The organism is Erwinia sp. 009765445, from assembly GCF_058137865.1.
On sequence record NZ_JBYUWC010000022.1, the window covers coordinates 56,281 to 98,261 of the forward strand.

A 41,981-nucleotide genomic window follows, 5' to 3' on the forward strand; every position below is an offset into this window, starting at 1 on the left:
ATGCACCAATCGCCAGCGCAATGCTTTTCAGGCTGCCTGTGGAGTTGGAAGGCAGGGTAATACCGCGTCCTACAGACAGGCACTCAACCAGCATCCGCCAGCCCTGACCGGCCATTTTAGGACCGCCAATGATGTAATCAATCGGCACGAAAATATCTTTACCGCGAGTCGGACCGTTCTGGAATGGTACGTTGAGCGGGAAGTGTCGTTTGCCAATTTCCACGCCTGCCGTCTGGGTCGGGATCAGCGCACAGGTAATCCCCAGCTCTTCAGTTTCACCCAGCAGATGCTCAGGATCGGAGAGCTTGAAGGCCAGACCCAGCACGGTGGCAATAGGGGCCAGCGTGATATAGCGTTTGTTCCAGGTCAGGCGCATGCCCAGCACCTGTTTGCCCTGCCAGTCGCCCATGCACACCACGCCGGTGTCCGGAATGGCTCCGGCATCGGAACCGGCTTCCGGGCTGGTCAGCGCAAAGCAGGGGATCTCCTGGCCGCGAGCCAGGCGCGGCAGATAATGATCTTTCTGCTCAGTCGTGCCGTAATGCTGCAGCAGTTCACCCGGGCCCAGGGAGTTAGGCACGCCCACAGTGATGGCCAGAATACCCGATACACCGGCCAGTTTTTGCAGCACGCGGGCCTGCGCATAGGCTGAGAACTCCAGTCCGCCGTACTCTTTCTTGATGATCATCGCAAAGAAGCGATGCTCTTTCAGATAAGCCCAAAGCTCTGGCGGCAGATCGGCCATTTCATGCGTGATCTGGAAGTCGTTTGCCAGGCGGCAGGCTTCCTCAACCGGCCCCTCCAGGAAGGCCTGTTCATCAGCAGTCAGGCGCGGCTGCGGGTAATTGTGCAGTTTCTGCCAGTCCGGCGTACCGCGGAACAGATCGCCTTCCCACCAGGTGGTCCCGGCATCGATAGCTTCTTTTTCTGTCCGCGACATCGGCGGCATCACCTTCTGGAAGGTACGCAGCATCGGTTTTGAAAACAATGCCCGGCGCAGCGGCAGCAAATTAAAGGGCAGCAGGATAATCGCCAGCGGGATCAGCAGCCAGGGAGTCCAGACGTGCGCCATGGCCCATGCAGCCGTCCATACCAGCATAATCAGGCTGCTCAGCAGCAGATTTACGCGGTGATAAAACAGTGCGCCAATCAGCACAATTGTCGCAGTGCAACTGAGAACCATCATAGACAACGCTCCGTAAGTAGTAAGAGGTCTGACCTGTTAGGTACAGGTTTAGATGAGATGCATTTTGTTAGCAATGTGTTTACATGATAATTACAACCTGAGTCACAATCTGGTCGCATCAAAAGTCAAAGTCTCCGCCAGGTGGGAAGGGCGCTTTTCGCCTAACCTGCAACTTGATAAACTGATTCAGACCTCACCTAAAAGGACTCCCCTATGTATCAGGACATCATTCGCGCCGAACTCAACGAAGCAGCGGACACGCTCAATAAATTCCTCAGCGACGAAGCCAACATCCATGCCATCCAGCGCGCAGCCGTACTGCTGGCTGATTCCTTTAAAGCCGGTGGCAAGGTGCTCTCCTGCGGCAATGGCGGATCGCATTGTGATGCGATGCATTTTGCCGAAGAGTTGACCGGTCGCTACCGTGACAATCGTCCGGGTTATCCGGGAATTGCTATTTCCGACGTCAGCCACCTCTCCTGCGTGAGCAACGACTTCGGCTATGACTATGTGTTCTCCCGCTACCTTGAAGCCGTAGGTAAACCGGGCGACGTGCTGCTGGGTATCTCCACCTCTGGCAACTCGGCTAACGTGATCAAAGCCATCGAAGCTGCCCGCGCTCAGGGTATTAAAGTGATTACGCTGACCGGGAAAGATGGCGGAAAAATGGATGGCATGGCCGATGTGGAAATTCGCGTGCCGCACTTTGGCTATGCCGACCGTATTCAGGAAATTCACATCAAAGTGATCCACATCCTGATCCTGCTGATCGAAAAAGAGATGGTTAAATAATTCTTCCGGCCATGTGCGCATGGCCATTAAGCGAGGGTTTTTTATGTGTGAACTGCTCGGGATGAGCGCGAATGTCCCTACGGACATCTGTTTCAGCTTTACCGGGCTGGTGCAGCGGGGCGGAGGAACCGGCCCGCACAAAGATGGCTGGGGTATTACCTTTTACGAAGGGAAAGGCTGTCGCACATTTAAAGATCCGCAGCCCAGCTTCAACTCACCTGTTGCCCGGCTGGTGCAGGAGTACCCGATCAAATCCTGCTCGGTCGTGGCGCATATCCGCCAGGCAAACCGTGGCGAAGTGTCGCTGGAAAATACTCACCCGTTCACCCGGGAAGTCTGGGGACGTAACTGGACCTACGCGCACAACGGGCAGTTGAAGGGCTATCGTAGTCTGGAAACCGGGCAGTTTCGTCCGGTTGGCGAGACGGACAGCGAGCAGGCGTTCTGCTGGCTGCTGCATAAACTGACCACGCGCTATCCGCGCACGCCGGGTAACTGGCCTGCGGTGTTTCGGTATATTGCGGAACTGGCGGCGGAGCTGCGTGAGAAGGGCGTGTTTAATATGGTGTTGTCTGACGGGCGCTATCTGATGGCGTTCTGTTCGACCAATCTGTTCTGGATCACCCGTCGTGCGCCATTTGGTAAAGCCACGCTGTTGGATCAGGACGTTGAGATTGATTTTCAGAAGCAGACCACGCCAGACGACGTGGTCACCGTGATTGCCACCCAACCTTTGACCGGCAATGAAACCTGGCACAAGATTGAGCCAGGTGACTGGGCGCTATTTTACCTCGGAGAGCGCGAGCGCTGATCCGCTGGCAGGCGTGCTGTTCAGGACCGGACTGCCCAGCACGTAGCGACCGTCGCTGACGCTGATGGCTGGTGGCCGCTTGTTCTGGACAAACTCAGCATAGCCGGGTTGCAACTGCTGCCAGAAGCTGTAATACACTGAGTAACGGTGGCGCTGCAGGTTGCTGTCAGTCATGCGGAACGGATAAATGCTCACTTCCACTCGCGGCTGACCATTGCGCAGTGCGGCTTCCACATAGTGATAAATATCGTCAATGCCGGCATCGGTCATGGCGTAGCATCCAACAGACACGCAGTTGCCGTGGATCATCAGATATTTACCTTCATAACCCTGCTGGCGATCGTATTCGTTGGGGAACCCGACGTTGATGGCGCGATAGAAGCGGCTGTCCGGCTTCAGCTGGGAAAGGCCCACGCTGTAAAACCCTTCCGGACTTTTAAAATCACCCTGGCGGCGTTTAGGGCCAAGGCCACCAGAAAAATTACAGATGCGGTAACTGTCGAGTAAGCGATACTCGGTGCCGATTTTGCCATATAGCTCCAGCGTGCGTTCTTCTTTGAAGATCTGAATATACACGGGAGTGCCGAGTAACTGCTTTTTTAACTCTTTGCTTACCGGTGCCAGTGGAGTGACCTGTGCGACAGGTGCGCTGGCGAAAACGACGGCTGGCAGAAAAAACATCGCAAACAGCAGTGCGATTTTGCCCATTCTGGTTCCCTTGATAGTAGGGGTGGATGCTACGTCCGGGGACGCTGTAACTTGCAATCTCGGAAAATTCCGCTATCGCAGCGTCACATTAGCATTGTCTGTTTTTTTATCAAGAGAGCGCTTACGAAAAAACGCATAAAATATTGTGCCAGCCCGCTACCGCTGCGCTTTGCAGAGAAATTGCAGGTTGAAATCAACCTCTTTGCCTGTATACTTATCCAGTATTCCTGGAGGGGCATATGCGTAAGATCATTCACGTTGATATGGACTGCTTTTTTGCCGCAGTGGAAATGCGCGACAATCCCACTCTTCGTGATATTCCTATTGCGATTGGCGGCAGCCATCTGAAACGCGGAGTGATCAGTACCGCTAACTATCCGGCCAGGAAATTTGGTGTGCACAGCGCCATGTCCACGGCGATGGCGCTGAAGTTGTGCCCGCACCTGAAAGTGATCCCCGGCCGCTTTGAGGCTTATAAAGAAGCCAGCAGCCATATTCGCGAAATCTTCTCCCGCTATACCTCCCTGATTGAGCCGCTGTCGCTGGACGAAGCCTATCTGGACGTCACTGACAGCCAGCACTGCCACGGCTCTGCCACCCTGATCGCGCGTGAAATCCGCCAGACCATTGCCCGCGAACTGAACCTCACCGCGTCAGCGGGAATTGCGCCGATTAAATTCCTCGCCAAAATTGCTTCCGATATGAATAAGCCTGATGGCCAGTTCGTGATTACGCCCGGGGAGATGCATGGCTTTCTGCTGACTTTGCCGCTGGCGAAGATCCCCGGCGTGGGCAAGGTGACGGCAAAAAAACTGCAGGAGCTGGGGCTGCTGACCTGCGCCGACGTGCAGAAAACCGATCTGGCGGCGCTGCTTAAACGCTTTGGCAAGTTTGGCCGGGTGCTGTGGGAACGTTGCAACGGCATTGATGAGCGTGAAGTGGTGACCGAGCGGCTGAGAAAGTCGCTGGGGGTGGAGCGCACGCTGTCAGAGGATATTCACAGCTGGGAAGCCTGCCTGGAGATTATCGATCTCCTCTATGAAGAACTTGAGCGCCGGTTAACGAAAATCAAACCGGACCTGCAGATCGCCCGCCAGGGAGTGAAGCTGAAGTTTGCTGATTTTCAGCAGACTACGCAGGAGCATGTCTGGCCGGTATTAAATAAGGATGATTTTATTGCGGTGGCGAAGAAGACCTGGGATGAGCGCCGCGGCGGGCGCGGAGTTAGGCTGCTGGGTCTGCATGTGATGTTGCTGGATCCTCAAATGGAGCGGCAGCTGTTGCTGGGGCTTTAATGCGGGTTGAACAAATGTACAAATCGGGCACATGAGTAACATAGAAGCCCCTAAATAGCGATCTGGAACAATAGATTACCAGACCCGGAACAAAAACTATGCTCACAAACTGCATCTCCATGTGATGTCGCCACTGCCATGCGAATAAAGCCGTAAAAAATGTCTAAAACGGGATAAGCCTGAACCGCTAACGGTACCCGAAAGCAGTAATGAATGTTGGTCGATGTACTTCATGCACGATCAGTTATCGGATGGTCGTTTAGAGTGTGTATTGAATGTGAACGATGACTTTAATGATGAAGCGTTGGCCATTTACGTCGATTTTCTCTGTCTCTGATCGTTAGCCGCTAATTCCAGACCGCATTCTGAGTGAATTGCAGGACGACGCCACACGGAGGCAATGGTTTTATGATTACGAGCATCCGAGGGAGCAGTCTGAAGGCATGATTTTTGTCTCGGGTCTTATGGATTATTTTCAGCATTAGTCGTTCAGTGTGAGATAAAATATGGATGCTATAATCTGTATCACCCAGTCCGGTTGGCTGTTTGGGATATCCTGTGACGACTGAAATCGTACAATTCGGACTGAGTTCCGCCAAAGTGGTCTACTATTACCTATAGCAATTCAGCCGACTATGCGTATATACAGGTAAATAATGCGCACTGTCTATAAATAATTAAGGAGTAGACATGAGTAAGAAAATTCTAATTACGGGTGCCGGTAGCGGCTTTGGGAAAGAGGTCTCTTTTCGATTGGCTGAGCAGGGTTTTACTGTTATTGCTGGTGTTGAGACTGAATCACAAGTATCGACGCTTAAGGGAGAGGCAGCACAGCGTAATAGTAAGATGATGATAAAAAAACTGGATATTTCCGATGCCGATGACAGGCAGGCTGCCACAGCGTGGGATATTGATATTCTCCTCAATAACGCTGGTATTGCTGAGGGCGGTGCTGTCGTCGATATACCTGAAAGAAATTTACGTAAGCAATTTGAAGTGAATGTGTTTGGAACCATTCTGCTCACTCAATTGATGGCAAAGGAATTTATTGATAAACGCGCAGGGAAAATCATTTTTATGTCCTCAGTGGCTGGCCTGACTACCGACCCTTTTACTGGAGCTTATTCAGCATCCAAGCATGCGATCGAGGCGTTTGCAGAAGCATTGAATAAAGAACTCAAAGAATTTAATGTCAAAGTCGCCACGATAAATCCAGGGCCTATCCTTACAGGTTTTAACGACCGCATGTTTGAAAGCTGGCAACGTTGGAACAAAAAAGAAAGTAACTTTTTTGATTATTATAAAATTTCGTTTCCACATGAGCAATATAATCCGGAACATGTTTATGCATTGACCGTTAAAATTTTGACTGAGGAGATCCGCCATTATCGTAATATCGTCCCTGAAGAGTTGGAAGAGGGGACAAAACAACAAATGGATGACGTCTGGTCCCGACAACAGCATACAAACAGAGAGCGAGATGAGTTAGTTGAAATGGCTTACAAGATCTCACCAGAAACATCAAATGGGATGTAGTTCAGTGTTGAAGTGGTATGGGATATGCTGCCATGCGCAAAAGTCCTGAATAAAGGGCCACTGTGCTAAAAACTACTTCTCGCAGTATTGAAGGTGATCGCTCAGACGGTCACCGAACTCAATAATAAAAAGCGAAGATATCAAAAACAGTCAAATACACTATTTAAATTACAGTCTCTACCGCGCCAGGTACTTGGCATTAAATGTTTTTCTCTGCCCTTTTTCGGTAAAATTCGTGTGAGTTTTTCACTAAAAGTGCATGCCTGTTCTCAAAAAAAGTTAATTTTATAAAAACATCTAATCCTCTAAACTCATAGTCGTGATGTGGGATGCTGGCTGCTTTAACCACAATAGCAATGTCTCATTATTCAGGTCCGGAGATCCCGATGAGGACATTCGCCAAGCCAGTGAACCTTTCGATACGTTATGGATGAATCTTCAGAAGCCCGATTTCGTGCGTCATGGCGCATTTATTGAGGACCCTGATGGCGTCTTTTGATGTTTGCACTGCAAGCCGCTCAACCAATGATGACCATTGCTTTTGTTACCTTAGTTTTAGGAATTATTATGACAACTGAATTTGAAGCTTTACTACCAACAAACCCCGCTCACTTCATCAATAATGAATGGCATGCCTGTGACGCCTCAGATGAAGTGTTCAACCCGGCGACAGGGCAAGTGATCGCTCTGGTGGCCTCAGGGACGCCATCAGATGTCGATCTGGCGGTAAAGGCTGCTTCAGCGTCGCAGAAGTCCTGGGCAAAAACGCCTCAGCCTGAACGCGCCACATATCTCTCTGCTTTTGCCGATCAGATAGAAAAACATAAGCAGATGCTGGCCATACTGCTGACCACGGAGCAGGGAAAACCCCTTACCGAGGCTCAAGGTGAAGTGGCTACAGCGGTGAACATGCTGCGTTATTATGCCAGCTTTGGCTGGAAGCGTACCGGACACGTGCTGGCCTCAGGATATGAAAATCATCAGGCAATTACACGCGAAGTACCACTGGGTGTGGTCGCAGCCATTATTCCATGGAACTATCCTCTCGCTCTGTTTACGCGTAAGGCCGCACCCGCGCTGGTTGCAGGGAATACGCTGGTGCTTAAACCTAGCGAGATAACACCACTTTGCTCCCTGGCTCTGGCCTCATTGAGCAAAGCGGCGGGAATGCCAGCGGGTGTCATCAATGTAGTCTGTGGTAATGGCGTTAACGTGGGTGATGCAATGGTCAGGCATCCCGATACTCGTTTGGTCACCATGACCGGCTCTACCGGTGCCGGAAAGCAGATTTTCAAAAGTGCAGCCGAAAAAGTGATGCCCGTGTCTCTGGAATTGGGCGGAAAGGCACCTTTTATTATCATGGCGGATGCCGATATTGATAAAGCAGCTCAGGATGCGTTAGATGCTCGTATGAGTAACTGCGGCCAGGTCTGTATCTGTAATGAGCGCACCTATGTCCAACGTGAAGTGTATGAGTCTTTTATGGCGGCACTGAAAAAAGCGGCTGAAAAAATAGTTGTTGGCGACCCAATGCACATGGGCACGACCATCGGTCCTAAAGTGTCGCAAGCTGAGAAAAACCATGTTGAAGAGCTATTGGAAGCGACCCGGAAAGAAGGGGGAACTGTTTTCTGGCAGGGCAGAATTCCGAGCGACCAACAATTTAAAAAGGGTTACTGGGTCGCACCAGCAATCGTGACCCATTTGCCTGAAAATGCACAGATCCTGAAAGAAGAAGTCTTCGGTCCTGTATTACCGGTAGCCATTTTCGATACGGTTGATGAGGTTATCGAAAAAGCAAATGATTGTGAGTATGGTTTAAGTTCGTATCTCTATACGCGCGATCTCTCTTCGGCAATGAAAATCTCGGACAGCCTGGAGTGTGGAGAAGTTTATATCAACCGTTTCGGCCCTGAAGAGCTTAACGGTTTTCACGCAGGATGGAAGCTGTCAGGGATTGGTGGTGATGATGGTGAATATGGTTACCAGCTCTATGTGAAAACGAAAACGATATATCTCAACTATGAATAATTGTCCTGCAGCGGCATCTCTGGATGCCGTTTTTTCATCGATCTGCTTAACGTCTCAGAATAACAAGTCTGGTAATTAATGAACTCGCTTTTGATCATCTGTCTGTTAGCCGGTGTTATCGTGCGGCGCTATCTGCCTTTCCCTGAGCAAATCGTGCCCAGTATCAATTGGTGGTTGATAACTATCGCTCTGCCCTGTGTCATTTTGACGCTGATACCCCACACTGATTTTAACCGTAATACCTTATTCCCGATTGTCGGGATGTGGGTCGTTTTTGCCGGGGCATTACTACTCTCTCTATTGATGGGCTGGTTATTTAACTGGTCGCGTGAGGTAACCGGTGTCGTCATTCTGGTGGCAGGTATAGGGAATACCTCATTTATGGGCTTTCCTATCATTTCGGGTTATTACGGTGCGGAAGGGCTTAAGCTGGCCGTTATTGCCGATCAGCCCGGCAGTTTTATTATTCTGTCTACGGTCGGATTAATCGTGATGGCTGTCTGTTCTGGACAGTCCCCCACGCTGAACATGGTCCTTAAAAAAATCATTACCTTTCCACCGCTGATTGCACTGGTACTTAGCCTGCTCCTTAAAATGTTCGGTGGGTTACCCACCTTTATTGAGCAACCGTTCAGCCAGATTGGTGCCACGATGACGCCGCTGGCACTGTTCAGTGTTGGATTGCAAATTGCGTTACGGCCTCCACATGGCACCGTTATACCCCTGATTACAGGCCTGTTGTGGAAGCTGGTGCTTGCGCCTCTGGCCATTTTATTGCTAGCACGGGCATTACATTTAGCGCCATTAATTAAAGATGTGACGGTGCTGCAGGGAGGGATGGCGCCGATGATTGCTGCCTCCATTCTGGCGCAGCGCGCAGGCCTTAAACCCTCGCTGGCGATCGCTATACAGGGATATGGTATTATTGGCTCATTCATTACTATTCCACTATGGCACTGGGTGTTGTAGCCCACGAAAGTTGACGACTATGACGCAGCTAAAATTACCTCAGATCAGAATTTTTTGTGCTTTGGCTGAAGAAGGCAGCCTGGCCCTGGCTGCAGAAAAAATGCATTGTGTTCCGTCCAATATTTCAACCCGAATTCGGGAGCTGGAACACACTCTTGGTGTTGCGCTCGTCCATCGCGAGAAACAGCGCCTGAATCTGACACCAGAAGGACGGGCATTTTACCCACAGGCGAAAAGTCTTCTTGCCCGCAGCGAGGAATGTGTCGATTTTTTTAAGCCAACGCTGTTGAAAGGGGCACTGCGAGTTGGCACTCTGGATGTAGGGTTGGGTGAGTATCTGCAACAGGCGGTGGTCCGCTTTATGCAAACGCAGCCTGATGTTTCACTTTCACTGGTTTGCAACAGCTCCCAGCCATTAATGGAAGGGTTACTTGCAGGTGAGCTGGATATTATTCTGGCGGATGGTCCGGTGGAACATCCGCTACTGACATCAGCCTGTTTTGCACCAGAAAGCCTGGCACTGGTAACTCACTTATCTTCTTTAACTGCGCTGCATGAGCAGTCTGAGCAACTGGCATTGTATACTTTTGGTGAGAACTGCTTTTATCACGTCCTGACAGAAGCATGGCTCAGTCAACAAAAACTCCTGGTACGCCAGCACTGTAAAATAGAATCTTACCCAATTATTCTTGCCGCCGTGCATCAGCATTTAGGTTTTACGGTCATGCCGCAAACTTTTATTAATGATAATCCCCTGATGGCCGGACTTAATTATTTCCCTCTGACTGATATCCCGCTATGTGATATTTATGTTGTCTGGCGCCAGTTCAGCCAGTCAAAGGTCAGTCAGCGTTTCCTGGATATCCTGCTGCGCGACAGATGATGAACAGTCCCCCGCCTTACCAGGGGTATAATTGCTGGAGTTTCAGGAATCCACCCAAATTTTTCGTCAGGCCACCCGTTTACGAATACCGTTTTTGCAGAGCGTACACAGCTTTCAGTTTTCATCACCGGCGCCTGATCGGAGTGAATTCCCTCAACGTGATCGACTATTCCGCGCTAATAAAATTGTACCTCTTGAGGTCAGACGGGAGGCCTTTGACAAGGCCTCACCGTGAGTACAAAGAATGTCTGCGAACGGCGAACAGGGTCATCTCCATTTATTACGCCCACTGACAGCTTTATTTCGCCGGAATGGCCTTCAGCAGCTCGGTCAGCAGTTTCCAGTACAGACCGACGCTTGCGATATGCACCTGCTCATCGGGAGAGTGAGGGCCGGTGATTGTCGGGCCGATCGACACCATATCCATCTGCGGATAAGGTTTCTTGAACAGGCCACATTCCAGACCGGCGTGGATCACCTGGATATTCGGCGTTTTGTTAAACAGCTTTTTGTAGGTCTCGCCCACAATCGCCATTACCGGTGAAGAGGCATCCGGCTGCCAGCCTGGATAGCTGCCTTTTGCTACGGTTTTGGCTCCGGCCAGCTCGCCCAGCGCGGTCAGCGACTCCACCAGATAGTCTTTGCCGCTGTCGAGCAGCGAGCGGACCAGGCAGTTAATCTTCGCTTCTTCCTGAGTCATTGCCACCACGCCAACGTTCAGCGAGGTTTCAACCACGCCTTTCATCACGTCAGAGTTGCGGATCACGCCGTTTGGCATGCTGTTCAGCAGCGCAACAAAAGCATCACGGCTCTTCGCGGTCAGGGCTTGCTGGCCCGCAGCCACGTTTTCCACCACCACGTTGATGTTCTTCTCTTTCAGGCCCAGCTCGTTTTGCAGTGTTTCCAGATAGCTCAGCGCCAGGCTTTTCAGTTCATCGACTTTAGCGGCTGGAACGGCCAGCGTGGCAATGGCTTCACGCGGGATGGCATTGCGCAGCGTGCCGCCGGTGAAGTCCACCAGGCGCAGATCCAACGCTTTAGCATGGGCAAACAGGAAGCGTGCCAGCAGTTTGTTGGCATTGCCCAGACCAACGTGAATATCCGCGCCGGAGTGGCCGCCTTTCAGGCCTTTCAGGATCAGCTGGAGATGCTCAAAACCGGCCGGAACGGCTTCACGGCTCAGTGGCAGCGTGGAGGTGAAATCAATCCCACCCGCGCAACCCATGTAAATCTCACCCTCTTCTTCAGAGTCGGTGTTGATCAGAATATTTGCCTGCAGCCAGTCAGGTTGCAGACCAAAAGCGCCCACCATGCCGGTTTCTTCGGTCATGGTCAGCAGCACTTCCAGCGGGCCGTGTTGCACGGTCTTATCCGCCAGTACGGCCAGCGCAGAGGCCATGCCGATGCCGTTATCCGCACCCAGTGTGGTGCCACGAGCTTTCACCCATTCGCCATCAACCCACGGCTGAATAGGGTCTTTAGTAAAATCATGTGCGGTGTCGTTGTTTTTCTGCGGCACCATATCAAGGTGCGCCTGCAGGGCAACCGGCTTGAGATTTTCCAGACCTGGCGTGGCAGGTTTACGGATCAGGATATTGCCCACTTCATCGCGGTCGGTTGAAAAGCCCTGCTCTGCAGCCCAGGAGAGAATGTACTGTGCCAGTTCTTCTTCATGGTAAGAGGGATGCGGAATAGAGCAGATTTTGGCAAAAATGTCCCACAGCGGCTGTGGTGACAGTTGAGACAATTCAGACACGATAAATCTCCTGTGTCGGCACCATCGCGCCAGCTGTGGCGGTGGATGGTGAACATTTGCGAGTAAGTTGGCTCCCGTCAGAACACCTGACGTGATAGGGAAAGAATATCACCGTTTACAGGGCGATGCTTACTTCGCAGGAGGAAAAAAGGCTTCCACAGGCCACCTGGTGCTGGTTTTTAACGGCTCAGATCTCTATAATTCCGCGCAACCCATCCCATTGTACATTTTTAAGCCAGAAAGCCTGGCCGGGACACCTTTATGAGCGAAAAATACGTCGTCACCTGGGACATGTTGCAGATCCATGCCCGTAAACTGGCTCAGCGCCTGCTTCCTGTTGAACAGTGGAAAGGTATCATTGCGGTCAGTCGCGGGGGGCTGGTTCCGGCTTCTTTGCTGGCTCGCGAGCTGTGTATCCGCTATGTCGATACCGTGTGTATCTCCAGCTATGACCATGACAGTCAGCGCGAAATGAAAGTGCTGAAGCGTGCAGAAGGCGATGGCGAAGGCTTTATCGTGATTGACGATTTAGTGGACACCGGCGGAACAGCGCAGGCGATCCGTGAGATGTATCCAAAGGCGCATTTCGTCACCATTTTTGCCAAGCCGGCCGGTCGCCCGCTGGTGGATGATTATGTGGTTGATATCCCGCAGAATACCTGGATCGAACAGCCGTGGGACATGGGCGTGGTGTATGTCCCGCCTATCGTCAAAGGCTGATTGATCGATATCATTGCAACGCCCGGTTCTGCCGGGCGTTGTCGTTTTTACGGTTAGCGCAGCGGAGCGCGCTACGATAGACTGGAACGATGCCCTGTGCGCCGGAGGAGTCTCACGCCATGACAGAAAAAAACCTGAGCGAGGAGCTATTTAAACCCCGCTTCAAGCACCCTGAAACCTCATCCCTGATCCGCCGTCTCCATCATCACACACCGTTGCCGATTCATTCCGCGCTGGAAGGAGAGAGTCATGCTGGCTGGTACCGCATGATTAACCGCCTGCTGTGGACCTGGCGTGGCCTGCCACCGCAGGAAATTGGTGAGGTACTGGCGCGAATAGCCTGCAGCAGCGTTGAACATACGGATGACCAGTTGCTGGACACGGTGGTGGGTTATCGGGGCGGCAACTGGGTTTATGAATGGTCAAAACAAGGCGCGCTCTGGCAGGAAAAAGCGGCCAGCGCAGAAAATGATGAGGAAGCCGGTCACTGCTGGCTGCACGCTGCCAATCTGTACAGCATCGCGGCTTATCCTCATTTGAAAGGCGACGAGCTGGCCGAGCAGGCTCAGATGATGGCCACTCGTGCCTATGAAGAAGCCACGCCGCGGCTCTCCGGCGAGCTGAAGGAGCTTGAATTCCCCATCCCCGGCGGCAGCCCGATCTCCGGCTTCCTGCATATGCCTTCTGAGGTGAGCGCGCCTTATCCCACCGTGCTGGTGTGTGGCAGCCTGGATGCGTTGCAGACCGATCACTATCGGCTGTTTCATGACTACCTGGCCCCGCTCGGCATCGCGATGCTGACCATTGATATGCCTTCCGTCAGTTTATCTTCCAAATGGAAACTGACCCAGGACACCAGCTTCCTGCATCAGCAGGTGCTGAAGCATCTGGAAAATGTTCCGTGGGTCGATCACAGCCGCGTGGCGGCATTTGGTTTTCGCTTTGGTGCCAACGTGGCAGTGCGGCTGGCTTATCTGGAGTCCCATCGCCTGCGGGCGGTGGCTTGCCTGGGGCCGGTGGTGCACAGCCTGCTGAGCGACCAGTCGCTGCAGGATCGGGTGCCGGAAATGTATATGGACGTGCTGGCCAGCCGGCTGGGTATGGCAAGCGCTGCGGATTCGGCGCTGCGAGTGGAGCTGGGGCGCTATTCGCTGAAAACTCAGGGTCTGCTGGGCAGACACTGTCCTACACCGATGCTCTCCGGCTACTGGCCGAACGATCCGTTCAGCCCGGAAGAGGAGTCCCGCATGATCGTGCAATCCTCCGCCGACGGCAAACTGCTGCCGATCACGCTGACCCCTGCATTGAGCAACTTTGATAAAGCATTACGTGATATTGTCGACTGGTTAGCGAAACGACTGACCCGCTGACTGGCGAAACTGCCGGAATTTGCTATAACCATCAGGTTTCAGGCCGCCGTTGCGCTGCCTGATTGCCTGGGGAAATAAAGACGCAATAAAGGAGGTTATACGATGGCATTACCGAGTGGGCTTCCCAAAAGCCGCTTAATGAAGCGTTTCGGTTCTCTGGGACCGTACATCCGCGAAGCCAAATGCGTGGACGATCGCTTTTTCTTTGACTGTCTGGCCGTTTGCGTCAATGTGAAACCTGCACCGGAGCTGCGTGAGTTCTGGGGCTGGTGGATGGAACTGGAAGCGCAGGACGACCATTTCACCTATGAATATCACTTCGGGTTGTTCGATAAAGAGGGCAACTGGAAGGCTTCTGCGGTCAAAGGAAAGGAAAACAACGAGCGGCTGGAAGAGACGCTGCGTAACTTCCATGTGCGCCTTAAAGCGCTGCTGGAAGAGAATAAACTGGGGCTGAAACCGGCCGCAGATTTCGCCGATGAACCGGTAAAACTGACAGCCTGAGTGCAATGTGGGCAATAAAAAAGGCTGGCAATTGCCAGCCTTTGTTTTAGACACATAACGAGGGGGTGGAACAGGGTACAAACTTAGAACTGGTACACCAGGCCAACGGCCACAACGTCGTCGTTGTTCAGAGCGAGTTTGTTGTCGTCATCCAGCTGGTTGATTTTGTAATCAACATAGGCGTTCATATTCTTGTTGAAGTAGTAAGTCGCGCCAACGTCGATGTATTTAACCAGGTCAACGTCGCCGATACCTTCGATGTCTTTACCTTTGGTCTGCACGTAGCCCAGAGATGGACGCAGGCCGAAGTCAAACTGATACTGTGCAACCAGTTCGATGTTTTGTGCTTTGTTGGCAGCGCCAGCAACCGGAGTGGATACGTTGTTGATCACCGCAGTGCCGCTGATTGGCGTCATGTTGCGGGTTTCAGTGTAGATAGCGGCCAGGTAAACGCTGTTCGCGTCATATTTCAGACCAGTACCCCATGAATCGGCTTTATCGCCATGGCCCCAGCCCTGTGCCTGCTGAGCATCAGTACGGTCGGAGCTGGTGTAGGCACCGCTGATGCTCACGCCGCTGTCACCCGGCGCATAGACTGCTGACATACCATAACCGTCGCCGTTACCTTTATTGGCAGAAGTACGGCCAGTATCGTCATCGTTTTTCCCCTGGTATTGCAGGGCAAACTTCAGGCCGTCAACCAGACCGAAGAAGTTGGTGTTGCGGTAAGTTGCCACGCCGGTAGTACGCTGGGTCATGAAGGTATCTGAACGAGCGGTACCGTCACCTCCAAATTCAGGGAACATATCGGTCCAGGCTTCCACGTCGTACAGCACGCCATAGTTACGACCGTAGTCTACAGAACCGTAATTGCCAAATTTCAGACCGGCAAAACCGAGACGAGTTTTGTTACCAGTGTTTGAATCGCTTTCAGAGTTATTGGTGTTGAACTGATATTCCCACTGGCCATAACCGGTCATCAGGTCGTTGATCTGCGTCTGACCTTTAAAGCCCATACGCATGTATGACTTGTCACCGTTGTTTCCAGCGCTGTCGCTGAAATAGTGCAGGCCTTTGATTTTACCGTACAGATCCAGCTTGTTGCCGTCCTTGTTGTAAACTTCTGCGGCCTGAGCAGCGGTGGTCAGAGCCAGTGCAGCGGTTAAAATGGCCAGTGCGCTTTTCTTCATTTTGCTATCAATCCCGAATGAGTAAGTTTTATTGTGGTCTTAAGACTTCTCTTAAGACGTGGGATGTTTTACCTTGCAAAGATTAAAGGTTTATTACAATTTCACGCATTTCTTGTTATTTGCGAACTTTTGGTCTACTTCCTTGCCAGGGGTTTTTCCTTCTTTTCCCGCGCCGCCTGTTGGCTTACGCAGGCACACCTGATACAAAGACTTCCTCACCATCATTTTATTGTTACGGCAGGATATAATGAGCAGCAGCCAGACCCTGGTAGTGAAACTGGGGACCAGCGTATTAACCGGCGGATCGCGTCGGCTGAACCGGGCACATATTGTCGAGTTGGTGCGCCAGTGCGCGCAGCAACATGCGGCAGGCCATCGTATTGTGATCGTCACCTCAGGCGCGATGGCTGCCGGACGTGAGCACCTTGGCTACCCGGAACTGCCGCCGACCATCGCTTCAAAGCAGCTGCTGGCTGCGGTGGGGCAGAGCCGGTTAATTCAGCTGTGGGAGCAGCTGTTCTCTATCTACGGTATTCATATCGGTCAGATGCTGCTGACCCGCGCGGACCTGGAAGATCGTGAACGCTTCCTGAACGCACGGGACACGCTACGGGCGCTGTTGGATAACCACATCGTGCCGGTGATCAACGAAAACGATGCGGTGGCCACGGCGGAAATTAAAGTCGGCGATAATGACAACCTGTCAGCGCTGGCGGCGATCCTGGCCGGAGCGGATAAACTGCTGCTGCTGACCGATCAGGCAGGTCTGTTTACCGCCGATCCGCGTAATAACCCGAAAGCGGAACTGATCCGTGATGTGCATGGCATCGATGACGCACTGCGTACACTGGCCGGAGACAGCGTCTCCGGGCTGGGAACAGGCGGAATGGCTACCAAGCTGCAGGCCGCCGACGTTGCCTGCCGGGCGGGAATTGATACCATCATTGCTGCGGGCAGCCGTGCAGGGGTGATTGGCGATGTGATTGACAGCAACCCGGTGGGAACCCGCTTCCATGCCATGCAGTCTCCGCTGGAAAACCGCAAGCGTTGGATCTTTGGTGCGCCACCTGCGGGTGAAATTACCGTGGATGACGGTGCGCTTTCCGCCATTCTGGAGCGCGGCAGCTCGTTGCTGCCAAAAGGTATCAGTGAAGTGAGTGGTAACTTCTCGCGCGGTGAAGTCATTCGTATCCGCAGTTTGCTGGGGCGCGATGTGGCGCACGGCGTGTGCCGCTACAACAGCGACGCGATGCGCATGATTGCCGGGTATCACTCCCAGCAGATCAGTGACATTCTGGGCTACGAATATGGCCCGGTTGCCGTTCACCGCGACGATATGATTGTCAGTTAAGGAGCCGTGCATGAGCATGCTTGAAGAAATGGGGAAAGCCGCGAAAGCCGCGTCTTACCAGCTGTCGGTGCTCTCCACCGCGCAAAAAAATCAGGTTCTGATGACCCTCGCCGACCGTCTGGAAGCGCAGAGCGCCGAAATCCTCGCGGCCAATGAGCTGGACCTGGCGGATGCCCGTAAAAATGGGTTGAGCGAAGCATTGCTTGACCGCCTGATGCTGAACCCGGCACGGCTGAAAGGCATTGCCGATGACGTGCGTCAGGTCTGCCATCTGGCCGATCCGGTCGGCGTGGTGATTGACGGGGGTCTGCTGGACAGCGGCCTGCGTATTGAACGTCGTCGCGTGCCGCTGGGCGTTGTCGGTGTGATCTACGAAGCGCGGCCAAACGTGACCGTGGATGTCGCTTCGCTGTGTCTGAAAACCGGCAATGCGGTGATCCTGCGCGGCGGTAAAGAAACTTACCGTACCAATGGCGCGACCGTGCGCGTTATTCAGGATGCGTTAAAGCAGCACGGCCTGCCAGCCGGTGCCGTTCAGGCCATTGAAAGCCCGGAACGCGAGCTGGTCGCGCAGCTGCTGAAGCTGGATCGCTACGTTGATATGTTGATCCCACGCGGCGGTGCTGGTCTGCACAAGCTGTGCCGTGAACAGTCGACTATCCCGGTGATCACTGGCGGTATCGGCGTTTGCCATATTTTTGTCGATCGCGATATTGAGTTGGAACCGGCGATGAAGGTCATCATCAACGCCAAGAAACAGCGCCCAAGCGCCTGCAACTCACTGGAAACCCTGCTGGTGCATTCCGCCATTGCCGACACTTTCCTGCCTGCCTTGAGCAGCCGGATGAAACAGGAAGGCATTAAGCTGCATGCCGATCCCCGTTCATTGCCGCTGCTGCAAAATGGCCCGGCTGAAGTGAGCGCCGTGACGGAAGAGCAGTACCGCGACGAGTGGCTGGCGCTGGATCTCAACGTGAAGCTGGTGGACAACCTCGACGAAGGGATCGCACATATCCGTGAATACGGTACGCAGCACTCAGATGCCATCCTCACCCGCAGCATCCATAACTCGGATCGCTTTGTTAACGAGGTGGATTCATCGGCGGTGTATGTCAACGCCAGCACCCGCTTTACCGATGGTGCCCAGTTTGGCCTTGGGGCGGAAGTGGCGGTCAGCACGCAAAAGCTGCATGCCCGTGGCCCGATGGGGCTGGAGGCGCTGACCACCTACAAATGGGTGGCCTTCGGCAACGATACCGTGCGCCGCTGATGGGGGCAGGGGCAGCAGTGAGAATGGTCTTTGACGGACGGAAATAATAAACGGGCGCATTAAGCGCCCGCTGTTTTATCACCGGATTGTGTTACTTCAGGCAGCTTGCACACTGACCGCTGATCTGCTGGAAGAAGTCGTTCCCCTTGTCATCCACCAGAATAAACGCCGGGAAATTCTCCACCTCGATTTTCCAGATCGCTTCCATCCCCAGCTCGGGGTATTCCACGCACTCCAGACTCTTGATGCTCTGCTGCGCCAGCACCGCTGCCGGGCCGCCGATGCTGCCCAGATAGAAGCCGCCGTGCTTTTTACAGGCATCCGTCACCTGCTGGCTGCGGTTGCCTTTTGCCAGCATGATCATACTGCCGCCGTGGGATTGCAGCAGATCGACATAGGAGTCCATGCGTCCTGCCGTGGTCGGGCCGAGTGAACCGGAAGCATAACCTTCCGGCGTTTTGGCCGGTCCCGCGTAGTAGATCGGATGGTCCTTGATATACTGCGGCAGGCCTTCGCCGTTATCGATACGCTCTTTCAGCCTGGCGTGGGCAATATCACGGCCAACGATGATAGTGCCGCTCAACGACAGGCGGGTTGAGACCGGGAAGTCGGAAAGCTGGGCCAGAATCTCTTTCATCGGACGGTTAAGGTCAACCTTCACCGCTTCGCCTTCACCTGCCTGACGCTGGCTTTCCGGGATGAATTTGCCCGGGTTATCTTCCAGTTTTTCAATCCAGATGCCTTTACGGTTGATCTTCGCTTTGATATTACGGTCGGCGGAACAGGAAACGCCCATGCCCACCGGGCAGGAAGCACCATGACGCGGCAAGCGGATCACGCGGATATCGTGGGCGAAGTATTTGCCGCCGAACTGCGCGCCAAGGCCAAGGTTCTGCGCTTCTTTCAGCAGTTCCTGCTCCAGTTGCACATCGCGGAATGCCACGCCGTGTTCGTTGCCTTCGGTTGGCAGGCCGTCATAGTAGTGCGTGGACGCCAGTTTAACCGCTTTTAGCGTCGCTTCCGCCGAGGTGCCACCGATCACAAACGCCACATGATAAGGAGGGCAGGCTGCCGTGCCGAGAGTCCGCATTTTATCGACCAGATACGCCTGCAATTTTCCTGGGGCCAGCAGCGCTTTGGTTTCCTGGTAAAGATAGGTTTTGTTGGCTGAACCGCCGCCTTTAGCCACGCAGAGGAACTTGTATTCGTCGCCATCCACGCTGTACAGGTCGATCTGGGCTGGCAGGTTGGTGCCGGTATTCACCTCTTTGTACATATCCAGCGCAGCGTTTTGCGAGTAGCGCAGGTTATTTTCGATAAAGGTGTCATAGACACCTTTGGACAGTGCGGCCTCGTCGCCGCCGCCAGTCCACACGCGCTGGCCTTTTTTGCCCATGATGATGGCGGTACCGGTATCCTGGCAGGTTGGCAGGATGCCTTTGGCGGCAATTTCGGAGTTGCGCAGGAACTGCAGCGCAACATACTTATCGTTTTCACTCGCTTCCGGGTCATCCAGGATATCGGCAACCTGTTGCTGATGGTCCGGACGGAGCATAAAGGAGGCGTCGTGGAAGGCTTGTTTTGCCAGCAGAGTCAGCGCTTCCGGCTCCACTTTCAGCACCGGCTGGCCGTCAAATTCCGCCTCAGAGACGTGATCGGCGGTCAGCAGGTAATATTCGGTCTCATCATGCTTCAGCGGGAAAGGGTTCTGGTAATAAAACGGTTTGTTCGACATCGCTTTTTTACTCCTAAAATTTAACCGCCGGGGGGCTCTCCCCGACGGTTGTTAATCAGAACATTATTGCCATCCACGGATAACCAATCACCAGCAGGGCGACAAGGAAAATGGCACCGAAGATTGTACCCAACCGCCAGTAATCTTTCGTCGGCAGATAACCACTTCCGTAGTATATAGGGCTTGGGCCGGTCCCGTATGGGGTAATGATCCCCATAATACCCAGCGAGGTCACTGTCAGCAGACAGAACACTTCCATATTCATGCCTGGAATGGTAGAAGCGATGGTCAGAACAGCAGGCAGCAGCGCGGTGGTATGCGCGGTGGTGCTGGCAAACAGATAGTGCAGCAGGTAGAACGCCAGCAGCAGAACAATGGTTGCCACGCCCGGAGAGATACCGCCCATCAGCGCGCCGCCTTCTTTACCCAGCCAGCCGATAAAGCCGGTGGAAGAGAGGCCGTCAGCCAGCGCCACCAGTGTTGCAAACCAGGCGAAAGTGTTCCACGCCGCTTTGTTACCGGTGATGTCGTTCCACTCCAGCACGCCGGTCCACAGCATCAGCACAATCACCAGCAGGGCAGCCAGAGCCGGTTCGATAAAACTGGCGGCGAAGATCCACATCATCAACGCACAGCAGACGAACACCAGCAGCAGGATTTCATTGCGGGACATTCTGCCCAGTTTTTCCAGCTCGCGACTGGCCCATAGCGGCACCTCGTCGTTCACTTTCACTTCCGGCGGATAGAACCAGTAGGCCAGCAGCGGCATGGTCAGGATCAGCAGTACGCCCAGCGGCAGGAAGGCAATAAACCACATGCCCCAGGAGATGTTGATGCCCACGATGCTTTTCACCAGCGCCAGCGCCAGCAGGTTCGGTGCCAGTGCGGAAAGGAACATTGAGCTGGTGATACAGGCTGCAGTAATGGCAACCCACATCAGGTAAGAACCAATTTTACGGGCGCTTGGATCGTTTGGTTTGGAACCGTACAGCGGCGGCAGGTTAGAGATAATCGGGAAAATTGTCCCGCCGCTGCGCGCGGTGTTGGATGGGGTGAATGGGGCCAGCAACAGGTCGGCGAGGGTGATGGCGTAACCCAACGTCAGGCTGCGACGGCCAAGATATTTCACCAGGATCAGCGCCAGGCGGCGGCCGAACTGGGTTTTATCGTAACCGGCGGCAAACATGAAGGCACCGAAAATCAGCCACACGGTGGAGTTACCGAAGCCGCTGACCGCCCATTTAAACGACTGACCTGCCAGTCTGAATTTCGGATCGGCCAGCTGTTCCGGGCTGAATAACAGCCACTGACTGCCCAGCGCGATAACCACCACCCCGGTCAGGCCAACCACGGCCCCCGGCAGCGGCTCGAAAATCAGGCCAACGATAACGCCAACGAAGATCGCGAAGAAGTGCCACGCATAAGGCGGAAGCCCATCCGGAACCGGCACTAACAGCAACAGCAAAGCCACGATAACGGGCAGCGCCATCATCACCAGGCGGTTTTTCTTACCCGCCTTTGCATTGCCTGCTTTATTTTGCGGTAGAGAGAGTGATTTATCAGTCATAGTACACTTCTGCTGGTAGTTTAAGATTCGTTTTCGCTATCCGGCTGGCCTTCACTTTTTTTAGTTTCAAAAGCTACTTTGGTTATTTAAAGTGAAATTTGCCGTTGTATTAAATAGCCATTCATCGCGTAAACCGGCGGTGAATTAAAATAAGATGATATTTATATTCTGCGCTTTTCAGGGGGGTGACATTTGATCAGGATCAAGAAATTACGCTCATCAGACCACAATTTGTTTATTTTAAATGCCTGACAGCTTTATGGGGTTAAATAGCCTCAGAAGAACATGATAAAGAGGTAGAGAATATTCTTATATCAACCGAAAGAGGTAGGGGTAGAGATCGGATCTCGCTGCAGGCTACGTCCTTAGCAGGTTGGGAGGTTTTAGTCTGGAAGTAACATAAAATTTATCTTTATTTAATGGAATGTGAACATTTTATTTTTAAATGATTTATCCGATAGGGTTATTCCTGTTACTGAAACACTTTAATAGTTTTATAACTAACGTAAATGCTTTAGTAACTAAAAAAAGGATTATATTGATTCCATGCTAACGACAAACAATCAGAACTAAAAATAGTGTCGGCAACCTGATTTTTAATTTAAATTTTATAAAATTTGGAGTTGACAATAATGAGCAGAAAATCGCTTATGTTTAGCCCATTCACTTTACCGAATGGCACAGAACTGAAAAATCGCCTGCTGATGGCACCGATGACCACCTGTACCGGCTATTTTGACGGGACGGTAAGCAGCGAACTGGTGGAATATTACCGGGCGCGTGCAGGCAGCATTGGCACCATCGTGGTGGAATGCTGTTTTATTGATGATCTTGGGCTGGCTTTCCCTGGCGCAATCAGCATCGATAACGATGAAAAAATCGCGGGTCTGGCAAAAATTGCGGAAGCAATCAAAGCCAAAGGGTCCAAAGCGATCCTGCAGATTTACCACGGCGGTCGCATGGTCGAGCCAAAGCTGATTGGTGGCCGTACTCCGGTGGCACCGAGTGCAGTGGCTACTCCGCGTGATGGCGCTGCCACGCCCACAGCCTTAACCACGGAAGAAGTGGTGGGCATGGTGAACAAGTTTGGTGAAGGCGTACGCCGTGCCATTCAGGCGGGCTTCGACGGTGTCGAAATTCACGGGGCCAACACCTATCTGATTCAGCAGTTCTACTCTCCTCATTCCAACCGGCGTGATGACGAATGGGGCGGCAGCCGCGATAACCGCGCAAAATTCCCTCTGGCGGTGCTGGAAATCACGCACCAGATGGTGCGCCAGCATGCTGACGACGCCTTCATCATTGGCTATCGCTTCTCGCCAGAAGAGATGGAAGTTCCCGGCATCCGCTTTGATGACACTCTTTATCTGCTGGAAAAACTGGCGGCCCGCGGTCTGGACTATCTCCATTTTTCTGTCGGCTACTCACTGCGTTCCTCCATCGTTGAGTCAACTGACCCGACGCCGCTGATCGATAAATACATCGCGATGCGTTCCGACACGCTGGCGCAAATCCCGGTGATGGGCGTGGGCGGGGTGGCTAATGCTGCCGATGTTGAACAGGCGATGGAGCATGGCTATGACCTGGTGGCCGTTGGTCGTGCCTGCATTGCCTATCCCGACTGGAGTGACCGTATCGCCAGCGGTGAAAACCTGGAACTGTTTATCGACAGCACCCAGCGGGAAGAGAAGAACATTCCGGAACCGCTGTGGCGTTTTTCGCTGGTCGAAGCGATGATCCGCGACATGAGCATGGCAGCTGCGAAATTTAAACCCGGCACCTTTATTGAGAAAGTGCAGGATGAAGACAATGAGCTGGTGATTAGCGTCAGCCTGGAGACTGACCGCATTGCGGCGATTGAACTGACTGACGGGCCGGAAGACGATGTCAGCTTCGTGACCAGCTTTGAAGAGATCCGTTGCCGCATTCTGGATGCCAACAGTCCGCACGTGGATGCCATTTCCGGTGCAACATCACAAAGTGAGGCGGTGAAAAAAGCGGTCTCCAAAGCAATGGTGAAATCCAGCAAGGCGCTGGTGGTGGAAGAGGGCGGCAATCCCGCTGTTCCGCAGGATTTCGATGTGGTGGTTATCGGCAGCGGTGGCGCAGGTCTGGCCGCAGCCATTCAGGCTCATGATGAAGGTGCCCGCGTGCTGATCGTGGAGAAAATGCCTTCCATCGGGGGCAATACCATCAAAGCTTCCGCCGGGATGAACGCCGCGGAAACGCGCTTCCAGCGGGTGAAAGGCATCAATGACAGTAAAGAACTGTTCTATGCCGAAACGCTGAAGGGCGGCAGAAACAAAAATAACGCTGCGCTGCTGCACCGCTTTGTTGAGAATGCGCCGATGGCTATCGAATGGCTTGCCGACCGCGGCATTATGCTCAACGATATCACCACCACTGGCGGTATGAGTATTGACCGAACCCACCGTCCGAGAGACGGATCGGCCGTCGGCGGCTATCTGATCAGCGGGCTGGTGCGTAACATAGCCAAACGTGAAATCGGGGTGATGCTGGACACTTCCGTGACCGGGATTTTAATGGAGCAGGGTGAAGTTTGCGGCGTCAGCGTGCTGAATGATGAAAACGAACAGCAGACCATCCGCACCAAAAGCATTATCGTGGCGACCGGCGGCTTCAGCGCCAACAGCCAGATGGTGGTGAAATATCGTCCCGACCTGGCAGGCTTTGTTACCACCAACCATAAAGGCGCAACCGGTGGCGGCATTGCGCTGCTGGAGCAGATTGGTGCGGGCACGGTGGATATGGGCGAAATCCAGATCCACCCAACGGTGGAACAGAAGACCTCCTACCTGATTTCTGAATCCATTCGTGGCGGTGGCGCTATTCTGGTGAACCAGCAGGGCAACCGCTTCTACAATGAGATGGAAACCCGCGATAAAGTGTCGGCGCAGATTATCGCGCTGCCGGAGAAATACGCTTACATCGTGTTCGATGAGAACGTGCGGACAAAAAACAAAGCCGCCGATGAGTACATCGCCAAAGGCTTTGTGGTCAGCGCGGCTTCGCCTCGCGAACTGGCGGATAAGCTGGGAATGGATCATCATCACTTCCTGGCGACGCTGGAGCGCTACAATGGCTTTGTTGAGCAGCAGCACGACGAAGAGTTTGGCCGTAAGACTGCGATGCGCAATCCGGTGAAAGAAGGCCCGTTCTACGCGATCCAAATCGCACCGGGCGTTCACCACACCATGGGCGGCGTGACCGTGAATACCGAAACAGCCGTGCTGGATAACCAGCGCCAGATCATCCCGGGTGCTTACGCCGCTGGCGAAGTGGTTGGCGGTATCCACGGCGGTAACCGCATTGGCGGAAATGCCGTAGCCGATATTATTATCTTTGGCACCCTTGCGGGCCATCAGGCGGCCAGCCGCGCAAAACGTTAAGTCCTCAACGCCCCGGACTCATCTTGCCGGGGCGTCAATCCAAAGGAGCCCGTTATGTCTTCCGACAGTCATGTTTATGGGTATTCCGCCGTCTTAATGGGTTCGCCCATCCTGCTGAAATTGTTCGATAACAATCAGGCGCTTGCCTCTCAGGTATTCCGTTTAATCAAAAAGTATGAAGATCTGCTGACCGTAAACCGTGCTCAGTCCGAAGTGATGGATATTAATCACGCGGCGGGCCGCACGCCGGTTGCGGTGAGTGCGCCGGTTTTTGAATTGATCCGCTGTGCGCTGGCAGCCAGCCTGGTGAAGGACAGCTGTTTCAACCTGACCATCGGGCCACTGGTGAAGCGCTGGCGGATTGGTTTTAAGGGCGACAGCGTGCCGCCCGCCGGAGAGATTGCCACTTTACTGCCCCGCACCCGGCCAGAACAGGTGATACTGGATGAGGTGGCAGGAACGGTTTTTCTGGCTCAGCCCGATATGGAGCTCGACCTTGGCGCGATAGCCAAAGGTTTTATTGCCGACAGGGTGCGTGACTATCTTAAGTTGCAGGGAGTGGAGCAGGCGCTGATTAATCTTGGTGGCAACGTCCAGACGCTGGGTTCACCGCCCGGAGGCTGGACGGTAGGACTGAAGAAACCGTTCGGCGAGGTGGATGCGCTGGTGGGAGCTATCACCGTGGAGAACAAATCGGTGGTGACCTCGGGCGTTTATGAACGATATTTTGAGCAGGATGGCCGACGATACCACCATATCCTCGATCCGCGAACCGGCTACCCGCTGGATAACGAGCTGGACAGCGTGACCATTATTTCCACCGACTCACTGGATGGCGATATCTGGACCACGTTGATTTACGGCATGGGCGTGGTGAAGGGCTGTGCGTTGCTCAAGCATCAGCCCGGTATTGAGGCGATTTTTGTCACTAAGCAACGCGAGGTGATCTTCTCCTCCGCGAGCCAGTTCAGCTTTACCCTGCGGGATAATGACTACCGTTTGATCACTGGCAGTACTGCTTAAGCAGGTCGTGGTGCTCCGCCTGCAGGCGATAATGATAGACCGGTCTTCCGGTCAGGCCATAGTGCACGCTGGTGAACAGAATATTGATCTGCGCAAGCCAGATCAGGTATTTACGGCAGGATACCCGCGAGATATTCACCGAGTTTGCCAGCTCATCAGTTGAAAATTCCGTCGCCGGATGGGCATCAATCCACTGACAAAGGGTGCGCAGCGTTTGCGGGGTCAGTCCTTTTGGCAGCCGACGGGCATCGGCCACCACGGGTGCGCCTCCGTGCATCAGACGATCGACATCAGCCTGCTCGTAATATTGATGTGACCCTTTAAGGTTCTTCTTCTCACGCCAGCTGGTCAGCGCCTCTTCAAAGCGGGGGAACTGGAACGGCTTGATCAGGTAATCGACCACGCCGTAATGCATCGATTTCTGCACGGTTGTGGCATCAGAGGCGGAGGAGATCACAATCACGTCAATGGTACTGGCTGCGGCCCGCAGGATCGGCAGCAGATCCAGACCGTTATCCTGTTGCAGATAGACATCCAGCAGGATCAGATCGATGCTCATCGACGGATCGTTAATCATCGTTTCAGCCTGCAGGAGAGTGGTGGCATGCCCACAGCAGCTGAAACCCGGGATCTGACTGACATAGACGCGGTTTAGCTCGGCGACCATGGCATCATCATCAACTATTAATACATTAATCACGCACTCTTCCTTTCACTGTCCCAGGGTAACTGGACAAAAAATTGGGTAAACACACCCGGCTCGGATTCCACCGCGATACTGCCGCCAAGATCCTCCGCTTGCTGTCTCGCCAGCGTCAGGCCAACGCCATGTTCGCCGCCTTTGGTGGTAAAGCCTTTGTCAAAAATAGTCCGGATATGCTCAGGCGCAATGCCTGGCCCGTCATCGCTGACTTCGCAGCCCAGCCAGCCGTTATGATAATGCAGCAGCACGCTGACTTCGCCATCAGACTGGGCCGCCATCGCCTCCAGCGCATTCTCAATCAGGTTACCCAGCACGGTGATCAGTACCGCAACCTGCTGCTCGTTGGGATTATCGGGTACCAGGCACTCTTCGGCCAGCGTCAACCGATGGCCAGTCTCCTTTGCGCGGTTCATTTTGCCCAGCAGGAAACCGGCAATCACTGGCGATCTGATTTTGTGCTGCAGCGCGCCGATCTCTTCCTGATAGTTATTGGCAGTCTGCAGGATGTAATCTTCCAGCTTGGGATAATTTTTCATGTGCAGCAGGCCAAGGATGACGTGCAGCTTATTCATAAACTCGTGAGAGCGCTCGCGCAATGCATCCACGTAGCTGACCATACCGTCCAGCCGCTGCATCAGCAGGCGGATCTCAGTTTTGTCGCGGAAAGTACTGATGGCACCAATCACCTGGTTATTACTACGGACCGGCAGGATATTGCACAAAAACAGTCGGCCATAGCTGCTGATTTCCCGATCCTGCACTGGTTTGCCGGTGCGCACTACTTCACCCAGTGTGGCAACCAGCGGTCCCGGCTCCACCCGTTTGCCTGCCAGCAGGTCATCAGGGGAAAGCAGCATCTTGCGGGCCGCATGGTTTATCAGGGTCACATGCCCGTCACGATCTACCGCAATCACGCCTTCTTTCAATGATTGCAGCATCGCCTGGCGTTGCTCAAACAGGGAGGAGATTTCATAAGGTTCAAAGCCGAACAGAATGCGCTTCAGCACCCGGACCAGCGCCCAGATGCCCAACGTGCCGACCAGTGCGCTGAACAGCACTATCCACAGCACATTCCAGCGACTGCGGTTAATCTGCTCGGCCACTTTGTTCAGGGAAATGCCGACCGAGACCACGCCGATTTGCTGTTGCCGATCGTTATAAACCGGCGTGAACACGCGCATCGCCTCATCCAGCGTGCCGTGGTTAACGGAAACATTCTCAAGGCCCGCCAGCGCGGGGTTGATATCGTCGCCAATAAAATGAGCGCCGATAATACCGGAATCAGGGTGGGAGTAACGGATGCCGTCCATATTGGTCACCACTACAAACAGCAGGTTGTTACGCTGCTGTATGCGGCTGGCCACTGGCTGGATAAGATTTCTGTCGGGAGGATATACCAGGCCCTGCTTCACCACTGGATCGTCGGCCAGCGTTCTGGCCACGGCGAAAGCGGCTGCCTTCACCCCATCGCGGGTGGCATGGCTGATCTGCACAAAGAACAGCGCGCAGACCACCACCAGTACCGAAACAATCACGCTGCTGACCATCAGCGTGACCGAAGTACTGAGTTTCATCGGCCGTTTACGGGCGTGCCTGCGTTGTTTCAAGTCGCTCATTCTCTTCCCACTGAAAAAGCAAACCGCAATTATCACTGATGGTGAAAGAAAACTTCAACGAATTGCCGATCTTTCCTCGGGAATACCGCAAGCCAGCTCAGGTGTTAACGACCCACGCGAGCCTGTAAAGATGCAGGATAGCGATCGCCAACGATTTTCACCGTTTCAAGCGCCTGGCTAATCTTCTGCAAATCCTCCTGAGCGAGGAGGATATCAGCAGCGCCGAGGTTTTCCTCCAGCCGGTGCAGTTTTGTGGTACCCGGAATAGGGGCAATCCACGGGTTTTGCGCCAGCAGCCATGCCAGGGCAATTTGCGCGGAGGTCACGCCTTTTTCTGCAGCAAGTTCTCCCAGCAAAGCGACCAGCTTTTCATTGGCTGCCAGCGCTTCTGCCGCAAAGCGTGGAACTTTGCTGCGGAAATCGTCTTCGCCAAATGTCGCTCCAGTTTTGATGGCTCCGGTCAGGAAGCCTTTACCCAGCGGGCTGAAAGGCACAAATCCAATGCCCAGTTCTTCCAGCAGCGGCAGGATTTCCTGTTCTGGTTCTCGCCACCACAGTGAGTATTCGCTCTGCAGGGCGGCTATCGGCTGTACAGCATGCGCACGACGGATGGTCTGTGCTCCTGCTTCGGAAAGGTTTTGTCGCTTTAGCGCAGGCAAGTCAGCAAACTTTGCGCTGCCGATTTTTTAAGCGGCCAACAGATAAAATTGTTCTGAGGGGGACAGTCCATTACTTTGCGGATGTTGATACTGTCCTTTACGTATCATGTGTATGATTTCGATCCCCGCCAGAATAGTCTGCCCCCGTCGGAAGGATTTGAATCCCGTCATCAGCTTTATCCGCCGTTTGATATTCCGGTGATCCTGCTCAACCAGATTGTTCAGGTACTTACTCTGCCTGACCTTAATGTACTCCTCCCTGCCAGCATTCAGCTCCGCAAGGGCAGCGGTGTTTGCACCGCTTTTATCGATGGTCACCACCTCAGGTTCGCCGTAATGGCGAATAGCCTTACGAAAGAAGCGCAACGCCGCTGCAGCGTCACGCCTGACGGTCAGCAGAAAGTCGACGGTTTGACCCGTCGTATCGACTGCACGGTACAGATATTTCCACTGACCACTGACCACTGACCACTGACCCGGATATACGTCTCGTCCATTCGCCACCGGCGGCCTACGGCACGTTTATGCCGGCGAAATGCCCTGTCCAGCAGCGGCACCAGGCGGATAACCCAGCGGTGAAGCGTCGAATGGTCAACAACCACGCCCCGCTCTGTCATCATCTCCTCCAGATTTCGCAGGCTCAGGGAGTAGGCCAGATACCAGCGGACGCACTGCGCGATGATATCGACGGGGTAATGTAACCGTTTAAAGGCATTTCGGATCAGAGACATGGTCAGGCAACATTGAAAAAAACAGTATGTTACCCGACCACTTCTTAATGCGACAGAACCTCTGATAGCGTAGCCATATCAATAACGAAGCGATAATGTACCTCGCCGCGCTCCATGCGCTCGAAAGCCTCATTGATTTCCGCTATAGCAATCATCTCGCATTCGGGCAATATCCCTGTCTTCCCACAGAAATCGAGCATTTCCTGCGTTTCTGCGATGCCTCCCGACGGCGAGCCGGTAATACGGCGCCGTCCCATAATTAACGGTAGAGAATTAAACCCGGCCATATTGCCAAGCGCGCCGACGATCACCAATGCTCCTTCAACATCGAGCAGTTGAACATATGCAGATACATCATGCTCAACCGGAATGGTGTCAATGATGACGTCGAACGAAGACGCTGCTGCTTTCATTGCGTCATCCGAGTTAGAAATAAGGGTTGTATCGGCTCCCAACGCTCGTGCCTCCGCCGCCTTGGCCTCAGTCCGCGTGATAACAGTCACGTGAGCACCAAGGCCAGTAGCGAATTTCACAGCCAGGTGCCCAAGACTACCTATTCCGATGACACCGACACGACTGCCTGGGCCGACATTCCGGGCCCGTAATGGCGAGTAGACTGTGATGCCGGCGCATAAGAGCGGCGCGGCACGCGCGGCATCGAGGCCCTCTGGCATCCGCAACACAAATTCTTCACGAACGATAATGTGCTTGGCATACCCTCCAAGAGTGGTCGTGCCGTCGCGCCGGTCGCTGCTGTTATAGGTCATGGTAGGGAATTCCCGACACATTTGCTCTTCACCGCGACGGCACTGATCGCAGACCCGGCAGCTGTCAACGATGGTGCCGACAGCGACTGCGTCCCCGACTTTATAGTGCATGACGTTTGGGCCAATTTCGATCACTGTACCAATGATTTCATGACCTGGAATACTCGGGTACACCGTTGGATTCCAGCCCCTCCATTCATCTCGGATTTGATGAAGGTCAGAGTGGCAGACGCCACAATAGTTGATTTCGATTGCTACATCGTCGTCACGGAGCGCGCGGCGTTCGAACGACAGGGGAGCGAGCCTGCTCTGCGCGTTTTGCGCAGCATAGCCGAAGGTCTTCATAGGGTATATCTCTTCTGTGAGTGTTACTGGCCTGGTCAGCGGGTCGGGCAAGTTTGTCAGGCCTGGTCTGTCGGACGAACTACGATTTCGTTGATCGCCACGCGCCTCGGATTCTTCACGATAAATTCAACAGCGTTTGCGATATCTTCCGCATACAGGCGCTCGACCTCGCCGAACGCTGCCTTGAAGCCCTCCCATTGCCCCTCTTGTTTCCACAATTCGGTCTCCGTCGCTCCTGGCTCGATGACAGAGAAACGAACTGATTGTTTGGTAAATTCTTGTCGCCAGGCTTCCGTAGCACCAGTAACGGCAAATTTCGTCGCGTTGTAGATTGCGACCTGTGCAGCGGCCACACGACCTGCAACGGACGATATATTCACAACATCAACGACCTTTCTTGGGCTCGTCGTGACTGAGGCGACAAGGTGCGGCAAGGCTGCTTTTGTGACGTACATTAAGCCACGCAGATTGACGTCAACCATCTGATCCCACTCTTCGAGCGGAGCGCTAATCGACGGCCCGTTAAGCATTACGCCAGCGGCGTTGACTAGTATATCCAAGCGGCCGTACTTTGAGATGACTTGCTCGATTGTCTGGCTTGCAACGCCGGATAAGGAGATGTCCGCCTCGATCGGCAGCGCTTGTCCACCGGCTTCACGGATTTTTTCGGCCAATGCTTCCAAGCGATCGACGCGACGCGCGATGAGAGCGACACGAGCGCCCGCCTCGGCCAGTTTCAATGCGGTTGCCTGACCGATACCACTGGATGCCCCGGTAACCAAAGCGACCGTACCAGACAGTGTTTCTAATCTGCTCATGTTCATTATTTACTCCTTTATGAAATTTCAGGGGGCGCGAGGGCCTGTCCGCCAAAAGCTGGCAGCAGCGCGCCATCCTCAATATCGAATGTAGAGCGGAGGGCATGCTGGTCGTGAGCACGATTCTTCCTGATCATTGCCTAATTCTCTTGATTTATGAGCAAAGTGGAAAATGAGCTGAAGAAAATAGTTATACTTTAAGGGTGAGTAGAAACGTATAGGGTCATCATGATTTTTGAACCAGACGAGACTGATCGGCATCGCCGGGCCGAGACTTCCAATATTCGCAACCGTTTGGCGCGCCAGATATCAATGTTTGTGGGCGATGAAGAAGAGCGAATGACATCGCTCCCAGGTTTAAGCTTCGCCAAGGTCAGAACACCGATGCCCCGAACCTCTTATTTGTATGAGCCAAGCATCTCCATAATTGTACGAGGCAGCAAGCGTGTGCAGATCGGGAGAACCACCTACCTTTATGATGAGTCTCGCTTTCTACTGACCGCGGTTGACCTGCCGACAGTAACTGAGGTTTTGGAAGCCACAAAGGCGTCTCCTTACCTTTCACTACTGATGCGGCTGAACCTGCCTGTTGCAAGAAAAATGATTGCCGGAATGGGGGCGCCCGAAGCGCCGCTTCCCGGTGGAACAACTGGGATGTCAACGGGACCGGCCACCGTTGACTTGTTTGACGCCATTGAGAGATTGGTCAGACTGCTCGATCATCCGCAAGACCTGGAGCACCTTGGTGCCCTAATACAGCGCGAAATTATCTATCGAATTCTCACAAGCTCAGCAGGGGCAAGGTTCCGTCAAACCGTTATGTTAGGGACAAGAAGCCAGCGGACTACCAAGGCTATCTCATGGCTTCGGGAAAACTATGCGCAATCAATGAGTATCGCAAATTTGGCTGAGCACGCAGGCATGGGCATATCGACCCTTCACCATCATTTTCGCGAAATCACCTCCATGAGCCCCTTGCAGTATCAAAAGCATTTGCGTTTGCACGAAGCGCGCCGAATTCTTCGCAGCGAGAACGTAGACGCGGCGATAGCTGCTTTACGCGTAGGTTACGAAAGCCCCACGCAATTTAATCGTGAATATCGAAGAATGTTTGGTGCGCCGCCTATTCAGGACGTAACATCGTTCCGGATGTCACGAAGCGGCCTCGATTAAAATTTTGTCCTTGAGCAAGAAAAGCAGCAAATTCCCGGCCGTTCCAGGGCGATAAATGGGTCATTTACGCGGCACTGCTTTCAAAGCATCGAAAAACATGCGCAATGCGACAGGCATATGCCGATTTTGCGGAAAGTAGGGTGTGAGGCCCTTCGGCGCAATATTCCAATCATCTCACAATGTTACCAGCCGCTGGCCTGTTTGGAGCAGTGGAAGGGCTGAACGATACGCAAAAAAATGCTTGACGGCTACATTGGCACTGCTGCAGTTTCCCCCGCCATGTCTGCTGCTGGGCAGCACAGCATATGACAATATTGAAGCCGCATTAAAAATGCATCTGGACGCGCTGCAAAGAATGAAAGTCATAGCATATCGCGCGGCTCACCACGAAATATAAGCAGCTATGCCCGATGAGGTGGAGGGCAAAATAACGGTTTTGTCGCTTTAGCGCAGGCAAGTCAGCAAACTTTGCGCTGCCGATTTTTTAAGCGGCCAACAGATAAAATTGTTCTGAGGGGGACAGTCCATTACTTTGCGGATGTTGATACTGTCCTTTACGTATCATGTGTATGATTTCGATCCCCGCCAGAATAGCCTGCCCCCGTCGGAAGGATTTGAATCCCGTCATCAGCTTTATCCGCCGTTTGATATTCCGGTGATCCTGCTCAACCAGATTGTTCAGGTACTTACTCTGCCTGACCTTAATGTACTCCTCCCTGCCAGCATTCAGCTCCGCAAGGGCAGCGGTGTTTGCACCGCTTTTATCGATGGTCACCACCTCAGGTTCGCCGTAATGGCGAATAGCCTTACGAAAGAAGCGCAACGCCGCTGTCGCATCACGCCTGGCGGTCAGCAGAAAGTCGACGGTTTGACCCGTCGTATCGACTGCACGGTACAGATATTTCCACTGACCCCTGACCCGGATATACATCTCGTCCATTCGCCACCGGCGGCCCACGGCACGTTTATGCGGGCGAAATGCCCTGTCCAGCAGCGGCACCAGGCGGATAACCCAGCGGTGAAGCGTCGAATGGTCAACAACCACGCCCCGCTCTGTCATCATCTCCTCCAGATTTCGCAGGCTCAGGAAGTAGGCCAGATACCAGCGGACACACTGGGCAATAATATCGGTGGGATAATGCAGGCGTTTGAAGGCTTTTCGGAGCAGAGGAATGGGCAGGTAACATCGCAAAAAAAAACAGTATGTTACCTGACGCCGCCTTAATGCGACAGAACCCGTTTCGTATGGTTGGGCTTAAGACCCCACATACTATCAGGCTTCAATCGGAAGGAAAGGTCATAAATCTTTCCTTCCTGCATTGATAAAACACAACAATAAATAAGCTATTTTTAGTTTAAAGATTTTACATATACCCCATAACGAGGTATATTTTTTAAGCATGATCAATTCGGCTATATTGGCCTCCCCCGCTTTGCCCTGACAGGCTTGGCAACATAACAAAAGCGGGGTTCTTTTTATTTTTCAAACTTCTTACATCTTATCAACAATACAAACATATATCGATAGTATGAGTATAGTGCTTTTCAGGCGAAAAAATTGCAACTGAACTTAAGTATAGTTTGTACAAATCTGTTGAATTAACCCGTTTTGTTTAATATTGCATGTCAATGTCTTTAAACTGAACAAGTCACTGTCGCAAAATTTGATATTATTTCAACAGTAGCCTGAATATCAATATATACTCGAGATAAAAATCCCGATATGTTACAGAAGTATCATAAAAACCATTTGCCAGCTGAGAATTTAATCATTCATCTGACTATTTTTAATGCATTATGAACTTATATTCACTGAGGTTCACGCCAGACAGGATAGAGTTCAGGAAATCCATCTATACGCAGAGGTGGGGCTGCATCAACATACCCCCATCGTCTTATCAGGGTCCGGGTGCTGAACCTTGTGCACTCTGCGTAACATGGATAACCTGAACCGTCGAGGATATCATTTAAGGTGCTGAAAAGGTTCTTTACAACATCGCTTCCCCGCGATGACCTGCGAACCGCGAGAAGTGAAATGTAATAATGCGGCCGTGCCTGGGGATGATAGTTTTCGAGTCCGTTATTAAGTCTTTTAGCGGCTGCATAATCCGGACCACATACGTTACGTAATACCCTGTCGAAAGCTGAGCGTTCATTGGCTGTCATTTCAATTGATCCCGGACGGAAATAAACCATTGTTCCGGTATTATTTTCGGAAAGCAGCGTACCGCCACGCTTATTGGCAAGGTCAAGGTAAATGCGAAAAAAACACTTTAATTTATTAAGGCGATCTTCATCGTCAGGGAATATAATTTTATGTAATGGTTCATTATAAAAACCTTCGGCCAGAATATCGCAGGCGACGTCCAATTCAGACTCTATTGCATGTCTACATTTCATATCAATTCCTTTGATTATAATATTGGTCTCTATTTATAAATTAATTCGATGCAGTCAATGTATTTCCATGTTATTTCCAAAAACCTGATAACTATGCCAACATATCTCCTTATCGTACTTAATCCTTTGGAGAAAGGATTATCAAGTTGAGTTCTGCGGCCAAGCTGACAGCCTGTCTGATATTTCTGACCCCCAGTTTTTCAACAATTTTTCTGGTATGGAATTTAACCGTGCTAAGGGATATACATAATGCCTGAGATATTTCAGGATAGGTTTTTCCTGTTGTACACCAGAAAAGTATTTCCGATTCACGGGGAGTTAATTTAATATTTTTAACCTTCTCATTTGAATAGTGATTCATTAGTGATTGATGGGTGTTAATTAGCAGGCCCTGAAGAGAATCTTTATGTTTAGTAATTAACTCGCTAATCTCTTTAACTTTTCCCTCCTCTATATATAACGATAAAAGTGCCAGGTTGTTCAGATGGTCATGAAGAACAAATGCATAACCTCTGTTTATTTCATAAGGTTTTATCGGAGTGAATATTTTTTTCATTTTCCAGTTTGAATTAATTTCCAGATCATCATCCCAGCCAAATGCCGTTACTCTCCTTAATGCATTTATAACAACCGGATCAATATTCTGTTTCTTTCTGGTAAGGTACTCGGAAACAAGAACGGTAGGCAAGTTACTTATTATCCTTATGTTATCAGTATTAAACTTGTTTATGACCGCATAGACATACTTTATTTTGAATAAACTATCCAATTCCTTCTCAAGGATCTCCTTTACTATGTTGTTTTTTCTGTTATCAGAAAAAAATTTATTATTCATTATTTTATCATCTATCTGTTATGTCGAAAAAAGAGTGGGAGCAAGGTGATTTTTTAATGGTGTGAATAAATTCACTCCCGTAAATGGTATGACTTTCATCTCATAAGTATAATCGTTGGATTGAATGAAATGTAAGGCATTTTCTCTGCTTTTATACCAGGTACTGGTTATCTGTTTCACTGATTTTCCAGATTCCCCTTTAATGGCAAACCAGATAAGACTCTTGTCATGTATGCCATTATAAATTTTGTTAAATACAGATGTTCGCACATTTAATCTTGAAGCACCGGGCCAGTTCCTTAAGCAGGCGCGGCGCGTCAGAAGATGAAAGCAGTACCCTTTCAAAATCCGGGCTACCATTCTTCAGGCTCAACATTCACGCACACATGGAGCGTATTCATTAACATTCCCCCTTGCAAGGATCTCTAAGTCCATTATAACTGCACTGTTTATGCAATTACAAATGCAGTACATCATCGATGGTGAAAATTACCGTTTAGTTCATTTGCATTTACTTTTCATTAACAATTTATTTAGTTATGTATTCCGGAGAGAATCCCGTTACATTATAAAATGAATAATTACCAATATATTAATTATGTTGACGTATGTTTTATTTTTAGTTTTCTTATTGTAATTAATTTAATTTTTGGAAGCTTCACTTTAAAAATTGAGCGTGATTTTCTTTGTTTTGTAAATATTATTGGCGAGTTAATTATGATTGCCATTTAATTACTTTAATAAAAATCAGCATTAATTTTCCTTCATCCTTCCCTGAGGGGGGGGGTTATCTTTCGCTCAGAGATTTGATTACATAAATATTAGAAAGGATTGATCATGTACAGTACGAATACAATTCTGGATAAGTTAAACCAGAGCAAAAAAAACGACACTCTACGTTCAGCCTTCGCCAGCACCCGGCCGGTTACGCTATCAGATATTATGATCCGCTCTTTTTCTGAGGTGAAAGAGCTTGCCGGCGACAGCCTGACGTGGGGCGAAAAAAACTTTCTGTATCAGCAGGCGCAGACAGAGTTGAAAGAAAATAAAATGGCGGAGTCCCGCATCCTCAGCCGCGCCAATCCGCAACTGACAAACGCCGTCCGGCTGGGTATCCGTCAGTCTTCGATGCTGCGCAGCTATGATGACCTTTTCCCGGCATGCGCCAGCAGCTTCGTGAAACCCGGCTCGGTTGCCTCTATGTTCTCTCCTGCGGGCTATCTGACCGAGCTGTATCGCGAGGCAAAAGGCCTGCATGATACCACCTCAGATTATCACCTGGATAAACGCCGTCCGGACCTCGCCTCGTTGTCCCTCTCTCAGAGCAACATGGACGATGAGCTTTCCACCCTTTCCCTGTCGAATGAGTTGTGCCTGAATAATATTCAGGCGAAGGAATCGAAAGACTATGACGGCGTGCTGGAAATGCTTTCAACTTATCGCCAGACGGGGGCCACGCCCTATCACCAGCCCTATGAAGCCACACGTCAGGCAATTCTCCTGCAGGACCCGGAATTTACCGCCTTTCGCAATAATCCGGCCGTGGCCGCAAAAATGGATACGGCTTCACTGCTCAGTATTCAGGCCGACATTTCACCCGAGCTGCATGAAATTCTTACCGAAGAAATCACGGAAAATAATGTAGCTGCGCTGATGGCTAAAAATTTCGGAGAAAATATGAATGCGGCGGCATTCAGGAACATCCGGTATCTCGCCCGCTACTACGGACTGACGTATGACGAAATGGCATCACTGCTGGGTCTGGTGACCGCAGGAGCCGAAATTAACCCAGGCGTTCAGCTTTATAAAGCTGACCAGTTGGTGTCGCTGGTCAATACCGAAGACGGAGAGCTCAGCGCAGTTCTCATCCAGCGGACTCCCGGGGGGAATGCTTATCAGTTTGGGTATGCTGAACTCGTCCCTACAGGTATGAATAACTATTTATTTAACTTCACTATTGTGAATAACGCCAGAACGGGCTCCATGCAGGTGGGGACCGGCGGATATGGCTCCACAGACATATTTAGCAGTGAAAGTTTTGATGTCAGGAGCGGTGTCCCTGTCAGCCTGCCGGTTACTTTATCTGACGAGCAGATAAAAAAAACTGTTAATATCGGCGTTACCCGTTTGGGTGGGGGATATTACGCCAATGTTAATTATGATATCAGCAGTTTTCCCTTTGATGTCTTCCTTCTTAAATTAAACAAACTTATCCGCCTCTACAAAGCCACCGGCATTGCCCCGTCAGATATTCGCACAGTTATTGAAAGCAGCAACAGTGACCTGACCATAACTGCTGAAGTACTCAGCCAGCTTTTCTGGGTAAATTCCTACATGCAGCGCTATGGCGTTGATGCCGCAACTGCTCTGGTACTTTCCGGGGCATTTATCAGCTCGACAGCCCATGGCAGTCAGCCCGGTATCTTCACCCGCCTGTTTAATTCCCCGCCGCTGAATAATCAGGTGTTCTCTGCCGACGGCACCACTATTAAACTGGAGTCGGCCGGGATGACCGACACCTTCCGTACCGGAGTGCTGAAACGGGCATTCCAGGTCAATGATACGGAACTGTACACTTTATGGTCACTGGCAACCGGAACCGCCACTCCTCCGGAGTTCACCTGCAATATTAGCAACCTGTCCAAACTGTATCGAGTGAGCCTGCTGGCAGAGGTTCACGGTTTAAGCGTGACCGAACTGGCCGCGCTGCTGTCCGTTTCGCCTTATGCCACACAGGCCATCGAATCACTTTCCGGTACCAATCTGGCCGGGCTGGTCAGCTTTATTGAGCAGTATACCCAGTGGCTGGCGCAGACGAACTGGACCGTCAGCGACCTGTACCTGATGACCACCGACCGTTACGGCACCGCGATGACTCCTGAAATAGAAAACCTGGTGACCACGCTGAAAAACGGCCTGGCAAATCAGACGTTCAGTGATGATGCCGGCGAGGCGGAATACATCAGTGCTGCAGCGCCATTTATTGCCGCCGCATTGCAGCTGGACTCCGCAGAAATGGCCGCGGCCATCCTGCAGTGGCTCGGGCAGCTTAAGCCGCAGGGGCTTACCGTGACGGCGTTTCTGAACCTCGTGGCCAAAGAAAAGATTGATGATGATACCGAAACCATACAGCTGGTTTCCTTCTGCCAGGTACTGGGGCAACTGACCCTGTTTGCCCGCAGGGCGTCGCTCAGTGCGACCGAACTGTCATGGGTGGTGGCTCATCCCATAATTATGACGGAGAAAGCCACGGTACTGGCGCATGATATTGCAATGTTACGTGACCTGACCCTGTTGCACGGCGTCCTCGCCCGCTGCGGAGAAAGTGCCACCCAGGTCATAACCTCACTGAGCGGTAAAGCCGGTTCCGAAACAAATAATCTTCCCGTTAAAACGGTGGCCACGGCGATGAACCTGGATGAGCAGGCGCTGACCCATGCGCTGGCACGGTGTTCCTCCTATGAGTATTTCTACAGCTGGATACATCTGCGGGATGCGCTGCAGTGGCTGGATGCGGCCAGCATGCTCGGTATTTCGCCGGGAGCCCTTGGCTCGCTGTTAAACCTGATGTACACGGACCCGAATAAGCGGCCTTCTTATGACGACTGGGTAGCCGCCAGCCACATTCTGCAGGCAGGCCTTAACGTCCGGCACACCGCGCAGTTGCAGGCCGTCCTGGATGAAGCGCTCAGCGCCGCCGCCAGTGCGTACGTGATTAAGAATATCGCGCCATCATGGGTGACTAACCGCGATCAACTCTACAGCTGGCTGCTGATTGATAATCAGGTGTCGGCACAGATAAAAACCACGCGGATTGCAGAAGCGATTGCCAGCGTGCAGCTGTATGTGAACCGGGCGCTAAGCGGTCAGGAAGAGGGTGTGGTCAGCGCAGTGAAGTCGAAAACCTTCTTTGCCAGCGACTGGGACAACTACAACAAACGTTACAGCACCTGGGCCGGGGTGTCGCAGCTCGTTTACTACCCGGAAAACTATGTAGACCCAACGCTGCGCATTGGGCAGACCGGCATGATGGATGAAATGCTGCAGTCGCTCAGCCAGAGCCAGCTGACCAGTGACACAGTTGAGACCGCCTTCAAAACTTATATGACCCGTTTTGAGGAAATTGCTAACCTTAACATTATCAGCGGCTATCATGACGGCGTCAGTGACAAAAGTGGTAAGACATACCTGATTGGCAGGTCGGCCATCGGAGAGTATTACTGGCGCTCGGCTGATATTGATAAAATGTCTGACGGCAGGCTGCCGGCCAACGCATGGAGCGAATGGAAGAAAATTACCGCCGGTATTGCGCCGGTCACTGACCTGGTACGCCCCGTTATCTTCCAGTCGAGACTGTATGTTGTGTGGGTGGAAAGCCGGGAAGTGGCCACCACTGGCAGCACGACGACAAAATCTGTTGAATACCTTCTGAAATATGCCCACATCCTTCATGACGGTACGTGGAGCGCGCCGGTAACCATCATGCCGGCACAGAATACCCTGCCACCGGAGAAGGTTGACATAGCTGATACCGGCATGTACTGCGCCCAGGATGCAGAGCTGGAGAAGCTCTATATTTACTTCTATAAAAAAGCGGACAGCTATTCGACGTTACCGGCCAGCATAGCCGGTCTGAGCCTGTACACGGACGGAACGACTGAAAATATCCCGGCCGCCTCTGCCGCCAAAACGGCAGGTTATATCTACTTACAGTTGGATACCACCTCGGCGGTCAGGCTGAACACGCCTTATACCGGCGGAAGTACCCGGATCAGCCTCTCAGGAACCACCTCAAATGGGGGGGACTGGGGATACGGGAATTACACGTATATGACAGGAGGCAAACTGTCAAACGTCACTGCTGAACTGTCGGGGGATGATGTTGTCATTAATTTTAACGCAACCGCGCGCGTCATTTATAATGGTTACGCAGGAGGCCGTTCCCGCACGTATGTTGAAATGATGAAAAATATAGGGAGTATGGGAGATGTGTTTTACCTGCCAGAGAGCCGGACTGTAGGTTCTTTTGCCAGTGCTCAGAACTACAGTGTTGAATGCGTGACGAGGGAAAATGACAAAGGTGTGTATTTCTCACCATCAGAAAACTATGTCGACTACATATATCTTCCTCCGCTTCCATCATATTATAATTATAGTGTTTATTACGCTATTTCTGATTCAAAACCTACATCATCATATAATACTGTAAGAAACAGTAAAGGCTTCTGGTGGCGTACGGATTCCAGGGTTTCGGAGATGAGAGATGTCTATGTCTGCCGGAGTGATCCATTCCCTCCGGCGGTCTATGATTTCAAATTCAGTAATTTTAAAAAAATAGATACCAGTATATATGCGGGGAATGTAAAACTTGTTGTCGGAGGTAAAAGTTTCACATCCGACACGCGCACCAAGTTCAGCTTTGATGAGTCGCTGTTCAGTTTCAATAATAAAAGTGTATCTGTTCCCCTGACTACATTCAGTGGCAACACGGCTCAGGTTACTTTTACCATGAGCGCCAATGCGCCCACCGGCGATCTGCGCTCGCTGGGAAGCGAAATCTTCACGATTACGCTGACCCGGGTGGATGAAAGCTCCATGCCGGTGATTACCCTGAACCGTACGGATAGCTCTGCCCAGTATCTTCAGTATGGCGTTTACCGAATCAGGGTAAACACCTTGTTTGCAAAACAGCTGGTTGTACGTGCTAATAACGGTCTGAACAGTATTCTTTCAATGGAAACCCAGTTATTTGTCAATACCATTCAAATAGTGACCCACCCTGCCAAAGTAAAACTGACCCACCCCTGTCAGTGGTTAGCCAGAAACG

Annotated in this window: 29 protein-coding genes and 3 pseudogenes (1 of these 32 running past the window's edge); 17 read left to right on the plus strand and 15 right to left on the minus strand. The window is 52.0% G+C overall.

From position 1 onward, the window contains the following. Positions 1–1,186, minus strand: partial view of an acyl-CoA dehydrogenase FadE gene (fadE, locus tag AC3Y5R_RS20800; protein WP_489922911.1) — the 5' end (the start) only. Its footprint begins 1,259 nt before the window's first position; the window shows 1,186 of its 2,445 coding nt (coding positions 1–1,186); it begins with the start codon at positions 1,184–1,186; its stop codon lies off the left edge, out of view. 213 nt (positions 1,187–1,399) lie between these two features. On the opposite strand from fadE, the gene lpcA reads away from it, so the two are divergent. Together lpcA and AC3Y5R_RS20810 are read left to right on the plus strand one after the other, a co-directional pair. Further along, positions 1,400–1,978: a D-sedoheptulose 7-phosphate isomerase gene (gene lpcA / locus AC3Y5R_RS20805; protein ID WP_489922912.1), complete on the plus strand. Its 579-nt coding sequence runs from the start codon at positions 1,400–1,402 to the stop codon at positions 1,976–1,978. Between the two features lie 43 nt (positions 1,979–2,021). After that, on the plus strand, positions 2,022–2,789 hold the full coding sequence (locus AC3Y5R_RS20810) for a class II glutamine amidotransferase (protein ID WP_489922913.1): 768 nt from the start codon (positions 2,022–2,024) through the stop codon (positions 2,787–2,789). Here AC3Y5R_RS20810 and dpaA read toward each other — a convergent pair. Next, complete coding sequence (dpaA, locus tag AC3Y5R_RS20815; RefSeq protein ID WP_489922914.1) at positions 2,760–3,497, minus strand: peptidoglycan meso-diaminopimelic acid protein amidase; 738 nt, start codon at positions 3,495–3,497, stop codon at positions 2,760–2,762. The two genes, AC3Y5R_RS20810 and dpaA, sit on opposite strands and share 30 nt — an antisense overlap. Before the next feature lie 239 nt (positions 3,498–3,736). On the opposite strand from dpaA, the gene dinB reads away from it, so the two are divergent. From dinB to AC3Y5R_RS20845, 6 genes and pseudogenes are all read left to right on the plus strand, one after another. After that, positions 3,737–4,792, plus strand: coding sequence for a DNA polymerase IV (dinB, locus tag AC3Y5R_RS20820; protein WP_489922915.1), 1,056 nt, complete (start codon positions 3,737–3,739; stop codon positions 4,790–4,792). A 154-nt stretch (positions 4,793–4,946) separates the two neighbouring features. Continuing rightward, a pseudogene (locus AC3Y5R_RS20825) lies at positions 4,947–5,117 on the plus strand (IS3 family transposase); the annotation flags it as partial. A 365-nt stretch (positions 5,118–5,482) separates the two neighbouring features. Next, entirely contained in the window at positions 5,483–6,328 is an 846-nt protein-coding gene (locus AC3Y5R_RS20830) for an SDR family oxidoreductase (RefSeq protein ID WP_489922916.1), read from the plus strand. 498 nt (positions 6,329–6,826) lie between these two features. Beyond that, positions 6,827–8,359: an aldehyde dehydrogenase family protein gene (locus tag AC3Y5R_RS20835; RefSeq protein WP_489922917.1), complete on the plus strand. Its 1,533-nt coding sequence runs from the start codon at positions 6,827–6,829 to the stop codon at positions 8,357–8,359. A gap of 78 nt (positions 8,360–8,437) precedes the next feature. After that, on the plus strand, positions 8,438–9,328 hold the full coding sequence (locus AC3Y5R_RS20840; protein WP_489922918.1) for an AEC family transporter: 891 nt from the start codon (positions 8,438–8,440) through the stop codon (positions 9,326–9,328). Then, entirely contained in the window at positions 9,285–10,211 is a 927-nt protein-coding gene (locus AC3Y5R_RS20845; RefSeq protein ID WP_489922919.1) for a LysR family transcriptional regulator, read from the plus strand. The genes AC3Y5R_RS20840 and AC3Y5R_RS20845 overlap by 44 nt, the downstream gene beginning before the upstream one ends. Before the next feature lie 298 nt (positions 10,212–10,509). Here the strand turns inward: AC3Y5R_RS20845 and pepD are convergent, their stop codons facing one another. Further along, positions 10,510–11,967, minus strand: coding sequence for a beta-Ala-His dipeptidase (pepD, locus tag AC3Y5R_RS20850; RefSeq protein ID WP_489922920.1), 1,458 nt, complete (start codon positions 11,965–11,967; stop codon positions 10,510–10,512). Positions 11,968–12,228: 261 nt separating this feature from the next. Between pepD and gpt the strand changes: the two genes are divergently transcribed. The 3 genes from gpt to crl all read left to right on the plus strand — a co-directional run bounded on the left by gpt (position 12,229) and on the right by crl (position 14,561). Further along, positions 12,229–12,687: a xanthine phosphoribosyltransferase gene (gene gpt / locus AC3Y5R_RS20855; protein ID WP_489922921.1), complete on the plus strand. Its 459-nt coding sequence runs from the start codon at positions 12,229–12,231 to the stop codon at positions 12,685–12,687. Positions 12,688–12,806: 119 nt separating this feature from the next. Further along, positions 12,807–14,057: an esterase FrsA gene (gene frsA, locus AC3Y5R_RS20860; protein WP_489922922.1), complete on the plus strand. Its 1,251-nt coding sequence runs from the start codon at positions 12,807–12,809 to the stop codon at positions 14,055–14,057. Positions 14,058–14,159: 102 nt separating this feature from the next. Then, positions 14,160–14,561, plus strand: coding sequence for a sigma factor-binding protein Crl (gene crl, locus AC3Y5R_RS20865; protein ID WP_158783416.1), 402 nt, complete (start codon positions 14,160–14,162; stop codon positions 14,559–14,561). An 83-nt stretch (positions 14,562–14,644) separates the two neighbouring features. Here crl and ompC read toward each other — a convergent pair whose 3' ends face one another. Continuing rightward, positions 14,645–15,751: a porin OmpC gene (ompC, locus tag AC3Y5R_RS20870; protein WP_489922923.1), complete on the minus strand. Its 1,107-nt coding sequence runs from the start codon at positions 15,749–15,751 to the stop codon at positions 14,645–14,647. Positions 15,752–15,998: 247 nt separating this feature from the next. Here ompC and proB point away from each other — a divergent pair, with 247 nt between their 5' ends. Continuing rightward, a complete protein-coding gene (gene proB / locus AC3Y5R_RS20875; protein ID WP_489922924.1) occupies positions 15,999–17,102 on the plus strand; it encodes a glutamate 5-kinase in 1,104 nt (367 codons plus the stop codon). Between the two features lie 16 nt (positions 17,103–17,118). After that, positions 17,119–18,372 carry a glutamate-5-semialdehyde dehydrogenase gene (gene proA, locus AC3Y5R_RS20880; protein ID WP_489922939.1) on the plus strand — a complete coding sequence of 418 codons (1,254 nt, stop codon included), beginning with the start codon at positions 17,119–17,121 and terminating at the stop codon, positions 18,370–18,372. A gap of 91 nt (positions 18,373–18,463) precedes the next feature. Here the strand turns inward: proA and fumA are convergent, their stop codons facing one another. Next, the gene (gene fumA / locus AC3Y5R_RS20885) at positions 18,464–20,107 is read right to left on the minus strand and encodes a class I fumarate hydratase FumA (protein ID WP_158783413.1); all 1,644 of its coding nucleotides are present in this window, start codon (positions 20,105–20,107) and stop codon (positions 18,464–18,466) included. 55 nt (positions 20,108–20,162) lie between these two features. Beyond that, a complete protein-coding gene (locus AC3Y5R_RS20890) occupies positions 20,163–21,674 on the minus strand; it encodes an anion permease (protein ID WP_489922925.1) in 1,512 nt (503 codons plus the stop codon). Between the two features lie 650 nt (positions 21,675–22,324). On the opposite strand from AC3Y5R_RS20890, the gene AC3Y5R_RS20895 reads away from it, so the two are divergent. Next, positions 22,325–25,084, plus strand: a complete 2,760-nt coding sequence (locus tag AC3Y5R_RS20895) for a flavocytochrome c (protein WP_489922926.1) — start codon at positions 22,325–22,327, stop codon at positions 25,082–25,084. A 54-nt stretch (positions 25,085–25,138) separates the two neighbouring features. After that, the gene (locus AC3Y5R_RS20900) at positions 25,139–26,107 is read left to right on the plus strand and encodes an FAD:protein FMN transferase (protein WP_489922927.1); all 969 of its coding nucleotides are present in this window, start codon (positions 25,139–25,141) and stop codon (positions 26,105–26,107) included. Here AC3Y5R_RS20900 and dcuR read toward each other — a convergent pair. From dcuR to AC3Y5R_RS20930, 6 genes and pseudogenes are all read right to left on the minus strand, one after another. Continuing rightward, entirely contained in the window at positions 26,088–26,807 is a 720-nt protein-coding gene (gene dcuR, locus AC3Y5R_RS20905; RefSeq protein WP_489922928.1) for a two-component system response regulator DcuR, read from the minus strand. The two genes, AC3Y5R_RS20900 and dcuR, sit on opposite strands and share 20 nt — an antisense overlap. Next, on the minus strand, positions 26,804–28,426 hold the full coding sequence (locus AC3Y5R_RS20910) for a sensor histidine kinase (protein ID WP_489922929.1): 1,623 nt from the start codon (positions 28,424–28,426) through the stop codon (positions 26,804–26,806). Before AC3Y5R_RS20910 ends, dcuR begins: the two co-directional genes overlap by 4 nt. A 104-nt stretch (positions 28,427–28,530) precedes the next feature. Beyond that, positions 28,531–29,076: pseudogene (locus tag AC3Y5R_RS20915) on the minus strand (aldo/keto reductase); the annotation flags it as partial. Between the two features lie 36 nt (positions 29,077–29,112). Further along, a pseudogene (locus AC3Y5R_RS20920) lies at positions 29,113–29,816 on the minus strand (IS6 family transposase). A gap of 44 nt (positions 29,817–29,860) precedes the next feature. Continuing rightward, entirely contained in the window at positions 29,861–30,928 is a 1,068-nt protein-coding gene (locus tag AC3Y5R_RS20925; protein WP_489922930.1) for an NAD(P)-dependent alcohol dehydrogenase, read from the minus strand. Positions 30,929–30,984: 56 nt separating this feature from the next. Further along, positions 30,985–31,752 (minus strand): SDR family NAD(P)-dependent oxidoreductase, encoded by a 768-nt coding sequence (locus AC3Y5R_RS20930; protein WP_489922931.1) that lies wholly within the window; start codon positions 31,750–31,752, stop codon positions 30,985–30,987. Positions 31,753–31,974: 222 nt separating this feature from the next. On the opposite strand from AC3Y5R_RS20930, the gene AC3Y5R_RS20935 reads away from it, so the two are divergent. Continuing rightward, complete coding sequence (locus AC3Y5R_RS20935; RefSeq protein WP_489922932.1) at positions 31,975–32,919, plus strand: AraC family transcriptional regulator; 945 nt, start codon at positions 31,975–31,977, stop codon at positions 32,917–32,919. A 484-nt stretch (positions 32,920–33,403) separates the two neighbouring features. On the opposite strand, the gene AC3Y5R_RS20940 is transcribed toward AC3Y5R_RS20935, so the two are convergent. From AC3Y5R_RS20940 to AC3Y5R_RS20950, 3 genes are all read right to left on the minus strand, one after another. Continuing rightward, positions 33,404–34,093 carry an IS6 family transposase gene (locus AC3Y5R_RS20940; protein ID WP_489922940.1) on the minus strand — a complete coding sequence of 230 codons (690 nt, stop codon included), beginning with the start codon at positions 34,091–34,093 and terminating at the stop codon, positions 33,404–33,406. A gap of 635 nt (positions 34,094–34,728) precedes the next feature. Then, positions 34,729–35,319: a hypothetical protein gene (locus AC3Y5R_RS20945; protein WP_489922933.1), complete on the minus strand. Its 591-nt coding sequence runs from the start codon at positions 35,317–35,319 to the stop codon at positions 34,729–34,731. A gap of 118 nt (positions 35,320–35,437) precedes the next feature. Continuing rightward, a complete protein-coding gene (locus AC3Y5R_RS20950; protein WP_489922934.1) occupies positions 35,438–36,154 on the minus strand; it encodes a helix-turn-helix transcriptional regulator in 717 nt (238 codons plus the stop codon). Positions 36,155–36,991: 837 nt separating this feature from the next. On the opposite strand from AC3Y5R_RS20950, the gene AC3Y5R_RS20955 reads away from it, so the two are divergent. Further along, on the plus strand, positions 36,992–41,981 hold a 4,990-nt coding region (locus AC3Y5R_RS20955; protein ID WP_489922935.1), incomplete at its 3' end, for a neuraminidase-like domain-containing protein.

Excerpts from the sequence above, each read along its gene's own strand:
- lpcA (WP_489922912.1), top strand. The coding sequence starts at position 1,400 with ATGTATCAGGACATCATTCGCGCCGAACTCAACGAAGCAGCGGACACG.
- AC3Y5R_RS20810 (WP_489922913.1), top strand. The coding sequence starts at position 2,022 with ATGTGTGAACTGCTCGGGATGAGCGCGAATGTCCCTACGGACATCTGT.
- dpaA (WP_489922914.1), bottom strand. The coding sequence starts at position 3,497 with ATGGGCAAAATCGCACTGCTGTTTGCGATGTTTTTTCTGCCAGCCGTC.
- dinB (WP_489922915.1), top strand. The coding sequence starts at position 3,737 with ATGCGTAAGATCATTCACGTTGATATGGACTGCTTTTTTGCCGCAGTG.
- AC3Y5R_RS20830 (WP_489922916.1), top strand. The coding sequence starts at position 5,483 with ATGAGTAAGAAAATTCTAATTACGGGTGCCGGTAGCGGCTTTGGGAAA.
- AC3Y5R_RS20835 (WP_489922917.1), top strand. The coding sequence starts at position 6,827 with ATGTTTGCACTGCAAGCCGCTCAACCAATGATGACCATTGCTTTTGTT.
- AC3Y5R_RS20840 (WP_489922918.1), top strand. The coding sequence starts at position 8,438 with ATGAACTCGCTTTTGATCATCTGTCTGTTAGCCGGTGTTATCGTGCGG.
- gpt (WP_489922921.1), top strand. The coding sequence starts at position 12,229 with ATGAGCGAAAAATACGTCGTCACCTGGGACATGTTGCAGATCCATGCC.
- frsA (WP_489922922.1), top strand. The coding sequence starts at position 12,807 with ATGACAGAAAAAAACCTGAGCGAGGAGCTATTTAAACCCCGCTTCAAG.
- crl (WP_158783416.1), top strand. The coding sequence starts at position 14,160 with ATGGCATTACCGAGTGGGCTTCCCAAAAGCCGCTTAATGAAGCGTTTC.
- ompC (WP_489922923.1), bottom strand. The coding sequence starts at position 15,751 with ATGAAGAAAAGCGCACTGGCCATTTTAACCGCTGCACTGGCTCTGACC.
- proB (WP_489922924.1), top strand. The coding sequence starts at position 15,999 with ATGAGCAGCAGCCAGACCCTGGTAGTGAAACTGGGGACCAGCGTATTA.
- proA (WP_489922939.1), top strand. The coding sequence starts at position 17,119 with ATGCTTGAAGAAATGGGGAAAGCCGCGAAAGCCGCGTCTTACCAGCTG.
- fumA (WP_158783413.1), bottom strand. The coding sequence starts at position 20,107 with ATGTCGAACAAACCGTTTTATTACCAGAACCCTTTCCCGCTGAAGCAT.
- AC3Y5R_RS20890 (WP_489922925.1), bottom strand. The coding sequence starts at position 21,674 with ATGACTGATAAATCACTCTCTCTACCGCAAAATAAAGCAGGCAATGCA.
- AC3Y5R_RS20895 (WP_489922926.1), top strand. The coding sequence starts at position 22,325 with ATGTTTAGCCCATTCACTTTACCGAATGGCACAGAACTGAAAAATCGC.
- AC3Y5R_RS20900 (WP_489922927.1), top strand. The coding sequence starts at position 25,139 with ATGTCTTCCGACAGTCATGTTTATGGGTATTCCGCCGTCTTAATGGGT.
- AC3Y5R_RS20910 (WP_489922929.1), bottom strand. The coding sequence starts at position 28,426 with ATGAGCGACTTGAAACAACGCAGGCACGCCCGTAAACGGCCGATGAAA.
- AC3Y5R_RS20925 (WP_489922930.1), bottom strand. The coding sequence starts at position 30,928 with ATGAAGACCTTCGGCTATGCTGCGCAAAACGCGCAGAGCAGGCTCGCT.
- AC3Y5R_RS20930 (WP_489922931.1), bottom strand. The coding sequence starts at position 31,752 with ATGAACATGAGCAGATTAGAAACACTGTCTGGTACGGTCGCTTTGGTT.
- AC3Y5R_RS20935 (WP_489922932.1), top strand. The coding sequence starts at position 31,975 with ATGATTTTTGAACCAGACGAGACTGATCGGCATCGCCGGGCCGAGACT.
- AC3Y5R_RS20945 (WP_489922933.1), bottom strand. The coding sequence starts at position 35,319 with ATGAAATGTAGACATGCAATAGAGTCTGAATTGGACGTCGCCTGCGAT.
- AC3Y5R_RS20950 (WP_489922934.1), bottom strand. The coding sequence starts at position 36,154 with ATGAATAATAAATTTTTTTCTGATAACAGAAAAAACAACATAGTAAAG.